The following is a 40,606-nucleotide window of genomic DNA, read 5'->3' on the forward strand; positions in this document are numbered from 1 at the left end:
TGGTAGTGAATAATCCTGCGTTGCTGCCTGCCTTAAAGTGTACTTATTATCGTGGAATGAGTGTCCGGATCAGCGTGGAATCAGTGTCCGGATGTTGGTGGAATGGGTGTCCGGATGGTCATGGAATCCCCAAGTACAGCCCATCGTTGAGATTTCTGGCCACCCCGAGCAATTCATTCAGCTGGTCGTGCAGCTCATTTGCGCGCCTGGCGTGCTCTCGTTTGGTCAAAAACCGGAACACCACCTCGTAGGGCTCAGCCGGGTCGCGAATCTCGCCCTTGGGGTTGAAGGAAACCCAAGCACTAGCGAAAAATTGGTTGTTCTGATGGAGGAAATCGTCGACAAGCACGGCGATGCCCTTCATGCCGTCGTCACCTTGGTCTGCCTTCAGGCGGTTGACCAACTCGTCCGGCATCGCAATACGGTTGTAATGGTGGGACATCCAGTATGAGAAATACTGACCGTTTTCTTCGCTCAGCGTGATTACCGGATTTCGGTGGAGCGTCGGAAGCACGGCTCTCTTGGTCCACACACGCTTGTGAATCTTGAGCTCCAAAACCTGCTTTTCCGCGTGCTGCAGGTGCAGCGTACGTGGATTGAGGGCGTGCAGCTGCTTATCAAAGGCCTTTTTCTTTACCTTAACGGCAATCCACTCTATCCACGGCGCATCACAAAGGTTGCGTGCATGCACCGTGCAGGAATGGGAGGCCAACATCCAATAAGCTGGAGCCACCCCCTCGAATTGGCCTTTCAGGACCTCCTCGGATATGTGTTCAATCAAGGCGTCACCTGAGACGGTATCTCCTTGCAGCCAACCAGCAGCGCTAATGGCACTTACGATCTCTTGCTCAGGTGTATCAGCCATAATCAAACCAAATTCGAACCGCCCGATTTTTCTAACCTGGCGATGGTTTTGAGGTCCCTATCACGTAGCTGCTGCGCCTTGCCAGCCAACTCCGCAACCATTCCGTACACACCTTTAGCGCCATTTCGATTCCACGCTTCATCCGAAAGCGCATCCTGAATCAGGCGGCCATCGGCGGTTGGATAGAAAAGCACCCGATGCAGATACTGCGCTTCTTCGGCGTTAACTTGGCGCAACGCCTCAGTTAAAGCCGCAAGCCTCTCGGGAAAACCAGTGGCGGTTTTTCCAGTCCGCCAATTGTACACGGTCTGACGAGACACGTTGAAGATCTGCGCGATGGAGCTATCTGACAACTTGAAGTCGCTCCTAAGCTCCTCGATTAAGGCCGGCGCTACGTCTTCGGTAACATTGGCATCCTGGCTGGTGTCCACCTCGGTCCAGGCACCAGCATGCACGCCATGAAAGCTCATGCCTGCTGAGCCGATAAGTTGTGGATAGGGCAGGGAGGCAGTCCCAGGAGCGACTACTACCGAAACGGCCAGCATCGCTGTGAAAGCAATCGCCAATACAGGGTTTGCTGTCGTGCTACCTACACGCGGAGCAATTTCAGGGTTTTCCCAAGTAGAAGATCTGCTTACAGCAGCCCCGGTAGGATCAATCCATTGCCCATTCATTGCTGTAGTCATTTCGCCTTCCCCCAAACCTCAAAGGCATGATCTTTCGCGACTGTCCTAAAAGCAAAGTTAGCAGTCTTATGCAAACCGTCGAGTCTCGTGCAGATCTCCTCGGTTCCCAGTCGTTCGGCTAACTGCAGCGGCCAATGCGCATCCGTATCGAGAAGAGCACCATTTTCGCTAACAGGCACAAATGCACCTTGCAGAGGAGCACCATGCTTGGATGAATTCCTCGATTGCTTAGCAATTTCGAAAACCATGGCCGGCTCGACCAAATCTTCCGGTATCCACATACCAGTCTGCCGCCAGCATCTGATGTGCAGATACTCCGGATCTAGATGGTAGGTGGTAGTAGAGATTCCAAGCTGCTCCTTGGGGACTTTCCCATGCGCCGCTAGCTCATCGCATTTAAGTGGGAGCATGGCTTCCGGAAGGTAGTCGGCTAGGGTCTCACCTTCAGCTGGTTCAATTTTATCGACGTACCGCATCCCGATAGCGGTGATATCCAATGCACCTGCTTGCCCTACCAGCGCCTCAATGCACTCACGGAAAAGCGCTAAGTGGTTATCAAAATGAAGATAATTTGTGCTTTGCAGGATCATGTGATCCATGGCCAGCACGCACGCGTAGTCAGCATCCCGATTAAGGAACGCCCAAGAATTCGGTTCTCCGCTGTGCATCACTCCAGGCGGCACGCCCTTGACCATCTGGAAGAAGCCCGGGAGGCTCTGACGGATCGTGTGCTGAATGTCTGGGATCAGCTTTGGCAGCTTAAGAATCGGGGCAAATCTGATTACGCTCAACGCATAGATAAGCGGCGCCCTTGCTAAGACCCCTTCGCGTTCTGACATGTTAACTCCTCCACCGCGCCCAACGAGGGACCGGATTCTACATCATTTGACAAATCCTTTGACAAGAACTGTATAGCAGGGCCTTTCGATTTGACAAGCGGTCCCCGTGAGGGATGGAGTGCAGAAAACGCCTCCATCAGGAGCTTACTCGTCATTCCAGAAAAGCCTCTACAGACACCATCGCTAAGCCTCTGAGGAAGCACGAATTTTTAATCAGAGCTCTTCCTAGCAGTGAGAAGAAACTCAACGAATCGTCACCAGATAGCTCAATCCAGGGGAACGCTTGCTCTGATGGGGTGGTTCAGAAACGTGCTGTCTGGTCCAGATTTCTCATCTACGAAGAGCACGAAGAGCTCTTGGATCCAGAGTTTGAGGCCGTGATTGGCTGAATGGAGAGGTCGGAAAGAGGACGGGTGATCCAGTGAAGCACAAGCGCAGTCAGGAGGCTTGCGATGGTGTTCACTGAGATTGAGACGAGAGCATTCCGCATTTTGGAGAGTCCATTTTTTGAAGTGGACCTCTATTTAATGCGCATAAACTGTGTGTCACCACCACCCGCAGAAAATTTCGTCACGCCCCAGAATGGGAATTTGCATTCGGGGCGCACCACGATTCATCTCGTGCCAGAAGCCGCCTGCAGTGCAATCAATTGGCGAGCCAAGACTCGACTACCTCAGCGCCATACTCGTTTTTCCAGGCCTTAAGCGTACGCTGATTACCACCCTTGGTCTCAACAACCTCTCCGCTGTGTGGATTCTTGTAGACCTTTACTTCGCGTGGTTTCCGAGAGGTTTTTGGGGCCATATCAGTGGAAGCCACCGCTTGCGGATCGAGGATCAGCACCACTTGGCGCAGGCCGTAGCCATACTCGTTGAGCAAACTGCGCAGCTTCGTTTCAAATTCCATTTCCTGCTTCAGGGCAGAGTCATTTTTCAGCGCTTCCAGCTCCGCCAGTTGGGCTGCGAGCTGTTGTTCGAGCAGGCGGAATTCAGCGAGACGGGACATAAGATTCTCCAAAATGGGTTCGATGATTTTAGCAATCAAGAAAGAAAGCGTGCTAACTATCTTGATCCCACATGCCTGAATCGGCAATCACGAGGCTGAGCGATCGGTGTGGATAAAAACGTGATGGCTTCAGGATCGTCGATCTGGGCGGCTTCACTTGCGAGGTAATCGATCAGCTTTTTGCTTCTTACCCAAACGTACTGCCGGCAAGCCGCGTTTGGAATGGATGGCCCCGCAACGGGGCGAAACCTGGCCTCCCAAAGGTGCTTGAACGCCTCCCTGGTCGACTTCCCCAAATACACCGCAATCTCCGGTCCCAAGATATAGCCACGCCTGAATCTGTCGATGGCTTGAGGCTTAACCATCAATTGCGTACGCCGGCCTCGTTCGACAGCAGTGCTCCATAGCAGACCCAGTCGAACGAACGCGTATGCGCATTGTTCTTTGACGCCTAACAGCGCAGCAGCCTTGACTACCGACAGGCCGGGAAAGACCGGACTCTTGTTCTCAGCTCGGGCTTGTTGCCACGCTGCAAAATCTTGCGGCTTGAGTAACCACGCCCCTACCGCAACCGAGCCATTCTCAGCTGGGCCGTAAGCGCGAAGTTCACCTGCACGTATTGCCTGAACCAACTCGACCAACCCACCCCCCTTGGGCAGAGAATGCTTGGCCAAGTAGTTGATCGACACCAGGCTCTGGTCAGAGCTGGTAGGCAGCTTCTCATCAATCAATTCGTTGATCGAGCGGCAGTCAATCAGCCACCTTTCGCCTGGGCGCGGTTCTCCACCAAAGAACTGGAGGGTACCACCAGCTAGCAGCTGCCTAACCCGATTGCGACAGAGGCTTAGCAAAGTCGAGGTTTCTTTCATATCAGCCACGCCCTGGAGATGCTGCGAGATTGCCTTCAAATGATCCAGGTCCACGACCGTAAAGACTCGATCTTCATGGACCTTCTCCCGATAGGCGATTTGTCCCTCCTGATGAAGGCGTTTTATGACTGATACCCCGAGACCACAAGCTTCAGCAGCAGAATCGAACGACACCCAACGATGTCTCTCAATCGTCTCCTCACTCAAATTGCGATTTCGCTTCGCTAACGGTGCTTCCCACGCATGCTGCAGAAATGATTCGAACTCTCGACGAAGAAAGTCAAAACAAGAGTCATCCAGATCACGGTGGATGTCGTGGTATATCGGGCCGAACGATCTGCTGAGCGTCCAATGTTCGTTATCGGAATGGACTGCCTTGAGGCCACTCAGCAGTTCTCTGAATGCGAGAGGCCAGTTCATGAGAACCACGCCCGCCGCGTTTGCCATAAGCCGCGATATCTCTAGCGAACCCGAATCAGCAACCTTCAGCGGCTGGGTTCTTTCCGTAGGCAAACTTCTGACAGCGAGACGCGATGACAACTCGTGAAACTGTTCGTAGGTGAGGGCCGCCAATCCCGCGTCAGCTGGCAACGAGTCGGCGTAAAACCTATCTTCAAAGCCAGAGGTGAGCCAGGCGGCCGTATCACTCGCCGGCGCGATCTCAAAATTGGTCCCACTCAATGAGGTGCCACACGCTTGGCAACTATTCGCACTCATTGCGCTTGGATCGGTTTCCTTCAGACAGTTGGGGCACCGCCCGTGGAGTTCAGTGCCGTGGACAGAACACGTCGTAACCAGGGTCAAGCCCCAGCTTTCTCTCCAATAACCGGCTTCGCCCAAACAGATCGGACAGTAACGAGCGTGATGAGTCGTCCATAACTTGACCCCCTTGGGCCTTGGATCACGAAACTCAGCAGATACCGCAGGCCAGCTCAGTGGTCCTTCCATCATCTGCAGCCAGTCCGCAACATCGGTCTCGTCGGCTCGTGCAAAGGCGGTGAGCAGTTCCTTTCTGGGTAATCCGTTGGCTTTCGCCAGGCGCTGCAGGTACCCCAAAAGACTTTCGTCTTGGTGTGGTCGTGGGTTGATTAAAAGACCAAACATTCCTACACATCCATGAAATCGAAGACATAAAAATCAGGGGAGTAGAGCCGGGCCGATAAGCCCGGCCCTTGGCCGTCAGGTACTGCTCTCTTCGAACGTCTCAAACGGCTCCCGCTTCCCGAACAGAGGCTGGAAATTGAAGCTCGCACTGAAGGGGTTTCGATCCTCGGTGGCGTAGCTCCAAACCTCGTCTTCAAAAGCCTGGGCCAGCACAGGAAGTTCAATCCCGACAAGGTCCTGGACTTGAACCAGCCAAACAGCCCTGTCCACAATCTTGATGAGGTAGTCGATCAATCCATAGGAAGCCAGGTAGAAGCGTTTAATCATCGCTGGCTCTACAAAACTGATGGTTTGAACAGGCAGTTCGCCCTCGATTGCCTGCAACAACATCACGAAATGAAGAGACGTATTAGCGGAGAAGGTGAAGCGATCGTATGCCACCGTGGCCGAAAACCTGCGTCGCAGTTGCTCGTTTGCTAGCAGGAGATTTTCGGTGCGCTTCAGCCCAATCAGAACAAACGCGATACTGGTTTCATTCATCAGACTCTTGATCCAGTCTGCTGCCTCATACGCACCATTACGACGATAATCGACCAGGTGCTGCGCCTCATCGAGGACCAACATCTCCACGCCAAGGTTCTTCAGCAGCAGGACTACTCGCGCAAATTTAACCTCTGCCGAATGTCCTCGTGCCTCTGCGAAGGGATCCTTCAGCTCTGCCAAAATGGCTGCTGCCAGGTTCTTTTTGGTTGGAGACGAAGGCATCTCGACGAACAGAACTGTCCGCTTCTGTGGGTCATGGCTCTCCAATTCCTCCAATGACCGAATGTACTCCTTGACCAATGTGCTCTTGCCCACTCCGCTTGGACCTTGGATCAGCAACCCTTTACTTGCTCTGGTACGCCGACTATCGCCGTGGATATCGCCTAGTCGCGTCAACGCTCGCTCGACTTGAGGGCTGTGAATAAAACGATCGCGGAGCGTAAAGCTGTATTCACCATGCTCGTAGCATTCGTACAGATTGATGGCGTTCATGGCTTAGAACTCCCAGCAGGGCGACGAACCGAGACCTTGAAGGCTGCTGGCGGAATGTTAGGAATAGAGTCACCGGTCCATTCCACTTCAGCGAGTACCTTGGGTGGAGGCGTGCTTTCGGTCACTCGACCCTCCTTGTCGATTTTCGCTATGGCAGCTGCGCGTCGTTTTCTGAGCGTCTGCGAACGGCGGGCCTCGTCTGCATCTTCCATAATTTCCTGGTAGCACCTGTGCGTAGCCTCGAAGCTAGGCTGCTCATTATATTTTTCTCGCAGCGCTTTCTCGGCAGCCTTCCACACCTCCCTGCTCTTACCGGCCATTCGCTCATCTTTGGCGGGCACTTTGAAGAACAAGTTTCTGAAGCGGTCGTGAACCCAAACGTGCCCGGCTTCGTCTCGATAGCGGACGTTTACCTTTTCTCCGTCTGCCAAACGCATACGGAGCTCAGCAAGTTCCGTAGAGTGGTAGCCCACTTTGGCAACCTCGATGCCGTAATGGTGAACCTTCACCGAGGCCCGCTTGGCCAGAATGCACTCCAACGAGTCCAGGTCGACGGGAAGGCTGATGACATGGTTCGCCTCGCTAGTCCCCCAGACTTGAGCCGGTGTTCTGTTGTCCAGCCCCCGATGAGGAGTCTGGTGGTAACCATCGACGATCCATTTCACTACCACCGCCTCCAATTGAGGGAGCGTGAAACATGCATTCTTCTCCGAGTCGTAATCGCCACGCTGCTGGATATTCGAGAAGGTGGTACCCGGGAGGTTGTGGATAAGCCCCAGGTTCTGTGTGCTGAAAAAGCGTTCGACGGCACCTTTCCTTTGAGGGGCCCTTGAAGCGGGATACATGATCTCGATACCCAACTCGTTGAATCCCATGATGAGATCGCCCGCGTGAAATTCCGCTGCGTTGTCTGGGACTATTCGAGCCGGCAGCCCACGTGCCCACCATTCATTTCTCACTTTCGGAAAGCGCTTCAGCAATTCGGCTTTTGGACGGATTGAGCGTTCGATCACACGAAGCACGGTTTCCGTATTTGGCGCCGACAGGTGGAGCAAATATCCCATCACCATTCGAGAGAAGCGGTCGAGGACGATCGTCAGATAGGGGCGCCCAATGCACAGCCCCGAGGTTTCATCCACAAGCTGGACGTCCAACAAGGTGTGATCAATTTCCCAACGTTCCAAAATCTCATGGACACGTAGGACACCCGCCGCAACACGGTGCTTCTTGTCTGCTGCGTGTTTTCCGAGCCTCTCCTTATCCACAAGGTACGGATCCAGCTTGGCGATGTACCTTCGGACAGTCATTCCGCTTGGGATCTTGAGCTGATCCGAAGGCAAACGACTTTTGTTCCTCTCTTTTATCTGATCTTCGAATTCTGAAACGACCACGCTGACCGCTGGAATCGTATCCTGCAGGTAGGTTTTATTAATCACCCCTTCAAGAATAACTTCGAGCTCTCCCTGTATCGCGGCAGCCCGACCCTTTTTGGCATGCTGAGGGATAAGCTTTACTACGTTCTGGCCAATGTATTTGGCTGCCCAACGTCGAATAGTGGAAACCGAGGGTGCGCACGCATCCCCAATCTTTTTGGCGATATCTCTAAGTTTCTTGATCATGTCTTCGTCACCCGGTAGCTTGTATTTACCGCGCTTAGTTAGGTCGTCCAGATACTTGCGTCGACGCAATGCCTCATCTCCATGTTTTTTGGGGAAGCATGAAATATCTGGAGGGACGTTCCGCACATACGGAACCTTCCCAAGGTATGGCTGATCAGCGGAGATCTCGATCTCGCGCTTCTCGTAGGCCTCATAGAACTCCTTCTCGGATAGCTTCGTGGGCTCACCAAGCTCATCGAAAAAGAGCAGCTTCCGGTCAATAAGCCTCTTCTCAAGCACCATCAGTACGCCACGAACGATGACGACCAATTTCACCCTAAGGGAAAAGGTTTGCATGACGGTGCCCCCCTTGCAGGAAGACCGGGGAGTCAGTGTCAATTGACCTATCAAGGTCAATGCCCACCACCCCAAGGCCTAACAAGCGCCAGGCTTTCCCCTCACCAACCACGTAGAGCAGATCTGCAACGGTCATAGGCGGCCATTCGTTGAAGGTCGCCATTACCTCCTCCAACGCCTGATGCGAAAGCTCTGGACCGCGCCGGTGATACATCAGCCTTCTAAGATTGGTAGCCAGGGGTTCAGCTTCAATTAACTTTTCAGTGATCACCGAAAAGTTACGGGCAGTGGCGTTGAAGTAGCGCTCAGCGGCATCCAGTCGCTGCCTGACGCTGGCAATCTTCAGTCGGTCGTGAGGCTTCACTTCAAACCACCACTCGCGCCCATCCGCGAGGAAAACCTGTACGTCTGGGTAATATTTGAAGTAGCCCTGGAGCGATGGAACACGTTCCTCACTGGGCTGCGGGACGTAGCCGATGACCGCAGGAGACAGCTCAAGAAGCCGAAAAAGAGCGCCTTCGAGCTGGGACTCCCAGGGCACAGGCTTTTTATTTTTGAGCGATGGGAAGTAGCCGCGGTAATGGTTGGACCGCCGCGTGACCACCTTTCGTACTGTCATGAAACACCTCCGAAAATCTCGAAACGAGCGCCGACGCTGCGCCAAAAAATCAAGGCGCAGGGCGGGCGAAGTGAGGCCTTTCGACAGGCAACACTGTGCCGTCGAGTAACCTCGCTAAGGTCGAAAAAATGGGAGAGGATTGACAGTCGCTTCGAAAAAGCAGACATTGCGGGTTCTGAGGACGCAAGTCTGCTTCGCTAAGCGCGGTCAGTCCTCTCGGGATTGATCGCGTTTTTCTACATTTTCAGGTCTCCTTTTCTCTCATTGGTCATGACTCTCATGACTGATCAGAATCTAAAGCAATCGGCTTGCTCTCTTTATTTCTAAACGGCCACTTCGTGATCGCTGGAGCAATTTGGATCAGGTCTGAAGCTCTCGCTTCAAACAGCTGATTTGGCTGAAAATCTTCAGTGCAAAGCGGAAAAGTTGGTCATAGATCTTATTCCAACATCCCTTCGAAATCTACAAAAAATCCAAAATGGCAACTTCCACCAAATTCCATTTCCATACTAAATTGTTCAAATTAATACTTAACACGTACGCTTAATTAACTATTAAGGTGTTCAAATATTAGTTTTAAAGTCCTCTCAATCTCTCTGCTGCTCAGATCCGCCCGCCGACCCTCTCAGCACTTCCAGCGCCCCATCAAATCACTTCCTCAAATCCCCCCATCTGCATCATTTTCCAATGAGCGGAGTAGGGCGCCCCGGCAGGAATTCCAGGCAAAAAAAAGCCCGCGAAGGCGGGCTTGATGGTGACCGACAGGGGCCATGGTTGAAGCCCGGCCGGTCATCTATTTGTGAAAGCGTGCAGCTTTTCTGTGAACCTACATGCAGTCAAGATGTGATCCGCCTGGCTGGGTTCTGTACAACCTGACGGGTGGTTATGAACAAAAATGGCAGCCGCGGCGTTATGCGCTAGGGAACGCTTAACGACTTGGCGGGGGTAAACGCTGGCGCCATCAATACTGCCGTGAAAGAGGACTTCGAACGCCAACACCCGGTGCTTGGCATCGAGAAATATCACACCGAAGACTTCATGCTCTTGTTGCACAAGATGCAGTTTTAGGTATGAAGCCACGGCGTCAGGCGACGTCAGGTTAGGGCCGCGGGCGAACAGCCGACGATCCAGAATATGCAGTGCTTCGTCGATCACCTGGTTTTCTTGGACGATACGATCAGCCTCGAAATCCGAGGTCTCAATCAGTGTGAGTGGGGTGCTCATGGTGGTACCTCCGAAGGGAACCATCAGGGGTACACACCCGAGGGGAGTGGTATCCCCGAGGTGGATAGAGAGTCGCGGGCATTAGCCGATGACGAGATGTTTACAGCCGAGTGAATCGGTGGCGTTGACCGTGCAGGGGTGAGCCACAACCGTCGCAGGGCAATGGGGAAAAGGCTTTTACTCCCCCGCCGGTTTCGGGATCGAAGTCGGCACTGATGGGCATTAACCGAACCAGTCCACGATGGATGCCGGCGATGCGTTTCTCGATTTCATCCGTCGTGTAGTAGAGCGATAACGTGCTGTAGTCCTCGTAAGCAGCCGCGAACAAGCAGTCGTCGCAAAGCCAGAAGGATTCCATATTGGGTCTCCTGTGCCGATTGAAGAAAAAAGGCGCTCGAGGAGCGCCTTGATGAGGAACATCGTGGACTGTTCAGGCGGACTGAACGGTATGGGTGGCATCACGGCGAGCCGTGCGAGGAGCGGGTGGCGATTCAGGTTCGACCCGAGCCTCTGTTGGGTTGTCGGTCTCCTCAGCTTCGGCACCAGCCGATGGTGGGGATGGCTCACTGGTGGGCGCTTGCTCAGCCGGTGCTGTTGCTTCCTGCCTGGCGGGCGCTTTGTACTCGTACGTGCTGTTGACCTTGATCCAGTCGATGAACAGCAAACGACCTTTCAGACTGGCGCCCGGTTGACCTTGTTTATCGCCTTTCTCGTAGAGAAACGGATCGATCCACAGGTCGCCGATACGGAACGACAGCAAGACCTTTTTCTCGGCGTTGACGGCGTCCATATAGAGACGAATTAAGCGTTCAGCTTCGCCCCCAGCGACTTTGCAGTCGAAGCGGGTGTATTCCACCGCATCGCTGGCCCCGTGCAGCGCTGCGATATCGCAGGCTATGAATGGTTGTCCACGGCGGACTTGCACTTCACGCACACGGTTGAGGTAGCCGATACCGACCGTGTGCAGATTGAAGTAAGTAGTCGCTTCTTGGGAGTGGTTGGCGTGGGCCATGGTGGTTCTCCTGTTTCAAGGGAAAACGGTGACGCACAATCCCTGACAGGAGAGTGAGCCCCGTCAGGGTGGGTAAGGTGGAGTCGAACGATGAACGACTAGACACCGGCAAGCCGATGACGATCAGAACGATGCGTCTGGGGGAACAGCGGTGCAGCAGAGAAACGTCTGCGGTAGTGATCCGCAGGCATGAAGTAGTGGGCATTCATCACCGCTGAAGCGGTAACCGTGCGAGCTTCCGAACGCTGATCGCACTTGGGTAAACCACCACGAACGTGGCGTAGCCTTGAAGGTTCAAGCTACCTGGGCTGGGCTGTCAACGACAGCGAACCACGGCCTTTGTATAAGCCTGTCACAGGGGAGCGTCAAGACGCTGCAACCCGATTTTTTAAGGCCGGAATACGGTGGAAGTCACTGGAATTAAGAAAATGAAAAAAATGAAGAGTGGGCCCGGCAGGGTGCCAGGCGAGGAAGAGAAAAACCACCTTTGGCGGTCTTACGCAGTCGACAAGCGCCTCGCAACACTTGGTTGAACTGCGCCATGATTCGCCAACCGACCCTTGTCGTGGCCTGGGTCGGAACCTGCTGGCACGCATCCGCGCACAAAGGGTGCCCAGTGTTTCCCCGGTGGACTCCGGGACTGAATACGATCGCCGAAGCGGATGACCGCTGTTGCCGGGTAGAGGCAACAGTGGTCACCCGCTACCACAATCAGGTCGAGCAAAAAACGGGAATTAAATTCCGCAGAAGAGAAGGCTCCGAACTCGAAGAGCTCGACCGAGCTACCCGGAGCAAATCGGTCTTGGGTCGCCGTTGGCGATGATCCTGAGGCACTACAGCAGAGAGGGTGGGACGAGGTCAAGGCAGAGAGCGCACCATTCTCATGATGATCGTCCTATGGAACATCATGAGCGACGCGTATCTTTACTGATCGACACCGTGCCCTTGCAATCCGGATAGCGGGAGCATGACCAGAACGGCCCTGATTTCCCCTTTCGCCTGAGCATTGAGGCGTTGCACATGGGGCAGCCCGGGCTCCTTTCGACCGCTATTGCCAAAGTGAGTGAGCGGCAGTGTGCGACCAACTGCGCAATCCAGTTCGCCTGCTTGGCGACGAACGCATCCAGGGTCAGGCGTCCCGCTTCGATTTCGTCCAGCGCCTGTTCCCAGATTGCGGTCATACCCGGATCTGCGACTGCTGCCGGTACCGCCTCGATCAGGGTATGGGCCGCGGCGGTGGCCATCAAGGCGCGTTTTTTCTTCAGTAAATAACCGCGATCAATCAACCCTTTGATAATGCCGGCTCGCGTGGCTTCAGTACCGATACCGGTGGTGTCCCGAAGTTTCTGTTTCAGGCGTGGGTCGTTGACCAGCTTGGCGACGTTTTTCATCGCCTTGATCAGATCGCCCTCGGTGAGAGGTTTGGGAGCTGCGGTGCGCATGGATTTGAGTTCGACGTCGTCCACTGCGCACTGCGTGCCTTGTTGCAAGGCGGGCAATACTTGCGACTTTTGACTGGGCTCATCCGCCTCCGCAGCGTCGTAGAGCAAGTCTTTCCAGCCCTGAATCAGAACCTGTTTGCCAACAGCCATCAATCGTTCTTCGCCACACTCCAGTTCGACCTGGGTTCGATCAAACTCATGATGCTGAAGAAATTGCACGAGGTAGTGGCTACGAATCAGTTCGTAGACTTGGCGTTCTTGTTCGGACATCCGCGCAAGGTTCGCCGGCTCGGTGGTGGGGATTATGCCGTGGTGCGCGGTGACCTTGGCATCGTTCCACACGCGGGAGTGCAGTGATCGATCGAGTCTTCCGAATGTGGGCTGCAGCGCGGGATCCGTTTTGCGCAGGGCATCGAATACCGTGGGTGCCTCGTTGAACATACTCTCTGGCAAATAGCGGCAATCGCTGCGCGGGTAGGTGGTGGCTTTGTGGATTTCATACAGGGCTTGGGCGATGTTCAGGGTTTCCTGGACGCCGAGCCCCAGCTTACGCGAGCAGACTTCCTGCAACGTGCTCAGGTCGAAGGGCAAGGGTGGTGCTTCGCGGGAATGTTCAGTCTGCAACGAGAGTACCGTGGCGGACTTCTCGTCGGTGATTGTTTGGACCGCGTGATGGGCAAGCGCCTGTTGCAGGCAACGCCCCGACTCGTCCCGTCCTGAGCATGGCGGTAACCACGACGCGATGAATCGCTGGCCCATCGACGATAAGTGCACTTCAACGTTCCAGTAAGGCACCGGGACGAAGCCGGCAATCGCACGATCCCGATCGACCACCAGACGTAAGGTGGGTGTCTGGACGCGTCCCACTGACAAAACGCCGTCGTAGCCCGCCCGGCGTCCGAGGAGGGTAAACAAACGACTAAGGTTCATGCCGATCAGCCAGTCGGCGCGGCTGCGGGCGAGGGCTGAGTGGTAGAGCGGAAAGGTCTCCTGCTCAGACTTCAGCGAAGACAGGGCTTTGCGAATCGACGCCTCGTTGAGTGCGGACAACCAGAGGCGTTGGACGGGGCCTCGATACTGGCAGCGCTCCAGTAACTCGCGGGCAATCATTTCACCTTCGCGATCGGCGTCGGTCGCGATAACGACGCTGGTGGCTTCGCTGAGCAGGCGTTTGATGACGTTGAACTGTGTTGCGGTCTTGAGTTTGACTTCGACCTGCCATTGCGCGGGAATGATCGGTAGCTGATCCAATGACCAGTTCTTGTACTGAGCGCCATAGGCTTCAGGCGGTGCTGTCTCCAACAGGTGGCCGATACACCAGGTGACGGTTGTCTGTGTGCCGGTCAGGCAACCATCACCACGCCGAGTGGTCCCAAGTACCTTGGCGATGTCCCGACCCTGGGACGGTTTCTCGCAGAGGAAGAGGCGCATAGAACTGCTCCGGATTGAGTTCGGAGCAGCGTGGTTGGAAACAGCAGTGGCGAGATATGAAAAACCTGAATTACAGGTTCCTCATATTAGAAGGTGAAGGCAGGCTTGAATGGGCCGCGCCTGCTAACCCGTTGCGGGTGGACGGCAGTGTGGATCTTCACGAGCAGCGTGTAGAAACACACCAGCAACTTCGCGCAAAGGCGCAATTTTTATGCCTGAAGTCTGTCAGTCCGCAGGTGGCTGCCCACTGCGCTTTCTGGGTTTCGCCGCTGGTGAACTGGCCTGTTCTGGACTTTTCCCGACTTGTGGCGCAGATGCCGCGGGTTCACTGGATCGTTCGCGCATAACCACGCTGTGCACCCGGTGAGGCAGAATGCCGACTCGACGGGCCTCGATTTTGAAGGTCACCCGCGCATTGTCTTCGCTGTCCTCCCACTCATCGCGTACGGTGCGGCCTTCGACCAGCACACGCATACCTTTCTGGTACAGCGTGCTCCAGTGTTCAGCCTCGCGGTGCCAGAGCTCAACCGGCGCCCAATAGCCGCCTCGATCTTCGTAGCCGCCCTCGCGTGGCACGGGGTTGTCGAAGTACACATTCAGCCGTAGCAAACGCCGTGGCTCGTCATTGCCTGAGGCGAATTCCTGGAACTCTGGCGCACTGCCGATGTTGCCTTCGCCGACGAAAAAAGTACTCATCGTGATACCTCCGCTGCGGTTGTGAACTGGCGCAGCAGCCGTTCGGCACTGGCCATTTTGATCGCGCAGGTCGAGGCCTGGCGGTAAAGCGAATGCACCACGCTCATCTGTAGGTTCAGTGCAATGCGCTCGCATTCGAAACGGTGCAATCCCTCGCGCACGACCTGGGACAGGGAGTTGTTGCGGACCTGGCGTTCCCAGACCGCAACCCCCATACGGGCAAAATCACGGGTGCGCCAACGCAAAAAGGTGCTGCCCGCGCTGGTGTTCTGCAGCACCAATCGAATGTCCAGCAGTGAGTAAGGAGGCTGTCCGGCCTGCTGCACCACAGCCACCATCAGGTGACACAACTGCGCCTCGATTTCCCTCGCCACCTGCGCCAGGTGCTCCAATTCCCCCTTACCCTTAAAAGGTTTTAAAAGGCCTTTTAGGGAGGCTGCGTGTTCGAGCTGTCGATAGGCATCGTGTGTTAACACTTCTAGGCTCATCGGTTGAACCGGGGTCATCGGATTCATGCTTCGTCCTCCGGCTCATCCACCGTCGCAGATGGCTCTCCCGGTTCCGCTGCCAACGCGTCAGCGTCATCCACTGGCACAGCGCCACGACGAATGATCGGCGGCGCGAACTGGGAGCGGCGAATACCCTCAAGAATGTCCAGTGGAGGCAGACCCAATTTTTCGGTGGCCGCCAAGGCACGGGCGTTGTTCGCCGCCATGTCATCGCGTGTGACGCCGGAATGCCGATAGCGCTGTGCCTGCCCGAACAGGCTGCGCAGCAGATGGGCGCCGTCGTCGATCCAGGCTTCCATGTCGATGCGACCGATCAGGGCAGTGTGATGGGCCAATAGGGTACGGCGCACCAGGGTGTCGTAGTCGGTCAGCAGGTAGACCGCCAGAAAACCCAGTTGGCTGCCGATGTACAACGGCAAGGTGACGGGGTGGATGTTGAGGTTGTCGCCCATGTCGATCTGTGTCGGCAGGTCCTGTCTGATCCTATCCAACTGTTGGGTCAGTTCCAGCATCCCAGCCTTGGCCTGCATCAGTTTTTCTTCGAGTTGCACGATGGCCCAGTCGGCATAGGGATCGTCCTGGGCCGCGGTTTGTTTGATCAGGTTGGTGACACTGATGTAGCCGGCCATGCCCATGATCGAGTGGACGCCTTCGCGTGCGGCTCGACCGTGCCAGATACGGGCGGCGTGGTGGGTGTGCAGGGTCAGGGTGATGCTGCTGCGCAATGAACCCAGGTTGAGTTGGTAGTGATCGGCCACGGTGTTGTCCTCGCAAAGGCTTGGACGGGAACGTTGCGACAGATGAGGGTCAAGGGCAGCCAAAAAGCTGAATGCCGTCTGTTCGGTTTGGTGTGAGAGGGTTAATTTCGGAGGCGTTCGTGAGTGATGCCAGTGGCATCATTTCCAGGGATGGCGATGGCTGTATCGGTCGGATTGCGCAGATTCGGCCCTTTGCGATTTCACAGTAGAGCTCAGTAGATTTGATGCCACTGGCATCAAATCTACTGATGTCCAGGGCGTTTGCCGCACAGTTGGCGTAGCTCATTCAGGCACGCTTGGGCGAGGGCGGAGGCGGGTTCGCCCTGTTTTCGGGATGGGCGTGACGGTGCCGTTGGGGGCGGTTCTGCAACGGGTGAGGGCTCTGTCTGACCCGCCCAAGGCCGAAAGTCGCCTTTCAGTGCGCGCTGGATTAGGCCCATCAGATACGCCGCTGGTTTGCGGATACCTCCTGCCGTACAGCGTGCACCCGCTTCGTTGAGCACCGCCTGACGATCCGCTGGTTTGAGCTTGTTCAGCGCAATGGCGACGGCCTGACGCTCGCTTGGACTCAGGTGCAGCTGATCGGGCCAGTGCAGGTTATCCACCGCCAGGGTCGCGCGCGGTACAGTACAAGTACTTTCTTTTAATACAGTACAGGCGGCGTTCGGATTCCGAACGGTGCCGGAAACACTGGCGTTCAGACTCGGTTCGGAATCCGAACGAGGGCCTGCACGATTCCGAACGAGGGCATTTTCTCCCGGTTCGGAATCGTGTAAAGCGTCATCGGTTGCCTGATCCAATCCTTGCTGCGTCCAGTGCTCGCCCCAGCTGTCGAGCCGGGTGGGGAGTTGACCCAGATCGATATGGGTGTCCTGTCGAATTTCTTCCAAAACATGCTGGGCGACGATACGCACAGCCTTGGTAGCATGGCCGAAGGCATGCCCGACCAGTTCCAAGTAATCTCGATCCAATTCCATGGCTTCGGCGGGGGTTAACGGCTCATCGTGCAGAACATACAGAGAACCTTGAAGACGTCCGCTGAGCTGATCGCGTCCGCGACTCACCAAACTGAGCCAGCGCGTCAACCTGAGCATCGTCAACACCCGAGCAATGGTTTCACGGGAGGCTGACGCACCGTAGGGCACGCTCGACAGGTAAGGCTGCAAATCCTCATAGCGCGGCGTGACCACGCCCTGACCGTGTAGCATGAGTCGAAACACCTGCCAGGCATTCCGTTCCAATGGCGTCAGCCGACTATCCAGCAGCAGCCGACGCGGCACGACTTCTTGAGATTGACCACTGAACAGAAAGCCCACCTGCAGGGCCTGGTTGGAAGGAGGTTCAGTGGTAGGGCGTACGGGCCAGCGTTCACTCAGATGCTGGGTGCATTGCTGCAGGACACGCTGCCAACGACTGGAAGGGGCTGTGTTCATGTGCCGTTGCTGTACTGGTCGATTTGTTGCCAGACGATGGTCAAGCTGATCTGTTGCTCCTCCGCCAGCATCATCATGGCGTCGAGCTGGTCCTCGGTACCGTCCTGAACGCGTAGCTGGCACCAACGCTGCCAGAGCGCATGTTCCTGCGCTTCGCTCAAATGCTGGGGGCGGCCCTTACGGGTTTTTATCTTGAGCAGACGTCGGCGCAGGGCGGTTTCCGAATGCGCCAAGCCGAAGCACTGGTACATGATGGTGCTGCTGGCGCCCAGCTTGAGCGCTCGGTTGATTAAGCGCTCGTTCTGCTCGTCGCCTTCGGCTTGCACGATCAACCGATGCAGCACCGGCGAGTCAATCTTGACCTCGACCCAAGACACTGTGGCATGTGCCAGGCGCGACAGCGTGGTGGGCGGTAAGGATTGCAACAAGTAGATGTCTTCCTCACTCAGTCCGAGTGCCTTGCAGCGTTGCAGGTTACCCAGGCGCAGCTCATGCAGCACCTGAGTCAGCATGGCCTGATTGAGCACATTGATGGACAGGCTCATGGCAGCTCCTTCGGTAAGTTGTCTTCAGGGGTAAGCGTTAAGTCGATCAGGCGGCGGGCCAAGCGGATGAGACGATACAGTTTGATTAACAGACTGTCGGGCAGTCGCTCCAGCCCTACGTCCACGGCAGGACGATCTGTCAGAGGGAGTTGATAGATCCCCAGCAACAGCTGGCCGAACAGGGCTGAGGGCAGTTGCTTGCGATCCTCCCAGTTCACGTCGTCTTGAGCGCGCAGCAGGGCCATGAGCAGTAGGTGAACGCCGGTTGCGTGAGGCGCTGCAAGATCAACTCGCTCGATGTTCAGGTCGAAGCCCAAGCCAAGCGGCTGACCGATGATGCTCTCGGGGTATCCGGCATAGGCCGCCATTTCTCGCGCCAGTCCGGCAATGGCTAAACGCAGTTGTTCGGGTGTATCCAGCGTTGGTGTGATCGTCCAGAGGTCGTCGATTGGGCAGGTTTCGACTGGAGACGTCGCTTTGGTGGCTATCTCGCGATCGATTTGCTCACGAATCTGTTGAACGCGTGATCGAGGATTGACCGCTGGTGAAACATTTGTTTCGGGTTCTGCGAGCAGTTCTTCTGAAACTGACTCTATCCTGCTCTCGACCTGAGTTGATTGTGATTCAGTGTCGGAGGAGGGCGGTTCTGCCGCGGCTTCATGTGCGCTTGGCGGATAGATGTTCTCTGAGGGCGTGGTAGTGACAGCCCCAGGCGTGGATCCGACCCGTTGGGTATCGCTCAGCTCCAGGGCCAGCATACGGTAGGACTGTCCGAGCAAGCGGCTCATGCGTTCGAGTAATTCATCCTGGATCTGCTCAAGATCAAAGGATTCAGGATCGCAATCGAAGTAACCCATGGTTTCCAGCCAGAACTGTGCAAATGCAACTGTGGCGGTTGGATAACGGTTCCAGGTTCGCTCTGCCTGACTACGTAGAGCGATCAGGCGTTCGATCTGGGGCTTGCCCAAACCGGCATACAGGGTTTGTGGAATGGCGGGCAACAAGTGTTCGAGGGTGTCGAGCATCCGGCTGATGTGCGACTGTGAAATAGGGTAACCCCCAGCGGCAAGACGTCGTGCCAGTTCACGTTGCGAGAGCACAGCTCCCTCTGCTTCGAGCATGGTTTTGAGTTTGGCCACCGCCAGAGCCCGTTCGATGAAGGTGAGTTGGCCGTGCAGATCGCTTTCGGCCAGATGGCCGAGCAGGGCAGTGATTTCATTGCTCCAAGGTCGGAACAGGCAATGAATGCGAAAGAAGCGCTCGTCGCGGGTTTCCTGCCACAGCTCGCCGAGAATTGCCAAACGCGTATTACCGCCGTTGCGGATGATGAAATAGGTTTCACCCGGGCGGCGGGTAATCGGTGGCGGTTGATCCAATCCGCGTTCACGGATCGAAGCCTTGATATCGTCGTATAGCGGATTACGGATGAAGCGCGGGTTATGTTCGTAGGGCCGCAACTGCTCCAGCGTGACCAACATCGGCGTGTCAGTAGGTGGATCGGACAACCGCTCCAGTTCTGGCCCTCGAGGGAAATGGTCCTGGTGCAGCTTGTCGGTGATCTCTTGCTGACTGAGCTTCTTCATCGGAACAACCTCAGTTAACGCCGGTTACGCAAATGGTCACCGACCTCGAACTTGACGATCTTGGCAGTCCCCGAACCTTCGAAATGTCTGGAAAGCTCTGCGAGGAGCCAACCCATGGCCGAGCGTCCACCCTGCAGGCGAAAGACGACAGTGCAGTATTCATCGCCAGATGGGTGGTGTGGTCGAGTGAATGGTGGAGCGATGATGGGAAGTTGATCCAACATCAGAAGACTCCTTGCCAAACGCTGTTGGCTATAAGGTCGAGCAAACACAATGATTGGGCGAGAAGTGCCGGCATGGTGAATGGTGTCATTTAACCTCCGTGCACCTGCCCACCCTAGAAATCGCTTCGCGCCATTCCGGAAACAACTCGATGGCCAGCGCTTGCATGGTTTCCATCGCGGATGGCGAGCGTCGTTCCCGTGACTGGCGTGTCTCGACTCGGTGGACCGGTAGGCCAAGGGAGGCGGCGTTGAGGTACGCCACTCGCTCCGGAATTGCGGTGTCTAGAACCGAGATGTTGTTAGCCCCTGCGAAGGTCTCGCGCAGGCCACGGATGATCATCCGGGTGTCCACTCGAATGGCATTCACCTGGTTCAGGAGCAGTCGTAAGGGTGGGGGTGGAATGCCCAGGTGGCGGAAAGGTTCGAGTTCGCTGAGTAGCTTCAAGGTGCCACGCTGCAGTTCGCGGGCGGCGAGCATTTCCGGGGTGATGGGAGAGAGGGCAAGGTCGGAGGCCAGGATGGCCATCTCCAGCAGCACGCTACGCGCACCTTGGGTGTCGATCAAAAGCAGGTCGTAACGGGCGCGGAAGTTGTCGAGCAGATTGCGTAGGCGTAATCGCCCGTCAGGGGCGTGCAGCAGCAAGGTACTCAGTCGACCTTGATCGTCGTTGGAGACGATCAGATCGAGCCCTGCAATCACTGTCCTGGAAATAATCTGGGCAGGCATAGCTAGGTTGAGTGCGATGAACTCGTACGCACCGGCATCAGCCTTCTGGCTCAAGGCGTAATAGCTGGAGAGGGTGGGTTGGCTATCCAGATCCAGTAGCAGGACGCGTAGGCCTGCGTCAGCCAGTAGGCCGCCGAGATTGGCGGCTACTGTGGTTTTGCCCACCCCGCCTTTGGTGGAAACCACCGATACCACACGCATGGCATCAGGCCTGTTTGCCTAAGCGTTCAACGACCCACTGCTCGATTTCTAGCGAGTCCCAGCCGACTGCCCGCAATCCAATGCGTTTAGCCTGAGGGAATTTACCTTCCTTCATCAGGTTGTAGATGTGCGCGCGTTTGAAGCCGGTTTTTCGCTCCACCTCGTCACGTCGCATGATGTGGCGTTCTACCTGCAGTTGAGGTGCTTCAACGATGGGTAAGGATTGGCTGGACATGCTGGTCACTCCTGGCGCCGATTGGCGCGTGGTGGGAAGTGACCTGAATTGAATAGCAGAATTGGGGGAGAGTCATTGCACTGCAATCAGAGGTATTGCAGTGCAATTGCTCCATTCAGATATCTTTTTTGAGTATGCGATTGGCTGCGGCGAACTTTGCATCCAGCGTGCGTTTGCTCAGGCCAGGATCGTCTTTGCGATGAGCTGAGATGGAATTGACGATGGAGGATTGACTATCAAATACTGAGTGCGGTTTACCTGATGGCGAGTGTCCTAAGATTAGTTCAAGCAACGCCCCTATGACTTTCAGGTAGCCGATTTCACTGCGGTCACTGAGTTTACTGTTGGACTTTAGTAACTGATGGATATTTTCTCTTTCCAACCCCATTGCCTCAAGCTCATCGAGTAGTTGTTGATAAGACGCTTCTATATTTTTTATCCGCAATTGCATTGCATCTCGGTCGGCTTGTAAGGCCAGATAGGTGCCAGGGCTGATAGCTCCTTGTTGGTTGAAGGACTGTTCGAAAAGAAAGCTTGGTCTTTGATCAGGGTAGTAGCGCGCCATCCAAACTCTGAGGTCAGTATGGCGGATAGTTATCTGACTGCAATCGATGGGCGTGCCAATCGTGACCGACACGCCGAAGCAGCCATAGGCCAGGTCGCCATGGCGAATGGCATCTATAATTTTTTCGGTATTTGCCTGTAGGCACGGCCATTGGGGGAAGTATTTTGACAGGAGCGCAGGACAGTCCCAAGCCGATTCTAGTATTTGGGTTTCATGAGCCATGAGATTGCACCAGCGTATAGCTGCGTCAATGGGCCGATAAAAAAATTTTGCAAAAACGTTGTAGCTATCGGGTTCATACATAGGAGCAGCCTCATATTTGAGGGAACAGATCCGCTAACTACGTTTTTATGGCCTTTACTAGCTGGGCTTCCGTGCGGCAACTGTCCCTTGATTCGGTTTTATTTGTTGGTAAATCGATATCCTTTTTTTCGTGAGCGATCCGAGCATTAAGCACCTAATGCACTCTGGTTATCGAGTTCTTACGCTTGTTTCAATTGACGATTTAGACGCACAGCACCACGGTGCTTCTCCCAATAACCTATGCATCGCTAGACTTTGAAAGAGCTTATTCTGTGGTGCAGCAACTGACTTTGCTTATTCAGGAGTCGTGCTCCATCAGCCAGGTCATTGACATAGTGGGAGACTCCATCACTCAGTCGGTGAATGGTGATGATATTTTCGTTCACCGTTTCCGCGACAGTACTCTGCTCCTGGGCAGCCAAAGCAATGTGTTGGTTCATTTCATTGATGCCCTGAACGTTTTCGCTGATTCGCGTCAGGAACTCACCGACTTGCCGTGAGGTGCCCACCGCATCCTGCAGCGCATTCTGGCAACCCTCCATGGCTTCTCGTGCCTGATGCGCTGCGCCCTGTAACTGGGTGACAATATTTTCAATGACTTCGGTCGACTGGCGGGTCTTTAGCGCCAGGGCACGGACTTCGTCAGCGACCACGGCAAATCCTCGTCCTTGCTCACCGGCTCGTGCGGCTTCGATGGCGGCGTTCAGGGCGAGGAGGTTGGTCTGCTCGGCGATCCCGCGAATAGTGACCACCATCGCACCGATCCCCTCGCTGTCTCGCATCAAGTCACCCAGTTTCAGAGCGGTATGGGCTATCTGTGTCCCCAGGCGTTCGACCATTTGCTGGCTGGCGTCCATCATGGCGTTCCCTTCGCAGACATGGGCTGCCGACTCGCGTGTTTGTGCGCTAGTGCTCGAGGCGTGTCTGGCAACCTGGATGGCGGATCGAGCGAGTTGCTGCACGGAAGCGGCTACGGATTCGACCTGCTGAACCTGCTGGGCGGTAGCGTGCGAGGTGTGACCAGTTGTTATGTCCATTTCACCGGCATGCTGATCGAGAGCGCTAGAGACGAGCCCGACATCCGCAATCAGGTTCGATAGCCGTTCAAGCACTAGGTTGAAGTTGCCAGCCAACTCACCAATTTCATCAGGGCAACTGGCATCTAGGCGTTTACTCAAGTCAGCTTCACCTCGTGCTATCTGCGCCAGGCAAAGGCTGACCTCTTTGACTGGTCGCAGAATGTGACGCCGGGTCAATAGCCACACAGTCCCCAAGGTAGCGAGCAACAAAACTGCGGTGACTGCCAAGTTTTGCAGTAATACAGTTTTCAGGGTCGTTCTCAGCGCCTGGTTGTTGAACTCAATATCCAGCATAGCCAGCGCCTGACCATGATGCATTACCTGTGTGTTGAGCCGGAAGGAGACATTAGCCGCGTTTTTCTGACTGACAGAAGTTGAACGTTGCGTACGGGAATCGCGCACCGTTAGTCCATTAACATCGGGGGCGCGCAACAGTTCATTCAGCAAATTTTCGATCTGAGCCTGATTACCACTCGCGAGCGGTTCGCTTAGGGATTGTGCCGCAAGCTCAAGTAACGTAGTGGCTTGCCTGAGTTGCTGTCTGCTCAACTCCCGAGACGTGAATTGATAGTTGAGCGTCGCGACAGCGAGTGAAACGCAAAGCATGACCAGTGTGAGCGTCATCATCATTTTGCCTGCGAGCGAATATTGCATCATGGATCTCGTTTTATTGGCGTGGTCTTTCAGCAGAAACGATGCAGGGTTAATTTCATCCTGATGCGACTCGCGGCATTGCGGAGTAGGCGAGATAATCGGCGAAACGCGGATCTGAAATTTGTGTAGAATTAAGAATTACTGAGGTAGCACAAGTCATAGGCGATCTCGGTGTGAACGACGGATATGTTCTCGGTAGCGCTAATCTTCAGTGCAGCCGGACAAACGCAAAAGACACACGAACGGCTATTGTGCTCGGTAGGAGTTACCTGCAGATTGCCGTTCAGCTCGTTGAGGCCCACCTTCCATTTGTCGACCCACTTCCATATCCAATATTTATTTCGACGAACGGTTAACTTGGAAGCCAACGCGTCCGTGGCGGGGAAGAGTTGAGCGCCACCTCGACGTATCGCTACATCGAGGATAATGCTCTTGACCTCAAAAGGTGTGCGCGTAACGTACCTGCACGACGTAGTCGTTGCGTGCGCGGTTCTCTACTTCGGTCTCACGATAAGTGTTGAACCAGACACCATCACCATCGCCTACTTTCCAGAACACCCCAGGGCCAATCCCAAGCACTTTTTCGCGAGAGTCGGCGAGGCGGTGACCATTGACCTCATCATCACTTATTTGTTTGAAGTAATACCCATTGAGGCCAACTGAGACGTTGGGTATCACTTCATAGGAGGCAGTAAAGTTAATCCATGCCGCTTTGCCTGCCTGGGTATCACGCACAGGCTGACCTTCGAACAGTTGCACTGAACTGCTGGCTGGGTCCTTGTTTTTAAAGTTTTGCAGATAGTGCAAGCGCCAGCTCACTTCCCAGCGGGGTGCGGGCATCCAGGTCGCCGCCCAGTAAGGATTGATCGAGTAGAAGTTAGATCCTTGGTTGAGGTCCTTGTGTTCATCGTATTTACCGACGGGTAACAACACATCCAGTGCCAGGCGCTGGACGAAAATAGGTCGTCCATGCTCATCGACAATAGGATCGAACTGCACCAGCGGGCCGGTGGTGACGTCGCCAACTCCAGTGGCGTTGTCCTTGAGTTGTGGACCGTTGCTACCAAAGTCACCGTCGAGTGAAACGATCGGCACAATGATGTTCCAGCCCAGGTGTGCGCCCGCGCCAATAGTGTTGGGCGAGTAATAGCTGAGTTGGTTGATCAGGCTGGTGACATTGATCTTCGGGTTATCAAAGTCTTTGATTTCCTTACCCGAGTTATTTCGAATCGAACTGGCGCTGGTGTACCTCAAGTATTGCTGGAACGAAAAGCCGGGCAGGCCGGCAAATCCATCGTAAAAACTGGTGCCTCCCAGATTAATCCCGTTCGGCTCCCCAACGCTAGGCGGTGGAGGGCCGTTGGCGGCTACAGTTTCTAGGGACGAGAGAGTGGCGAGGACTAGCAAGGCTGGACAAGTTTTTTTTATTGTGTTCATCGTTGTTGGCTCTATTGTTATTTTTTTTGGCGCTATTTGGTAATTCCCAGAGTGCTTTTGCATCAAGCAATCTGGTACCAATGTGCTTTTGGCACATTATTTTTTTGCTTGCGTGGTACCTGGGCTCGCGGCATCAGACGCTGAGGGCTTTGCTCGGAATCGATGGAAAGGGCAACCCGCGACTTTCGCCTGCTCGCTCTGCTGATCTGGTGTTTTAGATGCACCCGCAGCGCGCTTGGCGGCATGCGCCACTTGCCGGCGTTCCGTGAAGGTGTCCTTCGGATCAGGGATCACCTTTTCCCCCATCCACAGAAAACCGGCAGTAAACAAACGCAATGCTTTACTGGCCAACGGTGAGGGTCGTTTGAGTTCGTAGGCGCGGATCAGATGATCGGGATAAAGACTGATCACCCAGGCAAATACCAGAGAGTGTGAGAATTTTGGAAAATAACGATCGGCGAACTGTTGGATTATTGCTCGCGCCGCCGGTGGGCCCATGTCGTGTTTGGGAACATCCTCACTTTCCCAGCGATCCATGAAGGCCATGATTCCATCAAAGGAATCAGGGAAGCCTGTAATCGCTTCGCCCGTCCCGGCGTTGCGAAAAATGGTTGACATCTGGTGCCAGTATTTAACAGCGGCGAGCTTCTCTTTTTCGCTCATGCCCGCCATACCTACGCGTTGCATCAGGCGATGCATGCCGGCTGCTTCATAGCAAAGCGTGTAGACGTAGGTGTCGTTGCGGCTGAAGCTCTCGCCAAATCGCTGAGCGTAGTGGGAGTGTATTTTGTTTATCGACTCAACGTTTTCGCGGGTCTTGTCGTGGTGTGAACCGTAATGCCACCAAACCTGCATCTTCCAGGATGTGTCATCGGAGCGTCTGAATGAGTTTTTTAGAATTTTCCCGTCACCGTTGTCAATGAGAGGCAACGCGTCCAATTCCCTTACGAAGAAGTGAGGGAAAGTGACGGCGTACACAAGATTCATGATGAAGTCGGTTGGCCGATAAGCCGCAGAGAGTTTCCAGATCTCGTCATAGTCGGTAGCAGGGTCGAGCTGATCAATACGCGCGGCGATCCATTTGCGGGTCATCGGGTTTTCCTCTTATTTTTGTTGTCATCTCACTGGGCGCATGGTCATTGCGCTTCCTGCGGATAGCTTACAAGTTAGAAGAAGTACCGAGCGCAGTCATTAGGCCGGAAAACCAAAATAATGATTGGTTTTGGTATTGCAGTACGGCGGCCCTCGAGCGCTTGAAACGTGCGTTGATGGTCTATCGACTGGGATACATCAATCTCACTGTTTACCTGTTTCTATTCCCTTTCATGCTTGAGGACACGGCCCTCGTACTGGGTGATCAGGTGCAAGGCGCAGCGTATTTCGAGCTCTCGTTGCTTGATAGGACAACCCAGCAGTAGTTCTATCTGTTGCAGTCTATACACTAGCGTGTTGCGGTGAATACCTAGCGCTTCAGCACCGTGGAGCAAGCTGTTGCCTGACTGCAAGTAAGCGCTGAGTGTTTGGCGGTAGCCGCCGGCTTTCTCTGATTTGTTTGCCAGAGGTCCGAGCACGGAGTCGACATACCACGCGGCCTTTTCAAGATCCTGACCGACCAGGATCGTCAGGACATGGTCAGCCCAGCGCATGACGCCTTTGATTGGGGAAAGGATTGCAACGCTACTGACATCTCTGGCTTGAAGATGAGTACGCCTGAACCCAGCAGGGCCCTTCGCTGGTTCACCCAGTGCACATTGAGTTCCACTTAATTGCCCCAGTGTTTCTTCAAGTCGTTTCAGTTGGGTCGGAGTAGGGGCGCGCGGTGTACTGACCCAAGCCCATGTCAAATGCTGAGTGAAGGAAACTACCAGCGGTGTATCGCCGATGATTGCATCTTGTAAATTGCGTTGTAACTCACCCAAGTCTGAGCTGAGCTTGGTGTTGAGATCAGAAATAATGATACCGACATGGAAATGCTCAAGATCCAGGCCATGATCTTTTTTGATTTGCTTTAGCTCGAATGGTTGAAGCGCGCCCGCATTGCCGATCAACTTTTCCACAAGGGCGCGGCGTCTCGCGATTTGACTTTCCATCAGCACCTGACGCTCGTCCAGGTAGCACAGCACAAAGTGCTCGATGATTTCATCCACCACGCCTGCACCGTTGGTGACTAACCGTTGAACCGTTGAGGGTGCAAAAGTCCTGGACGCCGACGCGGTGAAAAAATGATTGACCCAGATAGTCTGGTTGGCTCGCATGTTTTTGACGATGCTGCTGAACGGTACTTCGCGACGTGCAGCTTGTCGCGCCATTGAAGGGATCAATTTCAGCGTAAAGTGCTCACTGTTTCTCGATAACGAACTCATGAATATATCGAGGATGAGCGTTTCAAGGTTGAGGCGTATCTCTGGCGTCGGCAAGTCAGGCACCGTTTGAAATTCGTCCTGCAAGCGCTTGAGGGAACTGGCGGCCTCCTCAAGCGCCCAGGCCACCGCACCTTCACCCATCTTCAACACAGCATTGGTCAGATGATGCTGACCAATCACCGCCTTGGAAAAAGCGTTCTCGACCGAGCCTTTTGGCTGCAGGTGAGAATAGAGATCAGTAGTCAAACGGTACTCCCTGTGAGTCGTAATGATTATTTATGTACGCATCACGCAGCCGCCCGTGGGGATCCAGCGCACTGTGATTGCAGTATAGCGTCGCGGTGATACTGCAATACCAAAAACGCCGTCGAGCTTGGATGGACAGACCGGAGACTGGCCCGGGGCGAGGCCCTATCGTAAGTGGTGGTGTTTTTAAATCGAGAGCACCCAGACGTTGCGCCATGAGCGCTTCTGTCTGACGACTGAAGGCCGCTGATCAGAGGCCTCTATTTTCGTATTCACTATGTGCACTCAAGCGAAGAGAGGATCTACATGTCTGCCCCTAAAAAGTGGATTCAAGCCAAAATCCAAAGCCTCGACCCAAGCAAGGATTACATTGAAATCTGGCGTTTATCGAACAGCTACGGGCTGAACGACTTCATGCAGAACTTCATCTACGCGTTGACCTTCCCTAATTTTGTCGTCACCGATTGGGGCTCCAGAGCGGTCTGGCGTGAAGACGGTGGCAAAGTCGTTTCACGGTCCACCTCGCGTGTAGAGCAGACCGGCAGCGCCAATGCGCTGTGGTGGTTCTACGGTCCTGAAGACAGCCGCACCATCAAGTCGGTTGAAGGTATTAATAATCTTCATGCGCATTGGGCCAAGCAGTATCCCGGTGCCTTTTCTTATAATGACGATTACGTGTACGTCTGTGCATTCACCGCCATCACAATGCACCGTCTGAAGTTGAAGATGGGCGCCCCGGGCCTCTCCGAGAACGAGAAGATTGCCGCGCACTTGTTCTGGCGTGACATGTGCAAACTCTTCCGTGCTGAAAACGATCAGCCGATCACTGGTTACCCGGATAGTTTCGACGCGCTCGTGGAATTTTGCGAAGCCTTCGAAAATGCTCCAAAACCCAAGCTTGAACGTGGCAATCTCATTATCACGGCGATTCATGAGCAGTTTGTCTTCCGCTTCTTCCCCAAGGAGTTGCATTGGTTTGGCCATCAGTTACTGCGCGCCATGTCATTGACCACCACGCTCGACACCATGCAGGTCGACCGCCCTGACCCCGCCGCGGCCCAGCTTTTGCCGCAACTGGCCGGCTACATGATGGGCATGATGGAAATGAATGCCGACGATCCGACTGAAGCCTATATCGAAGAGCGGATGAACATGTCCAGTGAAGATAAAGCCGAAGTGCGAAAGGGCATCCAGGCGCTGGACAAGCAATTCCCCGAGCATTACGTCGAAACGTACAAGAACGATCCTAAATTTGTCGGTTGCCCTTTTCATGCCGCTTTGGGCGATGGCGTTACACCGCAAAATGCAGCCGACAAACAAAGCATCAAGTCCATAGAGGCTCAGGTAGCGGCTTTGGGCGGCGACGAGTAACGCCAACTCACCTTGTTGCCCTGCATGACAATCAGCCCCGACAGGGGCTGACTGCGTGGTGCATTAAAAAGGGTAGTGGTGACCACCTGGCTGCCAGGTCACCCAGTGTGCGCGAGTGAATTCATCGACGGCATAATGACCGTTGAAACGCCCGAGCCCGGAGTTCTTTTCACCTCCGAAGGGCGCGTTTGGCTGGTCATCGACGGTGATGTCGTTGATGTGCGTCATGCCGGCGACGATGCCACGAGCGAACTGCAACCCGCGCGCCATGTCTTGGGTGAATACCGCACTGGACAACCCATACTCGCTGGCATTCGCAAGTCGCAGGGCGTGCGCTTCATCGTCGGCTATGAGCATTGGTAACAGTGGGCCAAATGTTTCATCTACCGCCAGGGCGTCATCGGCTTTTACGTTGCCGAAAACATGCGGTGGGAGCAACAGACCGTTGGCTGAAGCGCCGAACAGTTTAGTCAGGCCAGCGCTGTGTGCCTGATCAATCTTGCGTAACAGGCCATTCAATTGCGATTGATTGACGACAGGCCCAATCACGGTGTCCGCATCATTAGGGTTACCCACTTTCAGCTTGCTGACCCTCGCCACCACAAGTTCTGCAAACGCCGGGTATAAGGTGCGATCAACAATCACTCGGTTGACGCTCATGCATATCTGCCCTTGATGCAGGAAACGGCCGACCACGGCTGCGTGAGCTGCCACTTCAACGTCGGCATCATTCAGCACCACCAGTGGCGCGTTACCACCGAGTTCAAGAGCAACGCGTTTGATGTGCTTGCCACCCGTGGCGATGCGCCCGACATTGCGCCCCACGTCCGTAGAACCGGTGAACGAGATCAGCCTGGGTACTCGATGTTCCACGAAGGCGTCACCGATTTCCGATCCGGCGCCCACAACAACGTTGATGGTGCCCGCAGGGAAGCCCGCCGCCTCCAGTAGGTAGGCGATCAACAATCCGCCGCTGACAGCGGTATCACTCGCAGGTTTCAGCACTACGGTATTACCTAATGCCAAGGCCGGAATAACGGAGCGCATGCTTAGATAAAGCGGAAAATTCCATGGGCTGATCACCCCCACAACGCCAAGTGGATCACGGAACACAAAGCTCTGTTCGCCGGGCTTGTAGCTGGTCAAGATCCGACCCTCTACTTGCATCGGCATGCTCGCGCATTCTCGGACCAGGTTCAGCGTGCTTTGCCACTCGATGCCAGCCTTGATTCGAGTGCTGCCCGACTCTTTGATGAGCCAGTCGATAATTTCTTCACTGCGCTGCGCAACGATAACGGCAAGCTTTTCAAGCAACATAACTCGTTGGCCGGCGTGTAGCGCAGCCCACTCCAGCTGTGCCTTTTCGGCGGCCAGATAGGCTTCATCCAGATCGGCGACCGAGGCGAGCGGCATGTCCAACAGCAACTCGTTGTTGAAGGGGTTGCGGTTGTCCAGGCGTTTGGTTGAGCGACCTGGCTGCCAGCGGCCGTTAATGTATTGATGACCTTGAATGGCAAATGGAGCGGGTGCGTTCTGGTTGTTCATTTAGGCGACTCGATCAATTTAATGGATTGACTTCCCTGCAAAATCAGGTGCGCATCCAGGCGCGGCCCCAGGAGTTAAGAGTGTGCTCACTCTGCGGCCATACGCCGGCTTCACGGTCTGCTGGCGCCAGTTCAAGTTCGGCCGAGAATTCCAGTCGGTTCCGATCGGCATCGACCACCATGAAAAACAGATTGTTGCCCGGACCATGACGGCCAGGGCCGAAGAAAATGCTGATGCGCTCCTTGGCAAACCGGTCGCCCCAATCACGAATGTCATTCCACTCATTGGTTTCGTAACAATGGTGGTCCCATTCATTCTTCGACCCACGGAAAAAGGCGAGGGAGTGATGCTCGTCGTCGGAGCGCAGGAAACACACCATGAGCTGGCCGGTTTCCTGGTCGACCACGTTGTCGGAAATGGTGAAGCCAACGGTGTTGACGTAAAAGTCGATAGTCGTCTCAAGCTCGGTGGTTTGGAACACAACGTGCTGCAACCTCGACGGCATGCCTTGCAGTTCAGCACTTGTATCGGGAAGTACTACGCCGAATATTGTCTGGCGACCCTGTGGATCCCGAATGGCAAACGCGCCTGGCTCAAGTAAAGGCGAGGTCACCGGATCCATCTGGCATTCACGCTCAATCAGGTTCTGACGCAGCGCTTCCAGTTTGGCGTTGGAGTGGAGGTTGAAGGCAGCGGCCAGCAGGCCGCTATGGTCGGCTGGCGAAATGATTGCCGCTCGTTTCGGCCCCCGCATCACCTGGCTGCCATCTGCTTGTGGCGATGCGCGCATGTCCATCATTCGCGTATAAAAATCTACCTGGCGTTGAGGTTCTTTGCTTGCCAGGTGCAGGTAGCACAGTTGAGCAGGGGTCGAAGTCTGGAGGGTCGTCATGGAAAACTCCGCGATCAAAGAGTAACTGGGGAATGGGCGGTATTGGCAGCCGCGACGGCGACTGTCGTAGCCTGTGCAATGCCCAACAAGGACTGAAGAGCCAGAGCTGTTTCTGACTCCTGAGCCTGGTCAAATATGGCGGCGACATAGCGGTCGGGACGTAGCAGCAGGAAGGTGCTGGCCTCGGCAAACAGTGCGCTTAACTCACCGTTGCGATCATGTACGATCGTGAGTCCCGCCAAAGGGGGCGGAAGCGGAGCGTCTTGTGGAATGATCACGATGCGCTTGGCATCCAGGAGGGTCCAGAGCGGGTGCTGCAGTTGATCCATGCGTTGGCTGCGCAGATCGCCATATTGAATCAAGGCAAAGCCCGGGCCGATGTGCTCATCCAACAGTTGCGCGCAGCCGTGAGAGTCGAAAAGAGTCGGCTGCGGCAGCATGGTCCCGGCGCGCAGGTTGCCGGCCTTACCTTGGGATAACACCAGGCCCTGGGTAAAACGAGGCTTTGGTTTAAACTTCATTTGCAGAAAGTAATCGCGCAGAGGCGGGATCAGCCCGATCACGCGGAAGGTGCTGGTAATGAGTTTGGCGCGCAAGGCTGAAGCCGGCGCCATGACCACCCCGAGATTCAGCGCCAGCTTGATCAGCGCCCAGGCATGATCGCGGCGTTCGCTTTCATAGGTCTCGAGGGCGCTTTTCGCCATTTGTCCCCGGAGTACCGCCACAAGTTTCCAGGCGATGTTATGCGCATCACGCACACCACTGTTCATGCCTTGGCCCGCATAGGGTGGGGTCAGGTGCGCAGCGTCACCGGCGAGAAAAACACGACCTTCCTGCCAGCGAGAGGCAACCCTGGCGTGGAAGGTGTAGACCACTTTGCGCACCAGCGAATAAGCTTTTTCACCCCGGAACGGCCGCAGCAAGTTGCCAAGGCTAGCGTCGCTGAGCATTTGCTCATCAGTCTCGTCGTCTTTGAGCATGAACTCGAAGCGACGTGTCTGATGAGGGCCGGGCACTTCTACGACAGGTCGCTGCGCGTCGCAATACACACGAGTCTGCCAGAACGGGTCATCGTCCTGATCCAGATCCACGACCAACCATCGGGACTTGAAGCTGGAACCCACCATATCGATACCCAGTTGTTTTCGAACCGGGCTTCTGCCGCCATCACAGGCAACCATGTACTGGGCGTGCACCTCAACCGTGTCACCGGCCGCATTTTGTATTCGAGCGAGAACGCCTGAGGCGTTCTGTGTGAAGTCGATCAGTTCATGGCAGAAAAGCGGAGTCAGGCTAGGGAAACGCTCCATACCTTGCATCAGCGTGCGTTCGAACAGGGGTTGCCTGAACGCATTGCGTTTGGGGTAGCCGTATTGCTTGCCGACAGGTTCGACCTTGCCAAAGCAACGTCCCCCTGGCTTGTCGAAGTAGTGAACGCCGTAGCCTTTGACGACGTCAGCCAACACGGCTTCATCCAGCCCGGCTGCCTGCATGGTTCGCAGCGACTCATCGTCGATCGAAACGGCACGCGGTTCAGTCACGGTGCCGGCTTTACGATCAAGAATGGTCGTACGCACGCCGGCCTGTCCGAGGAGGTTGGCCAACGTGAGTCCTGTCGGGCCGGCACCGATAATCAGTACGTCAGTATTCACGGGTGTAAGGGTTGTCATTTTTATTCCCTCGGTGACCGCCGGGCTGGTCAGTCCAGTACTTCTGGTCTGTGCGCCAGCGCGGTCATGAGTTGTGAAAGATTGTCGGCAAGGGCGAGGATTTGCTGGCCTTGCACTTCATCCTGTTCGCTATCGCGTTGCGAGGTCGGGCGCACGCAGCTGATGCTGCCCACCACTTTGCCGTCGCCATCGAATATGGGGGCCGCGAGGCCAAAGACGTCCGCATCGACTTCGCTGGTGCTCAGCACATATCCCTGGCGGCGCAAGCGTTGGAGCGAGCGCCGGAACACCTCCCACGTCTTGCCAAGGTTGCTGGACTCGATGTCACTCGGGTTTTCCAGAAACAGTTGGCTTTGATGCCGTGAGCCCATGTTGGCGAGGATCGCTTTAGAGGTAGCCCCCATGAACAAAGGTCTTGGCGATCCTCGCGAGTAGCTCACTTGGTTGGAAAGGTTGCCGGTTTGATGGATACAGACCACTTGATCCTTGAACAGCCGACACACCAACCAGGCTTGCTCGGCACCCCATTGCGGAAAGGTCGACTCCAGGGAGTGCGCCGCGCGTACCAACGGATCACTGACGCGCAGTTGGCGATCCCAGGTGATGATTCTCGCGCCCAGCGCATAGCGACCGGGCTCCACCTGAAACAGCAAATTGGCCTCGGCCAGTTCGCGTACATAACGGTAGGCAGTGGAGCGTGTGAACCCCAACGCATTTCCCATCCCGTCGACCGTCCAGATGGGATGGTGCTCGGTGAATAGGTCGAGAATTCGCAGCATCCGCTCCAGGCTGGAGCCTTTGCTGTCTGCCAGGTGCTCGGTGGTGTCTTCGGAATCAAACGGTCTTTGCATGTCAGCTCTCGTCTACAATACTGTTGCGCAGGATACCAATGCGCTCGATTTCGATTTCGACGATATCGCCCGGCTTCATCCAGACTGGTGGCTCGCGGAATGCACCAACGCCGCCGGTGGTGCCGCTGACGATTACGTCTCCAGGGGCCAGTTCAGTGAACGCGGTGCAGTACTCGATCAACTTGCGCACATCGAAAATCATGTCGCTGGTGCGCGTGTGTTGCATCACTTCGCCGTTCAAACGAGTCGTCAGTTCCAGGTCCTGCGGGTCGACGATTTCATCGCTGGTGACCATCCATGGGCCGAATCCACCGGTGGCCGGGAAGTTCTTCCCTGGAACAAACTGGATCGTGTGCTTCTGCCAGTCACGTACGCTGCCGTCGTTGTAGCAGGCATAGCCGGCGACGTAGTCCAAGGCGTCCTCCGGTTTGACGTGGCGAGCGGTCTTGCCGATCACCACGGCCAGTTCACCTTCGAAGTCAAGCTTGTGGGACACGTTTGGGCGAACGATGGGCTGCAGGTGTGCGGTTTGGCTGTCGGCAAAGCGGGTGAAAATCATCGGGTAGGTCGGCATGTCCCGACCAGTCTCGCGCACATGCGTGGCGTAGTTGATCCCGATGCAGAGCACTTTGCCTGGGTTGGCAATGACCGGCAAAAAGGTGATTTCACTCAATGCCAGGCGAGGCAGGTCTTTCAGCGCATCAGCCCCCAGTTCGCTCAGTCGATTGCGCGCGATGGCTTCTTTGAGGTCCGCACCCAGGTGAGACTTGAGTGATTCCAGGTCAATGACGTGGTCACCTTTAACAATGCCGTACGTGGAACGGTTTTGGTAAACGAAGCTTGCGATTTTCATGGGTATGCCTCTGGTTGCATCAATGATGTGTAACAGACTGTGAGGGTGTGGGTTGTTGTTTGCTCGCGGGGTCAAGTCGTAGCAAGGTAATCGCCGTCAGCGCGATGATTCCCGGAACCAACGCTGCGCTGAGGATCTCTGTCAAAACCCAGCCGGCTGCCAACATCAAGCCGCCGCAAACGGGCCCTGTAATGGAACCCACTCGCCCGACGCCAAGTGCCCAGCCGATGCCTGTGGAGCGTATTTCCTGTGGGTACAACTCGGCGGCCAAAGCGTTAAGACCTGCCTGCGCGCCTTGCACCAAAATGCCCAGCAACAACATTGCGGGGAAAAGCGAATAAATCGAAACAGGCAATTGGCTGAGCGCCAGCACGATTGCCAGGTAGCCCATGAATTCGATGGTCAATACGTTGACCGACCCCCAGCGGTTCATCAGCCAGCCTTGTACGACCGAGCCGATCACACCTCCCAGGCTGAAGAGAATGATGGCGCGAATGCCCATGCTCAGCGGTGCATGGGCTGCCACTAACAGCGTCGGGATCCAGCTCATGATGAAGTACAAAATCATCAAGTTCATGGCATACGGCAGCCAAAGCAGCAGGGTGCGGCGCCACATGCCGGCTGTGAAAAGACGACTCAGGGAGGTAGAGGAGGTTGCCTGTTGGCGTAGTTGGCCAAGACTGGCGGGCAGTTCTGCGAGGTTGGGTGCGAGCCGTTTAATGATAGCGCTGAGGGCAGCACGACTGCCGGGTTGGCGACTGAGGAACTCAACCGACTCTGGAAGCCGCCACACCACAACGCCGGCGACCAGCAACGGCAGCGCGCCACCGATCAGGAAAAGGTTTTCCCACCCCCAGGTAGCGAGCAGTTGGTCGACCGTCAAGCCAGCCAGCATGGCGCCCAGTGGCATGCCACAGAACAGCAGCGTCACGGCACTGCGCGAGTAACGTCGCGGGCTGTATTCAGAGATCAGCGCCACCAGGTTGGGAATTGCCCCGCCGAGGCCTATGCCGGTCAGAAAGCGCACGACGAGCAACTGCGAGACGTTGTTAACAAAAGCGGTCAGTAACGCGAATGTGCCGAACAGCAGGATCGACAACACCAGAATTCTCTTGCGCCCCAAGCGATCCGCCATAGGGGCCAGTAGCAGTGCGCCGAGCATCAAACCAAATAAACCCGCCGCGAACACCGGTGCCAAGGCTTGGGGCGTTACGTTCAAGGTTGATGCCATGGCAGTCACCAGAAAACCGACGATCTGGGTGTCGAATCCGTCTAGCACTGCGACCAGTACGCAGAGGGCGAGCCCCTCCCATTGCAACCGGCTGACAGGGAGGGCGTCAACGACGTCGCAGAGGATATTGCTGGGTGTAGGCGTATGCATGAACTGGCCTCTTATTGTTTTTATTGTCTGGGCAGGCAGGTGCCCTTGACTGAGGCTAAATCTATTACGAAGCAAAAATCCTGTAAAGATAAAATAAACCAAAATCCTAAATAGCAGGAAATATGATATTTTGGTTTCTCGTCGGCATGCACCATGGCAATGAGAGCCGCGTGCGGCTGCGTTTCCCTTATCAGGCTGCGGATGTCAGTTCATCAAATGAATAAGTGGATCACTCAATCATTCGGTCGCTTGATAGGCCGTTTTGGCATGCAGCCCGAGCTTCAGTGGCCTTCTCGGTCAGCACTGATTTTCAGTCTGCACACAACCACGGCAGCTCTCTTGGCGCTGGTCATCGCTCAAATGCTGGACCTGCACCATCCTTGGTGGGCTGCGATGACAGTCTGGCTGGTGGCGCAACCTACGCGAGGCCTCTTGATCGAACGCATCGGCGCGCGGCTGATCGGTACGGTGGTGGGAGCCATGGCAGGCGGACTTTTGCTGACGGTGTTCTTTGATCAGCAGCACTGGCTAATGCTCGTACTGGCAGCCTGGATCGCAGCGTGCGCCGGGTATGGAAACCTGTTTCGACATTTTCGAAATTACGGTTTTGTGCTGGCAGGCTACACCGCAGCGATCGTCGCGCTGTTTGGTATTCAAGACCCCGTGCTCGATGTGGACCTAGCCCTTGGCAGAATCTATTGCACCGTCATCGGCGTGTTGGCTTCAGCTTGTTTTTCATGGACGTTTACAGGCAAGTCCGCGTCCCTGGAATCCGTGTACAACCGACTCGATGCGCTGATTGTGGCCAGCGTTCACTACAGCCTCAAAAGGTTGCAGGCAGGCACTGCACACGATGCCAAAAGTTTTAGTGCGCTGTTGCAGGAACTAGCGGCGCTTGATCTGTGCCTGGATGAAATTGCTGCAGGTTCTCGAACAATGCGTTTACGGGTCTTTCGCACTCGCGACACGCTGGGCGCGCTTGTCGATTTGCTCGTAAGTAGCCATTTCGATGTTGGCGAAAAACTCCGATTTCCCTCTGACCTGTTGGTAGCAACTCATCCTGAATCGGCAGCTGCAATGGTGCTCGCGGTGATCAATGAGGTCCACAAAAACACTGAAAACCTTGCCGCAGGCACGCTGTTCGTTGAAAAATTACAACGCGTCTTTGCAGCGTTGAATGCTTGTGAAACGCCAGGCAGGGAAGCGTTGCAATCAACTCAACAGCGCGACTGGCACGCAACATGCCTCGCGGGCTCCAGACCCTTGATTGCGATGTCCATCGCCACCGCAATGTGGTGGGGCCTGGGTTGGTCAGACGGTCCAATGATGGTCATGACGGCCGTGTTGTTCGCCTCGCTGTTCTCCAGCCATAGCCACGCCAGTGCGGCGTTAAAAGACGTACTTGTTGGCTCGACCGCTGGAGCCGTTCTTGGCGTGACCTGCCGTTTTTGGCTGTTACCTGAAGTGGGAACGGTGTGGGAGCTGGCCTTGGTTATCGCACCGTTTTTGATGATCGGAGCGTTGCTCATGGCTCGGCCCGGTACAGCAAAACTGGCCATCGACCTGAACATGACCTTTTTGTTAATCGCTCAACCTGGATTGCAGGTAGACACCTCCCTTGAACATACCCTGTTGCAGATGTTGGCAATTCTGGGCGGGGTGTTCACTGCCGTGCTGACCTACCGATGGTTGGTTCCTTCATCGCCAGGCTCCCAGCGCAAGCGCCTGTGCAAGCGCATTGCGCGGCTCGCACTGAAGATCTCGGATACACCTGCCCCACCTGCTCAGGCACGAATTTATGATCAAGTCAGGGGTCTCCTGACAAGTCTGATCAGCCTCGAAAAAAAGGCCTCTCCACGGCTCATTGCTGCGTTCGAATGCGCAGCGATTGCTCAGCTTTTCGCTCACCACCGAACTGATGAACATCACACCCTTGCACTGCACCAGCAATTGGAAAACCTCGCGACTTCCAGGCTGGCAAGCAAGAAGAATACTGGCGCTGACCTACTTTGAATCAACCGGAGAACACCCATGTCTGACCGCCCAACACCGTGGCAAAACTTTACTGGCCAATACATCGCCGGGGCTTGGCGTTCCGGAAGTACGCGCAAGGTCCTGGAGAACCGCAACCCTTATGACAACGCCCTGCTGACCGAGCTTTCGCTGGGTGATGTTAGCGACCTCGACGACGCCTACCAGGCGGCAGCAACCGCGCAGAAAGCATGGGCGCAGACGTTACCTAATGAGCGCTCAGCCTTGTTCATGCGCGCCGTTAACGTACTGGACGCCAGGCACGGCACGAAGAAATTGTCGACTGGCTGATTCGTGAGTCAGGCAGCACGCGTACCAAAGCCGAAATCGAGTGGTCAGCGGTACGTTCGACCATGATCACGGCCGCGGTCATGCCTTCGAGAGTCGTCGGCCGCATTCTGCCAATCGACACCCCCGACAAAGAAAGCCGCGTTTACCGTAAACCACTGGGTGTGGTCGGGGTTATCAGTCCCTGGAACTGGCCGATGCACCTTTCCAATCGGTCTATCGCACCGGCGCTGGCACTCGGTAACGCCGTCGTCGTGAAGCCTGCCGACGATACGCCGGTGACCGGTGGTTTGTTGTTGGCGAAAATTTACGAAGAGGCCGGTTTTCCGCCGGGAGTTTTGAACGTGGTCGTGGGAGACGTGGCTGATTTGGGTGATGCCTTTACCCTGCACCCGATTCCAAAATTCATCTTCTTCACGGGATCGACTCGGGTCGGGCGGCACATTGGGCGCGTTGGCAGTCACAGGCCCGACGCTCAAGCGAGTCGGGTTGGAGTTGGGTGGGAATGCTCCGTGTGTGGTGCTTGATGACGCGGACCTCGATCTGGCGGTGCACGCCGCCGTTGTGGGGCGCTTCCTGCACCAAGGTCAAATCTGCATGAGCAGTAACCGGATTATCGTCGACGCCTCGTTGCAAAAGGATTTCGTCGAAGCGTTTGTCGAGCGCGTTCGCCAGTTGAAAGTCGGCGATCCTGACCTTGCAGATACAGTCATTGGCCCGCTGATCAACCGTCGCCAGTTGGAGGGCGCAGTGGCCCGGATCGAGGCGGCGAAAGCCGAAAGCATCGAGTTGTTGCTCGGTGGCGCTGCACACGGGTAGGTACTGCCGCCTCATGTGTTCGTCAATGTCGATAACATGAGTGACTTGGCCCAGGCTGAGCAATTTTGTCCTGTAGCGCCGATCATCACTGCGCGTGACGAGGCACATGCGCTGGAGGTGGCCAACCAGACCGAGTTCGGCTTGTCGTCTGCGGTGTTCACCAAGGATGAAGGTCGGGGCCTGCGCTTCGCTCAACAGATCGAAGCCGGCATGACTCACATCAACGACATCTCGGTCAATGATGATCCGAACAGCATGTTTGGCGGCGAGAAAAACAGTGGTATCGGGCGATTCAACAGCGATTGGATCATCGCTGAATTGACTAGCGATCACTGGATTTCGGTGCAGCACAAGCGTCGCGCTTATCCATTCTAAATGCGACTGTGGCACGCTCGTGTGATAAATGAAAAATGCCCCGAATTTTCGGGGCATTATTTTTCAATCAACGGTTCGACCTTTCCCCTGCTCGACCTACAGCTTGTTGAGCAGTGTCAAAAGCAAATCTCGCTCATCGCTAGTGAGGTGGGGTTGATATCGCTATGCATGGCGACTTCAGGGTGTTTTTAAGCGACTGCTCGCCAGCCTGGCTGAGAAACAAACCATACGAGCGCTTGTCGGGATTGCTACGTACGGGCCTGACAAAGCCGCAAGCTTCCAGCTTATTGAGCATCAGCCCGCCCGCCGTGCGGGCTCACCGACATCGGTACTGGACAGCGTCGGCCCCCACGCATCATCGAATCAATTCACGCACTGACTACATTTTAACCGGTTACTGCCGTTATTTTCAGATGGGAGGAGGGCTCTTTTGGGCTATCAGCCAGTAAGACGAGCTTTGGGTTAACACCTATCGTGAATATGAGGTGGATGAACAAGCCCCTTACAACTTAGGCGTCACTCATCAATCTCGTCGAGTACTTTAATAGGCTTATCAATTGCTTAGGAAGTCGTCGGATGATTTGGAGAGTCCGACGATGGATAGATACTGATCCTAATGAACAGATGAACAGCTTTGTTGAGAGCGGTGAGATTTGCCGAGAATCTGAGCCAGTTCCACATTAGTCGTACTTCACAGCAGCAAATAATGAGTACACAATTAAGGCCATCAGCGAAACGCTATACTTTGGAAATCTTGAGCTTTCAAACACTTGGAGGATGAGTTATGATCCCGTCCGCTGCGCCATATTCGGTAACCTGGACCACTGAACGCCAGGTCACCACAAGAAGCCCGCTCACTGAGCGGGCTTTTTTGTGTGCGCCCAGC

The 40,606-nt window shown here is 55.2% G+C and carries 34 protein-coding genes and 2 pseudogenes; 3 read left to right on the forward strand and 33 right to left on the reverse strand.

From position 1 onward, the window contains the following. Positions 1–118: 118 nt before the first annotated feature. The 27 genes and pseudogenes from YA0848_RS28985 to YA0848_RS29110 form a co-directional block, all read right to left on the reverse strand. The gene (locus YA0848_RS28985) at positions 119–865 is read right to left on the reverse strand and encodes a hypothetical protein (protein ID WP_232925205.1); all 747 of its coding nucleotides are present in this window, start codon (positions 863–865) and stop codon (positions 119–121) included. 2 nt (positions 866–867) lie between these two features. Continuing rightward, entirely contained in the window at positions 868–1,551 is a 684-nt protein-coding gene (locus YA0848_RS28990; RefSeq protein WP_126404318.1) for a transcriptional regulator, read from the reverse strand. After that, complete coding sequence (locus tag YA0848_RS28995; protein ID WP_010951432.1) at positions 1,548–2,390, reverse strand: TIGR04255 family protein; 843 nt, start codon at positions 2,388–2,390, stop codon at positions 1,548–1,550. The genes YA0848_RS28990 and YA0848_RS28995 overlap by 4 nt, the downstream gene beginning before the upstream one ends. A 645-nt stretch (positions 2,391–3,035) precedes the next feature. Further along, complete coding sequence (locus YA0848_RS29000) at positions 3,036–3,395, reverse strand: histone-like nucleoid-structuring protein, MvaT/MvaU family (protein ID WP_010951431.1); 360 nt, start codon at positions 3,393–3,395, stop codon at positions 3,036–3,038. Positions 3,396–3,451: 56 nt separating this feature from the next. Next, positions 3,452–5,368 (reverse strand): TniQ family protein, encoded by a 1,917-nt coding sequence (locus tag YA0848_RS29005; protein ID WP_010951430.1) that lies wholly within the window; start codon positions 5,366–5,368, stop codon positions 3,452–3,454. A 75-nt stretch (positions 5,369–5,443) separates the two neighbouring features. Next, positions 5,444–6,403 (reverse strand): TniB family NTP-binding protein, encoded by a 960-nt coding sequence (locus YA0848_RS29010; protein ID WP_010951429.1) that lies wholly within the window; start codon positions 6,401–6,403, stop codon positions 5,444–5,446. Next, a complete protein-coding gene (locus tag YA0848_RS29015; protein ID WP_016497347.1) occupies positions 6,400–8,358 on the reverse strand; it encodes a DDE-type integrase/transposase/recombinase in 1,959 nt (652 codons plus the stop codon). Before YA0848_RS29015 ends, YA0848_RS29010 begins: the two co-directional genes overlap by 4 nt. Further along, positions 8,339–8,977: a TnsA endonuclease N-terminal domain-containing protein gene (locus tag YA0848_RS29020; RefSeq protein ID WP_011953077.1), complete on the reverse strand. Its 639-nt coding sequence runs from the start codon at positions 8,975–8,977 to the stop codon at positions 8,339–8,341. Before YA0848_RS29020 ends, YA0848_RS29015 begins: the two co-directional genes overlap by 20 nt. A gap of 789 nt (positions 8,978–9,766) precedes the next feature. Continuing rightward, positions 9,767–10,201 carry a JAB domain-containing protein gene (locus tag YA0848_RS29025; RefSeq protein ID WP_184316527.1) on the reverse strand — a complete coding sequence of 145 codons (435 nt, stop codon included), beginning with the start codon at positions 10,199–10,201 and terminating at the stop codon, positions 9,767–9,769. Between the two features lie 100 nt (positions 10,202–10,301). Further along, positions 10,302–10,559, reverse strand: coding sequence for a hypothetical protein (locus YA0848_RS29030; protein WP_184316529.1), 258 nt, complete (start codon positions 10,557–10,559; stop codon positions 10,302–10,304). A 72-nt stretch (positions 10,560–10,631) separates the two neighbouring features. Beyond that, positions 10,632–11,213 (reverse strand): STY4534 family ICE replication protein, encoded by a 582-nt coding sequence (locus tag YA0848_RS29035; protein WP_184316531.1) that lies wholly within the window; start codon positions 11,211–11,213, stop codon positions 10,632–10,634. A gap of 905 nt (positions 11,214–12,118) precedes the next feature. Then, positions 12,119–14,086 (reverse strand): DNA topoisomerase III, encoded by a 1,968-nt coding sequence (locus tag YA0848_RS29040; RefSeq protein ID WP_184316533.1) that lies wholly within the window; start codon positions 14,084–14,086, stop codon positions 12,119–12,121. 225 nt (positions 14,087–14,311) lie between these two features. Further along, entirely contained in the window at positions 14,312–14,782 is a 471-nt protein-coding gene (locus tag YA0848_RS29045; protein ID WP_169868541.1) for a single-stranded DNA-binding protein, read from the reverse strand. Continuing rightward, positions 14,779–15,297: a DUF3158 family protein gene (locus tag YA0848_RS29050; protein WP_184316535.1), complete on the reverse strand. Its 519-nt coding sequence runs from the start codon at positions 15,295–15,297 to the stop codon at positions 14,779–14,781. Before YA0848_RS29050 ends, YA0848_RS29045 begins: the two co-directional genes overlap by 4 nt. Then, a complete protein-coding gene (locus YA0848_RS29055) occupies positions 15,294–16,049 on the reverse strand; it encodes a PFL_4669 family integrating conjugative element protein (protein ID WP_184316537.1) in 756 nt (251 codons plus the stop codon). Before YA0848_RS29055 ends, YA0848_RS29050 begins: the two co-directional genes overlap by 4 nt. 242 nt (positions 16,050–16,291) lie before the next feature. Beyond that, positions 16,292–17,482, reverse strand: a complete 1,191-nt coding sequence (locus YA0848_RS29060) for an STY4528 family pathogenicity island replication protein (protein WP_184316539.1) — start codon at positions 17,480–17,482, stop codon at positions 16,292–16,294. Then, positions 17,479–18,027, reverse strand: a complete 549-nt coding sequence (locus YA0848_RS29065; protein ID WP_184316541.1) for a DUF2857 domain-containing protein — start codon at positions 18,025–18,027, stop codon at positions 17,479–17,481. The genes YA0848_RS29060 and YA0848_RS29065 overlap by 4 nt, the downstream gene beginning before the upstream one ends. Beyond that, positions 18,024–19,610, reverse strand: a complete 1,587-nt coding sequence (locus YA0848_RS29070; protein ID WP_184316543.1) for a ParB family protein — start codon at positions 19,608–19,610, stop codon at positions 18,024–18,026. The genes YA0848_RS29065 and YA0848_RS29070 overlap by 4 nt, the downstream gene beginning before the upstream one ends. 14 nt (positions 19,611–19,624) lie before the next feature. Then, entirely contained in the window at positions 19,625–19,834 is a 210-nt protein-coding gene (locus YA0848_RS29075; protein WP_076964377.1) for a hypothetical protein, read from the reverse strand. A gap of 85 nt (positions 19,835–19,919) precedes the next feature. Then, positions 19,920–20,762, reverse strand: coding sequence for a ParA family protein (locus YA0848_RS29080; RefSeq protein WP_126587411.1), 843 nt, complete (start codon positions 20,760–20,762; stop codon positions 19,920–19,922). 4 nt (positions 20,763–20,766) lie between these two features. Then, positions 20,767–20,997, reverse strand: coding sequence for an AlpA family transcriptional regulator (locus YA0848_RS29085; RefSeq protein WP_020300882.1), 231 nt, complete (start codon positions 20,995–20,997; stop codon positions 20,767–20,769). A gap of 115 nt (positions 20,998–21,112) precedes the next feature. After that, on the reverse strand, positions 21,113–21,865 hold the full coding sequence (locus YA0848_RS29090; RefSeq protein WP_184316544.1) for a hypothetical protein: 753 nt from the start codon (positions 21,863–21,865) through the stop codon (positions 21,113–21,115). Positions 21,866–22,113: 248 nt separating this feature from the next. Then, a complete protein-coding gene (locus YA0848_RS36800) occupies positions 22,114–22,902 on the reverse strand; it encodes a methyl-accepting chemotaxis protein (protein ID WP_416146538.1) in 789 nt (262 codons plus the stop codon). Between the two features lie 69 nt (positions 22,903–22,971). Next, positions 22,972–23,601, reverse strand: a pseudogene (locus YA0848_RS36805) (HAMP domain-containing protein); the annotation flags it as partial. Between the two features lie 435 nt (positions 23,602–24,036). Continuing rightward, the gene (locus YA0848_RS29100) at positions 24,037–25,035 is read right to left on the reverse strand and encodes a SphA family protein (protein WP_184316548.1); all 999 of its coding nucleotides are present in this window, start codon (positions 25,033–25,035) and stop codon (positions 24,037–24,039) included. 96 nt (positions 25,036–25,131) lie between these two features. Continuing rightward, positions 25,132–26,127 (reverse strand): hypothetical protein, encoded by a 996-nt coding sequence (locus YA0848_RS29105; RefSeq protein WP_184316550.1) that lies wholly within the window; start codon positions 26,125–26,127, stop codon positions 25,132–25,134. Positions 26,128–26,348: 221 nt separating this feature from the next. After that, positions 26,349–27,644, reverse strand: coding sequence for a PucR family transcriptional regulator (locus tag YA0848_RS29110; RefSeq protein WP_184316552.1), 1,296 nt, complete (start codon positions 27,642–27,644; stop codon positions 26,349–26,351). A gap of 306 nt (positions 27,645–27,950) precedes the next feature. Here YA0848_RS29110 and YA0848_RS29115 point away from each other — a divergent pair, with 306 nt between their 5' ends. Then, complete coding sequence (locus tag YA0848_RS29115) at positions 27,951–29,015, forward strand: hypothetical protein (protein ID WP_020300876.1); 1,065 nt, start codon at positions 27,951–27,953, stop codon at positions 29,013–29,015. A gap of 63 nt (positions 29,016–29,078) precedes the next feature. Here YA0848_RS29115 and YA0848_RS29120 read toward each other — a convergent pair whose 3' ends face one another. From YA0848_RS29120 to YA0848_RS29145, 6 genes are read right to left on the reverse strand one after another with little or no spacing between them, the layout of a single operon-like run. After that, entirely contained in the window at positions 29,079–30,560 is a 1,482-nt protein-coding gene (locus tag YA0848_RS29120) for an aldehyde dehydrogenase family protein (protein ID WP_184316554.1), read from the reverse strand. A gap of 43 nt (positions 30,561–30,603) precedes the next feature. Continuing rightward, positions 30,604–31,452: a VOC family protein gene (locus tag YA0848_RS29125; RefSeq protein WP_184316556.1), complete on the reverse strand. Its 849-nt coding sequence runs from the start codon at positions 31,450–31,452 to the stop codon at positions 30,604–30,606. Between the two features lie 14 nt (positions 31,453–31,466). Further along, a complete protein-coding gene (locus tag YA0848_RS29130; RefSeq protein WP_184316558.1) occupies positions 31,467–33,122 on the reverse strand; it encodes a bifunctional 3-(3-hydroxy-phenyl)propionate/3-hydroxycinnamic acid hydroxylase in 1,656 nt (551 codons plus the stop codon). A 29-nt stretch (positions 33,123–33,151) separates the two neighbouring features. Further along, entirely contained in the window at positions 33,152–33,973 is an 822-nt protein-coding gene (locus tag YA0848_RS29135; RefSeq protein ID WP_184316560.1) for an IclR family transcriptional regulator, read from the reverse strand. Between the two features lies 1 nt (position 33,974). Further along, positions 33,975–34,826, reverse strand: a complete 852-nt coding sequence (locus YA0848_RS29140; RefSeq protein ID WP_184316562.1) for a fumarylacetoacetate hydrolase family protein — start codon at positions 34,824–34,826, stop codon at positions 33,975–33,977. A gap of 19 nt (positions 34,827–34,845) precedes the next feature. Then, positions 34,846–36,207, reverse strand: a complete 1,362-nt coding sequence (locus YA0848_RS29145; protein WP_184316564.1) for an MFS transporter — start codon at positions 36,205–36,207, stop codon at positions 34,846–34,848. Between the two features lie 216 nt (positions 36,208–36,423). On the opposite strand from YA0848_RS29145, the gene YA0848_RS29150 reads away from it, so the two are divergent. Beyond that, a complete protein-coding gene (locus YA0848_RS29150; protein ID WP_184316566.1) occupies positions 36,424–38,220 on the forward strand; it encodes an FUSC family protein in 1,797 nt (598 codons plus the stop codon). A gap of 18 nt (positions 38,221–38,238) precedes the next feature. Further along, positions 38,239–39,720 (forward strand): annotated as a pseudogene (locus YA0848_RS29155) (aldehyde dehydrogenase family protein). The last annotated feature ends 886 nt before the right edge of the window (positions 39,721–40,606 follow it).

The sequence above is a fragment of the Pseudomonas sp. S4_EA_1b genome, from assembly GCF_016307435.1.
Taxonomy (GTDB): domain Bacteria; phylum Pseudomonadota; class Gammaproteobacteria; order Pseudomonadales; family Pseudomonadaceae; genus Aquipseudomonas; species Aquipseudomonas rhodesiae.

What these genes read in the sequence shown, in the direction of transcription:
- YA0848_RS28985 (WP_232925205.1), bottom strand. Translation starts at nt 865, where the DNA reads ATGGCTGATACACCTGAGCAAGAGATCGTAAGTGCCATTAGCGCTGCT.
- YA0848_RS28990 (WP_126404318.1), bottom strand. Translation starts at nt 1,551, where the DNA reads ATGACTACAGCAATGAATGGGCAATGGATTGATCCTACCGGGGCTGCT.
- YA0848_RS28995 (WP_010951432.1), bottom strand. Translation starts at nt 2,390, where the DNA reads ATGTCAGAACGCGAAGGGGTCTTAGCAAGGGCGCCGCTTATCTATGCG.
- YA0848_RS29000 (WP_010951431.1), bottom strand. Translation starts at nt 3,395, where the DNA reads ATGTCCCGTCTCGCTGAATTCCGCCTGCTCGAACAACAGCTCGCAGCC.
- YA0848_RS29005 (WP_010951430.1), bottom strand. Translation starts at nt 5,368, where the DNA reads ATGTTTGGTCTTTTAATCAACCCACGACCACACCAAGACGAAAGTCTT.
- YA0848_RS29010 (WP_010951429.1), bottom strand. Translation starts at nt 6,403, where the DNA reads ATGAACGCCATCAATCTGTACGAATGCTACGAGCATGGTGAATACAGC.
- YA0848_RS29015 (WP_016497347.1), bottom strand. Translation starts at nt 8,358, where the DNA reads ATGCAAACCTTTTCCCTTAGGGTGAAATTGGTCGTCATCGTTCGTGGC.
- YA0848_RS29020 (WP_011953077.1), bottom strand. Translation starts at nt 8,977, where the DNA reads ATGACAGTACGAAAGGTGGTCACGCGGCGGTCCAACCATTACCGCGGC.
- YA0848_RS29025 (WP_184316527.1), bottom strand. Translation starts at nt 10,201, where the DNA reads ATGAGCACCCCACTCACACTGATTGAGACCTCGGATTTCGAGGCTGAT.
- YA0848_RS29030 (WP_184316529.1), bottom strand. Translation starts at nt 10,559, where the DNA reads ATGGAATCCTTCTGGCTTTGCGACGACTGCTTGTTCGCGGCTGCTTAC.
- YA0848_RS29035 (WP_184316531.1), bottom strand. Translation starts at nt 11,213, where the DNA reads ATGGCCCACGCCAACCACTCCCAAGAAGCGACTACTTACTTCAATCTG.
- YA0848_RS29040 (WP_184316533.1), bottom strand. Translation starts at nt 14,086, where the DNA reads ATGCGCCTCTTCCTCTGCGAGAAACCGTCCCAGGGTCGGGACATCGCC.
- YA0848_RS29045 (WP_169868541.1), bottom strand. Translation starts at nt 14,782, where the DNA reads ATGAGTACTTTTTTCGTCGGCGAAGGCAACATCGGCAGTGCGCCAGAG.
- YA0848_RS29050 (WP_184316535.1), bottom strand. Translation starts at nt 15,297, where the DNA reads ATGAATCCGATGACCCCGGTTCAACCGATGAGCCTAGAAGTGTTAACA.
- YA0848_RS29060 (WP_184316539.1), bottom strand. Translation starts at nt 17,482, where the DNA reads ATGAACACAGCCCCTTCCAGTCGTTGGCAGCGTGTCCTGCAGCAATGC.
- YA0848_RS29065 (WP_184316541.1), bottom strand. Translation starts at nt 18,027, where the DNA reads ATGAGCCTGTCCATCAATGTGCTCAATCAGGCCATGCTGACTCAGGTG.
- YA0848_RS29070 (WP_184316543.1), bottom strand. Translation starts at nt 19,610, where the DNA reads ATGAAGAAGCTCAGTCAGCAAGAGATCACCGACAAGCTGCACCAGGAC.
- YA0848_RS29075 (WP_076964377.1), bottom strand. Translation starts at nt 19,834, where the DNA reads ATGTTGGATCAACTTCCCATCATCGCTCCACCATTCACTCGACCACAC.
- YA0848_RS29080 (WP_126587411.1), bottom strand. Translation starts at nt 20,762, where the DNA reads ATGCGTGTGGTATCGGTGGTTTCCACCAAAGGCGGGGTGGGCAAAACC.
- YA0848_RS29085 (WP_020300882.1), bottom strand. Translation starts at nt 20,997, where the DNA reads ATGTCCAGCCAATCCTTACCCATCGTTGAAGCACCTCAACTGCAGGTA.
- YA0848_RS29090 (WP_184316544.1), bottom strand. Translation starts at nt 21,865, where the DNA reads ATGTATGAACCCGATAGCTACAACGTTTTTGCAAAATTTTTTTATCGG.
- YA0848_RS36800 (WP_416146538.1), bottom strand. Translation starts at nt 22,902, where the DNA reads ATGGACATAACAACTGGTCACACCTCGCACGCTACCGCCCAGCAGGTT.
- YA0848_RS29100 (WP_184316548.1), bottom strand. Translation starts at nt 25,035, where the DNA reads ATGAACACAATAAAAAAAACTTGTCCAGCCTTGCTAGTCCTCGCCACT.
- YA0848_RS29105 (WP_184316550.1), bottom strand. Translation starts at nt 26,127, where the DNA reads ATGACCCGCAAATGGATCGCCGCGCGTATTGATCAGCTCGACCCTGCT.
- YA0848_RS29115 (WP_020300876.1), top strand. Translation starts at nt 27,951, where the DNA reads ATGTCTGCCCCTAAAAAGTGGATTCAAGCCAAAATCCAAAGCCTCGAC.
- YA0848_RS29120 (WP_184316554.1), bottom strand. Translation starts at nt 30,560, where the DNA reads ATGAACAACCAGAACGCACCCGCTCCATTTGCCATTCAAGGTCATCAA.
- YA0848_RS29125 (WP_184316556.1), bottom strand. Translation starts at nt 31,452, where the DNA reads ATGACGACCCTCCAGACTTCGACCCCTGCTCAACTGTGCTACCTGCAC.
- YA0848_RS29130 (WP_184316558.1), bottom strand. Translation starts at nt 33,122, where the DNA reads ATGACAACCCTTACACCCGTGAATACTGACGTACTGATTATCGGTGCC.
- YA0848_RS29135 (WP_184316560.1), bottom strand. Translation starts at nt 33,973, where the DNA reads ATGCAAAGACCGTTTGATTCCGAAGACACCACCGAGCACCTGGCAGAC.
- YA0848_RS29140 (WP_184316562.1), bottom strand. Translation starts at nt 34,826, where the DNA reads ATGAAAATCGCAAGCTTCGTTTACCAAAACCGTTCCACGTACGGCATT.
- YA0848_RS29145 (WP_184316564.1), bottom strand. Translation starts at nt 36,207, where the DNA reads ATGCATACGCCTACACCCAGCAATATCCTCTGCGACGTCGTTGACGCC.
- YA0848_RS29150 (WP_184316566.1), top strand. Translation starts at nt 36,424, where the DNA reads ATGAATAAGTGGATCACTCAATCATTCGGTCGCTTGATAGGCCGTTTT.